This is a genomic window from Nocardioides sp. YIM 152315, assembly GCF_029210375.1.
Taxonomy (GTDB): domain Bacteria; phylum Actinomycetota; class Actinomycetes; order Propionibacteriales; family Nocardioidaceae; genus Nocardioides.
The window spans coordinates 1-55,718 of sequence record NZ_JARGER010000028.1 but is presented as its reverse complement, the minus strand read 5'-3'; the positions used below and the strand labels follow the sequence as shown (position 1 = coordinate 55,718).

At 72.1% G+C, this 55,718-nt stretch carries 55 protein-coding genes, 2 tRNA genes and 1 pseudogene (1 of these 58 running past the window's edge); 21 read left to right on the top strand and 37 right to left on the bottom strand.

Features of this window, described 5'->3' with window-relative positions; genetic code table 11:
• The 4 genes from aroA to PZ894_RS09025 form a co-directional block, all read left to right on the top strand.
• On the top strand, positions 1-328 hold the end of the coding sequence (gene aroA / locus PZ894_RS09040; protein WP_275744173.1) for a 3-phosphoshikimate 1-carboxyvinyltransferase. The gene continues 968 nt to the left of window position 1, outside the view; the window shows 328 of its 1,296 coding nt (coding positions 969-1,296); its start codon lies beyond the left edge, outside the window; the stop codon is at positions 326-328.
• A 10-nt stretch (positions 329-338) separates the two neighbouring features.
• A complete protein-coding gene (gene rsgA, locus PZ894_RS09035) occupies positions 339-1,328 on the top strand; it encodes a ribosome small subunit-dependent GTPase A (RefSeq protein ID WP_275744172.1) in 990 nt (329 codons plus the stop codon).
• Positions 1,329-1,417: 89 nt separating this feature from the next.
• Positions 1,418-1,642, top strand: a complete 225-nt coding sequence (locus PZ894_RS09030) for a DUF2188 domain-containing protein (protein WP_275744171.1) — start codon at positions 1,418-1,420, stop codon at positions 1,640-1,642.
• 51 nt (positions 1,643-1,693) lie between these two features.
• Complete coding sequence (locus PZ894_RS09025; protein ID WP_275744170.1) at positions 1,694-2,431, top strand: class I SAM-dependent methyltransferase; 738 nt, start codon at positions 1,694-1,696, stop codon at positions 2,429-2,431.
• A gap of 5 nt (positions 2,432-2,436) precedes the next feature.
• Here the strand turns inward: PZ894_RS09025 and PZ894_RS09020 are convergent, their stop codons facing one another.
• Positions 2,437-2,868 (bottom strand): DUF2231 domain-containing protein, encoded by a 432-nt coding sequence (locus PZ894_RS09020; protein WP_275744169.1) that lies wholly within the window; start codon positions 2,866-2,868, stop codon positions 2,437-2,439.
• Positions 2,869-2,926: 58 nt separating this feature from the next.
• Between PZ894_RS09020 and hisN the strand changes: the two genes are divergently transcribed.
• Complete coding sequence (hisN, locus tag PZ894_RS09015) at positions 2,927-3,796, top strand: histidinol-phosphatase (RefSeq protein WP_275744168.1); 870 nt, start codon at positions 2,927-2,929, stop codon at positions 3,794-3,796.
• Positions 3,797-3,861: 65 nt separating this feature from the next.
• Positions 3,862-4,293, top strand: a complete 432-nt coding sequence (locus tag PZ894_RS09010; RefSeq protein ID WP_275744167.1) for a CBS domain-containing protein — start codon at positions 3,862-3,864, stop codon at positions 4,291-4,293.
• Positions 4,294-4,308: 15 nt separating this feature from the next.
• Here PZ894_RS09010 and PZ894_RS09005 read toward each other — a convergent pair whose 3' ends face one another.
• Entirely contained in the window at positions 4,309-5,349 is a 1,041-nt protein-coding gene (locus PZ894_RS09005; protein ID WP_275744166.1) for a PP2C family protein-serine/threonine phosphatase, read from the bottom strand.
• 86 nt (positions 5,350-5,435) lie between these two features.
• Between PZ894_RS09005 and PZ894_RS09000 the strand changes: the two genes are divergently transcribed.
• Positions 5,436-5,804, top strand: a complete 369-nt coding sequence (locus PZ894_RS09000; protein WP_275744165.1) for an FKBP-type peptidyl-prolyl cis-trans isomerase — start codon at positions 5,436-5,438, stop codon at positions 5,802-5,804.
• Between the two features lie 9 nt (positions 5,805-5,813).
• Here PZ894_RS09000 and PZ894_RS08995 read toward each other — a convergent pair whose 3' ends face one another.
• Positions 5,814-6,062 carry an RNA-binding S4 domain-containing protein gene (locus PZ894_RS08995; protein WP_275744164.1) on the bottom strand — a complete coding sequence of 83 codons (249 nt, stop codon included), beginning with the start codon at positions 6,060-6,062 and terminating at the stop codon, positions 5,814-5,816.
• 435 nt (positions 6,063-6,497) lie between these two features.
• The gene (locus PZ894_RS08990; RefSeq protein ID WP_345799144.1) at positions 6,498-7,775 is read right to left on the bottom strand and encodes a DUF445 domain-containing protein; all 1,278 of its coding nucleotides are present in this window, start codon (positions 7,773-7,775) and stop codon (positions 6,498-6,500) included.
• Positions 7,776-7,831: 56 nt separating this feature from the next.
• Here PZ894_RS08990 and PZ894_RS08985 point away from each other — a divergent pair, with 56 nt between their 5' ends.
• Both PZ894_RS08985 and PZ894_RS08980 read left to right on the top strand, forming a co-directional pair.
• Entirely contained in the window at positions 7,832-8,230 is a 399-nt protein-coding gene (locus PZ894_RS08985) for an adenylyltransferase/cytidyltransferase family protein (RefSeq protein ID WP_275744163.1), read from the top strand.
• Between the two features lie 47 nt (positions 8,231-8,277).
• Positions 8,278-9,072, top strand: a complete 795-nt coding sequence (locus tag PZ894_RS08980) for a ceramidase domain-containing protein (protein WP_275744162.1) — start codon at positions 8,278-8,280, stop codon at positions 9,070-9,072.
• Here PZ894_RS08980 and PZ894_RS08975 read toward each other — a convergent pair.
• Positions 9,044-10,327 carry an ion channel protein gene (locus PZ894_RS08975; protein ID WP_275744161.1) on the bottom strand — a complete coding sequence of 428 codons (1,284 nt, stop codon included), beginning with the start codon at positions 10,325-10,327 and terminating at the stop codon, positions 9,044-9,046. The genes PZ894_RS08980 and PZ894_RS08975 overlap by 29 nt on opposite strands.
• Before the next feature lie 79 nt (positions 10,328-10,406).
• Between PZ894_RS08975 and PZ894_RS08970 the strand changes: the two genes are divergently transcribed.
• Positions 10,407-11,528, top strand: a complete 1,122-nt coding sequence (locus tag PZ894_RS08970; protein WP_275744160.1) for an ionic transporter y4hA — start codon at positions 10,407-10,409, stop codon at positions 11,526-11,528.
• Between the two features lie 158 nt (positions 11,529-11,686).
• Here PZ894_RS08970 and rodA read toward each other — a convergent pair whose 3' ends face one another.
• From rodA to PZ894_RS08935, 7 genes are all read right to left on the bottom strand, one after another.
• Positions 11,687-12,862, bottom strand: coding sequence for a rod shape-determining protein RodA (gene rodA / locus PZ894_RS08965; protein WP_275744159.1), 1,176 nt, complete (start codon positions 12,860-12,862; stop codon positions 11,687-11,689).
• Between the two features lies 1 nt (position 12,863).
• Positions 12,864-14,984, bottom strand: a complete 2,121-nt coding sequence (gene mrdA, locus PZ894_RS08960; RefSeq protein WP_275744158.1) for a penicillin-binding protein 2 — start codon at positions 14,982-14,984, stop codon at positions 12,864-12,866.
• Positions 14,984-15,496: a rod shape-determining protein MreD gene (gene mreD / locus PZ894_RS08955; protein ID WP_275744157.1), complete on the bottom strand. Its 513-nt coding sequence runs from the start codon at positions 15,494-15,496 to the stop codon at positions 14,984-14,986. Before mreD ends, mrdA begins: the two co-directional genes overlap by 1 nt.
• A 7-nt stretch (positions 15,497-15,503) precedes the next feature.
• A complete protein-coding gene (gene mreC / locus PZ894_RS08950; RefSeq protein ID WP_275744156.1) occupies positions 15,504-16,412 on the bottom strand; it encodes a rod shape-determining protein MreC in 909 nt (302 codons plus the stop codon).
• Positions 16,412-17,440, bottom strand: coding sequence for a rod shape-determining protein (locus PZ894_RS08945; RefSeq protein WP_275744155.1), 1,029 nt, complete (start codon positions 17,438-17,440; stop codon positions 16,412-16,414). Before PZ894_RS08945 ends, mreC begins: the two co-directional genes overlap by 1 nt.
• 177 nt (positions 17,441-17,617) lie before the next feature.
• Positions 17,618-18,028 (bottom strand): nucleoside-diphosphate kinase, encoded by a 411-nt coding sequence (ndk, locus tag PZ894_RS08940; protein ID WP_275744154.1) that lies wholly within the window; start codon positions 18,026-18,028, stop codon positions 17,618-17,620.
• Positions 18,025-18,744 (bottom strand): pyridoxamine 5'-phosphate oxidase family protein, encoded by a 720-nt coding sequence (locus PZ894_RS08935; protein WP_275744153.1) that lies wholly within the window; start codon positions 18,742-18,744, stop codon positions 18,025-18,027. Before PZ894_RS08935 ends, ndk begins: the two co-directional genes overlap by 4 nt.
• Before the next feature lie 70 nt (positions 18,745-18,814).
• On the opposite strand from PZ894_RS08935, the gene PZ894_RS08930 reads away from it, so the two are divergent.
• Positions 18,815-20,140: a PLP-dependent aminotransferase family protein gene (locus tag PZ894_RS08930; protein ID WP_275744152.1), complete on the top strand. Its 1,326-nt coding sequence runs from the start codon at positions 18,815-18,817 to the stop codon at positions 20,138-20,140.
• Here PZ894_RS08930 and PZ894_RS08925 read toward each other — a convergent pair.
• Genes PZ894_RS08925 through PZ894_RS08915 form a run of 3 tightly spaced genes read right to left on the bottom strand, consistent with a single transcriptional unit; the run spans position 20,129 to position 22,854 of the window.
• The gene (locus tag PZ894_RS08925) at positions 20,129-20,542 is read right to left on the bottom strand and encodes a DUF4233 domain-containing protein (protein WP_275744151.1); all 414 of its coding nucleotides are present in this window, start codon (positions 20,540-20,542) and stop codon (positions 20,129-20,131) included. The genes PZ894_RS08930 and PZ894_RS08925 overlap by 12 nt on opposite strands.
• A complete protein-coding gene (locus tag PZ894_RS08920; RefSeq protein WP_275744150.1) occupies positions 20,539-21,909 on the bottom strand; it encodes a folylpolyglutamate synthase/dihydrofolate synthase family protein in 1,371 nt (456 codons plus the stop codon). The genes PZ894_RS08925 and PZ894_RS08920 overlap by 4 nt, the downstream gene beginning before the upstream one ends.
• Positions 21,910-21,957: 48 nt before the next feature.
• Positions 21,958-22,854 (bottom strand): GNAT family N-acetyltransferase, encoded by an 897-nt coding sequence (locus tag PZ894_RS08915; RefSeq protein ID WP_275744149.1) that lies wholly within the window; start codon positions 22,852-22,854, stop codon positions 21,958-21,960.
• Between the two features lie 77 nt (positions 22,855-22,931).
• On the opposite strand from PZ894_RS08915, the gene valS reads away from it, so the two are divergent.
• A complete protein-coding gene (gene valS / locus PZ894_RS08910; RefSeq protein WP_275744148.1) occupies positions 22,932-25,565 on the top strand; it encodes a valine--tRNA ligase in 2,634 nt (877 codons plus the stop codon).
• A 44-nt stretch (positions 25,566-25,609) separates the two neighbouring features.
• Here valS and PZ894_RS08905 read toward each other — a convergent pair whose 3' ends face one another.
• The 11 genes and pseudogenes from PZ894_RS08905 to PZ894_RS08855 all read right to left on the bottom strand — a co-directional run bounded on the left by PZ894_RS08905 (position 25,610) and on the right by PZ894_RS08855 (position 34,884).
• Positions 25,610-26,536, bottom strand: coding sequence for a hypothetical protein (locus PZ894_RS08905; RefSeq protein WP_275744147.1), 927 nt, complete (start codon positions 26,534-26,536; stop codon positions 25,610-25,612).
• A gap of 172 nt (positions 26,537-26,708) precedes the next feature.
• On the bottom strand, positions 26,709-28,004 hold the full coding sequence (gene clpX, locus PZ894_RS08900; RefSeq protein WP_275744146.1) for an ATP-dependent Clp protease ATP-binding subunit ClpX: 1,296 nt from the start codon (positions 28,002-28,004) through the stop codon (positions 26,709-26,711).
• Positions 28,005-28,178: 174 nt separating this feature from the next.
• Positions 28,179-28,790 (bottom strand): annotated as a pseudogene (locus PZ894_RS08895) (ATP-dependent Clp protease proteolytic subunit); the annotation flags it as partial.
• 10 nt (positions 28,791-28,800) lie between these two features.
• Positions 28,801-29,388 carry an ATP-dependent Clp protease proteolytic subunit gene (locus PZ894_RS08890; RefSeq protein ID WP_275744268.1) on the bottom strand — a complete coding sequence of 196 codons (588 nt, stop codon included), beginning with the start codon at positions 29,386-29,388 and terminating at the stop codon, positions 28,801-28,803.
• A gap of 365 nt (positions 29,389-29,753) precedes the next feature.
• Positions 29,754-31,169 carry a trigger factor gene (gene tig, locus PZ894_RS08885; RefSeq protein WP_275744145.1) on the bottom strand — a complete coding sequence of 472 codons (1,416 nt, stop codon included), beginning with the start codon at positions 31,167-31,169 and terminating at the stop codon, positions 29,754-29,756.
• Between the two features lie 57 nt (positions 31,170-31,226).
• A tRNA-Pro gene (locus PZ894_RS08880) sits at positions 31,227-31,299 on the bottom strand.
• A 45-nt stretch (positions 31,300-31,344) separates the two neighbouring features.
• Positions 31,345-31,418: transfer RNA gene (locus PZ894_RS08875), tRNA-Gly, on the bottom strand.
• A gap of 79 nt (positions 31,419-31,497) precedes the next feature.
• Positions 31,498-32,595, bottom strand: a complete 1,098-nt coding sequence (locus tag PZ894_RS08870) for a PP2C family protein-serine/threonine phosphatase (RefSeq protein ID WP_275744144.1) — start codon at positions 32,593-32,595, stop codon at positions 31,498-31,500.
• 28 nt (positions 32,596-32,623) lie between these two features.
• Positions 32,624-33,487, bottom strand: a complete 864-nt coding sequence (locus PZ894_RS08865) for a DNA-formamidopyrimidine glycosylase family protein (protein WP_275744143.1) — start codon at positions 33,485-33,487, stop codon at positions 32,624-32,626.
• Positions 33,480-33,986: a ribose-5-phosphate isomerase gene (locus PZ894_RS08860; RefSeq protein WP_275744142.1), complete on the bottom strand. Its 507-nt coding sequence runs from the start codon at positions 33,984-33,986 to the stop codon at positions 33,480-33,482. Before PZ894_RS08860 ends, PZ894_RS08865 begins: the two co-directional genes overlap by 8 nt.
• A gap of 13 nt (positions 33,987-33,999) precedes the next feature.
• Complete coding sequence (locus PZ894_RS08855) at positions 34,000-34,884, bottom strand: alpha/beta hydrolase (protein WP_275744141.1); 885 nt, start codon at positions 34,882-34,884, stop codon at positions 34,000-34,002.
• A 76-nt stretch (positions 34,885-34,960) separates the two neighbouring features.
• Here PZ894_RS08855 and PZ894_RS08850 point away from each other — a divergent pair, with 76 nt between their 5' ends.
• Positions 34,961-36,139 (top strand): MFS transporter, encoded by a 1,179-nt coding sequence (locus PZ894_RS08850; protein ID WP_275744140.1) that lies wholly within the window; start codon positions 34,961-34,963, stop codon positions 36,137-36,139.
• On the opposite strand, the gene PZ894_RS08845 is transcribed toward PZ894_RS08850, so the two are convergent.
• The 9 genes from PZ894_RS08845 to PZ894_RS08805 form a co-directional block, all read right to left on the bottom strand.
• Positions 36,111-37,577 carry a peptide MFS transporter gene (locus PZ894_RS08845; protein WP_275744139.1) on the bottom strand — a complete coding sequence of 489 codons (1,467 nt, stop codon included), beginning with the start codon at positions 37,575-37,577 and terminating at the stop codon, positions 36,111-36,113. The two genes, PZ894_RS08850 and PZ894_RS08845, sit on opposite strands and share 29 nt — an antisense overlap.
• Before the next feature lie 48 nt (positions 37,578-37,625).
• Positions 37,626-38,156, bottom strand: coding sequence for a MaoC family dehydratase (locus PZ894_RS08840; protein WP_275744138.1), 531 nt, complete (start codon positions 38,154-38,156; stop codon positions 37,626-37,628).
• Between the two features lie 98 nt (positions 38,157-38,254).
• Positions 38,255-38,440: a DUF5302 domain-containing protein gene (locus tag PZ894_RS08835; RefSeq protein ID WP_275744137.1), complete on the bottom strand. Its 186-nt coding sequence runs from the start codon at positions 38,438-38,440 to the stop codon at positions 38,255-38,257.
• Positions 38,441-38,537: 97 nt separating this feature from the next.
• Positions 38,538-39,740: an acyl-CoA dehydrogenase family protein gene (locus PZ894_RS08830; RefSeq protein WP_275744136.1), complete on the bottom strand. Its 1,203-nt coding sequence runs from the start codon at positions 39,738-39,740 to the stop codon at positions 38,538-38,540.
• A 107-nt stretch (positions 39,741-39,847) separates the two neighbouring features.
• On the bottom strand, positions 39,848-40,831 hold the full coding sequence (locus tag PZ894_RS08825; protein ID WP_275744135.1) for a hypothetical protein: 984 nt from the start codon (positions 40,829-40,831) through the stop codon (positions 39,848-39,850).
• A 6-nt stretch (positions 40,832-40,837) separates the two neighbouring features.
• Positions 40,838-42,226, bottom strand: a complete 1,389-nt coding sequence (locus tag PZ894_RS08820) for a phospholipase D-like domain-containing protein (protein WP_275744134.1) — start codon at positions 42,224-42,226, stop codon at positions 40,838-40,840.
• Positions 42,227-42,284: 58 nt separating this feature from the next.
• Entirely contained in the window at positions 42,285-43,364 is a 1,080-nt protein-coding gene (locus PZ894_RS08815; RefSeq protein WP_275744133.1) for a hypothetical protein, read from the bottom strand.
• A complete protein-coding gene (locus PZ894_RS08810; protein ID WP_275744132.1) occupies positions 43,361-43,594 on the bottom strand; it encodes a DUF6752 domain-containing protein in 234 nt (77 codons plus the stop codon). Before PZ894_RS08810 ends, PZ894_RS08815 begins: the two co-directional genes overlap by 4 nt.
• Complete coding sequence (locus PZ894_RS08805; RefSeq protein WP_275744131.1) at positions 43,591-45,180, bottom strand: hypothetical protein; 1,590 nt, start codon at positions 45,178-45,180, stop codon at positions 43,591-43,593. Before PZ894_RS08805 ends, PZ894_RS08810 begins: the two co-directional genes overlap by 4 nt.
• A 216-nt stretch (positions 45,181-45,396) precedes the next feature.
• Here PZ894_RS08805 and PZ894_RS08800 point away from each other — a divergent pair, with 216 nt between their 5' ends.
• The gene (locus PZ894_RS08800; protein ID WP_275744130.1) at positions 45,397-47,292 is read left to right on the top strand and encodes an endonuclease/exonuclease/phosphatase family protein; all 1,896 of its coding nucleotides are present in this window, start codon (positions 45,397-45,399) and stop codon (positions 47,290-47,292) included.
• Positions 47,261-48,862, top strand: a complete 1,602-nt coding sequence (locus tag PZ894_RS08795; protein WP_275744129.1) for a sulfatase — start codon at positions 47,261-47,263, stop codon at positions 48,860-48,862. Before PZ894_RS08800 ends, PZ894_RS08795 begins: the two co-directional genes overlap by 32 nt.
• Positions 48,863-49,007: 145 nt before the next feature.
• On the opposite strand, the gene PZ894_RS08790 is transcribed toward PZ894_RS08795, so the two are convergent.
• Positions 49,008-50,141 carry an endonuclease/exonuclease/phosphatase family protein gene (locus PZ894_RS08790; RefSeq protein ID WP_275744128.1) on the bottom strand — a complete coding sequence of 378 codons (1,134 nt, stop codon included), beginning with the start codon at positions 50,139-50,141 and terminating at the stop codon, positions 49,008-49,010.
• 216 nt (positions 50,142-50,357) lie between these two features.
• Between PZ894_RS08790 and PZ894_RS08785 the strand changes: the two genes are divergently transcribed.
• The 4 genes from PZ894_RS08785 to PZ894_RS08770 are packed head-to-tail and all read left to right on the top strand — an operon-like array spanning position 50,358 to position 53,685.
• Entirely contained in the window at positions 50,358-51,614 is a 1,257-nt protein-coding gene (locus PZ894_RS08785) for a CBS domain-containing protein (RefSeq protein ID WP_275744127.1), read from the top strand.
• Positions 51,611-52,159 carry a DUF1003 domain-containing protein gene (locus PZ894_RS08780; protein WP_275744126.1) on the top strand — a complete coding sequence of 183 codons (549 nt, stop codon included), beginning with the start codon at positions 51,611-51,613 and terminating at the stop codon, positions 52,157-52,159. Before PZ894_RS08785 ends, PZ894_RS08780 begins: the two co-directional genes overlap by 4 nt.
• Positions 52,160-52,170: 11 nt before the next feature.
• The gene (locus tag PZ894_RS08775; RefSeq protein WP_275744125.1) at positions 52,171-53,334 is read left to right on the top strand and encodes a P-loop NTPase; all 1,164 of its coding nucleotides are present in this window, start codon (positions 52,171-52,173) and stop codon (positions 53,332-53,334) included.
• 18 nt (positions 53,335-53,352) lie between these two features.
• Positions 53,353-53,685, top strand: a complete 333-nt coding sequence (locus PZ894_RS08770) for a sec-independent translocase (RefSeq protein ID WP_275744124.1) — start codon at positions 53,353-53,355, stop codon at positions 53,683-53,685.
• Positions 53,686-53,715: 30 nt separating this feature from the next.
• On the opposite strand, the gene PZ894_RS08765 is transcribed toward PZ894_RS08770, so the two are convergent.
• On the bottom strand, positions 53,716-54,249 hold the full coding sequence (locus PZ894_RS08765) for a hypothetical protein (protein ID WP_275744123.1): 534 nt from the start codon (positions 54,247-54,249) through the stop codon (positions 53,716-53,718).
• A 251-nt stretch (positions 54,250-54,500) separates the two neighbouring features.
• Between PZ894_RS08765 and PZ894_RS08760 the strand changes: the two genes are divergently transcribed.
• Both PZ894_RS08760 and PZ894_RS08755 read left to right on the top strand, forming a co-directional pair.
• Positions 54,501-55,085, top strand: coding sequence for a LysM domain-containing protein (locus PZ894_RS08760; protein WP_275744122.1), 585 nt, complete (start codon positions 54,501-54,503; stop codon positions 55,083-55,085).
• Complete coding sequence (locus PZ894_RS08755; protein ID WP_275744121.1) at positions 55,082-55,576, top strand: Rv3235 family protein; 495 nt, start codon at positions 55,082-55,084, stop codon at positions 55,574-55,576. Before PZ894_RS08760 ends, PZ894_RS08755 begins: the two co-directional genes overlap by 4 nt.
• Positions 55,577-55,718 lie beyond the last annotated feature (142 nt).

Below are 55,718 nucleotides of genomic sequence, written 5' to 3'. Positions count from 1 at the left end.
GGTCGCCGCGCTGTGCGCCCTGGCCGAGGCGCCCTCGCACCTGCGCGGCATCGGGCACATCCGGGGCCACGAGACCGACCGGATCGCCGCGCTCGCCACCGAGCTCACCGCGCTCGGCGCCGACGTCACCGAGCACGCCGACGGGCTGACCATCGAGCCGACGGCACTGCACGGCGGGGTCTTCCACACCTACGCCGACCACCGGATGGCGCACGCCGCCGTCATCATCGGCGCCGCGGTGGACGACGTGCTCGTCGAGAACGTCGCCACCACCGGCAAGACCTTCCCCGACTTCGCCGGCTTCTGGTCGGGCCTCATCCGGGGATGACCCGACCGAGATGAGCGGGCGCTACTCCGACCAGGACGTCGAGCACTACGAGCGCCCCCGTCGACACACCCGCCCGCGCACCAAGGAGCGGCCGTCGTACGACGACGCGCGCGACGGCATGGTCATCACCGTCGACCGCGGTCGGTACACGCTGCTCGTCGAGGACCGGGCCGTGCTCGCGATGAAGGCGCGCCCGCTCGGCCGCAAGGGCGTCGTCGTCGGCGACCGGGTGCGGGTGGTCGGCGACACCTCGGGCACCGAGGGCACGTTGGCGCGCATCGTCGAGGTCGCCGAGCGCACCACGGTGCTGCGACGCACCGCCGACGACGACGACCCGGTCGAGCGGGTGATCGTCGCCAACGCCGACCAGCTGGTCGTGGTGACCGCCCTCGCCGACCCCGAGCCGCGACCGCGGCTGATCGACCGGGCCCTGGTCGCGGCGTACGACGCGCGGATGCAGCCGCTGCTGTGCCTCACCAAGGCCGACCTCGCCGACCCGGAGACGCTGCTCGCGACGTACCGCTCCCTGGGGGTGCCGTGGGTCGTCACCCAGCGTGGCGGCGACCTGTCGGACCTGCAGGCCCGGCTGCGCGGCCGGATCAGCGTGCTGGTCGGCCACAGCGGCGTCGGCAAGTCCACCCTGGTGAACGCGCTGGTCCCCGATGCGGGCCGCGAGGTGGGTCGCGTCAACGCGGTCACCGGGCGCGGCCGGCACACGTCGACCTCGGCGATCATGCTGGCGATGCCGGAGGGCACCGGATGGATCGTCGACACCCCCGGCATCCGGTCCTTCGGGCTCGCCCACGTCGAGCCGGAGCGGCTGATCGAGGCCTTCCCCGACCTCGACGAGATGACCGAGGACTGCCCCCGGGGCTGCACCCACGGTGCCGACGAGCCGGAGTGCGGCCTCGACGAGGCGGTGCGCACCGGCGCGGCCGACCCCGAGCGCGTGGAGTCGTTCCGGCGGCTGCTCGCCGCACGGAGCGAGCCGGCGTACTGAGCCCGGCGCCGGCCCGGGGACTCACCCGAACTGGCGAGTTTGGGCGCCGCCGACCGCGGTACCGAATCCTTGGAAGGGGAGAGGACGCGATGGGTGGCGACGTCGAGACGTACTGGGTGGACGACACCTGGCGCAACCGGATGGTCGGCGGGCACGAGCCGCTGCCCGGGGAGTACCGCACCCGCGAGGCGGCCTCGGAGGTCGCGCGGGTCGAGGCGAGGATCCGGGGCGTCGAGCACATCATCCGCCGCAAGGACGGGACCGTCGCCGACCGGCGCCGCTACCCGCGCCGATCCGAGGAGCTCCCGGGCTGACGCACCGATAACCGGTGGCACCTGCCCCGCCTGCCACGACAGGCTCGACCCATGACCAGCAGCGACTACTGGGACGCGGAGACGGCGGCGGCGTACGACGAGAGCTCGGCGTTCATGTTCGAGCCGGGCGTGCTCGACCCGGCGGTGGACTTCCTGGCCGGGCTCTCCGGCGACGGACCGGCGCTGGAGCTGGCGATCGGGACCGGTCGGGTCGCGATCCCGCTGGCCGAGCGCGGCGTGGCGGTGACGGGGATCGAGCTGTCGCAGCCGATGGTCGACGAGCTGCACCGGAAGCGGCCGGACCTCCCGGTCGTCGTCGGCGACATGGCGACGAGCACGGCGCCGGGAGAGTTCTCGCTCGTCTACCTCGTCTGGAACACCATCGGCAACCTGCGGACCCAGCGCGAGCAGGTCGCGTGCTTCCGCAACGCCGCGCGCCACCTGGTGCCGGGCGGGCACTTCGTGGTCGAGGTCGGCGTGCCCGCGCTGCGCAGGCTCCCACCCGGGCAGACGGCCGTGCCCTTCCACGTCGGCGAGCAGCACGTCGGCTTCGACACCTACGACCTGGCGACCCAGCAGGGCACGTCGCACCACTACTCGCGGCAGTCCGACGGGACGTTCGCGTACGGCGTGCACAACTACCGCTACGTCTGGCCGGCCGAGCTCGACCTGATGGCCCAGCTCTCCGGACTCGAACTCGAGCGTCGTACGGCCGACTGGCGCGGGGCCCCGTTCACCGGCGACAGCGAGAGCCACGTGTCGGTGTGGCGCAAACCGGGCGGCGGCTGAGCAGGTCAGCCCCAGACGGCGCGGGAGCCGGCGTCGCCCGTGAGCACGACCATGACCAGGACCGCGACGGCGGCCACGGCGAGCAGCACGTCCAGCAGCACCCGCACGCCACCGGACCGCAGGCCCCACCCGCCGGAGACGATCGCCACCACGCCGAACCCGAGCGTCGTCCACAGCAGGATCCCGGCGCGGTCCTGGTGCGTCTGCAGCGCCGGGATCTGTTCCAGCTCGGGCTTGCTGTCGAGCAGGTCGTTGCCCGAGAGGTAGGCCAGCACGACCGCTCCGGTCGCGATCACCGCGGCGACCAGCATCGGCCAGCGCACCCGGCCGCGCCAGCGCGGCACCAGGTAGGCGAGAGCGGCCACGGCGGCCAGCGGGCCGAACACCACGGCGGCATGGACGACGAGCGGGTGCAGCGGCAGGCCGTTGATCTCCATGCCCTCCCTAACGGTGCATCTTCCCGGATCGTTCAGTCGCAACCCCTAGGCTGACGGCGTGCCGACCGACTACACCGACGACCTGCGCCTGGCGCACGTCCTCGCCGACGACGCCGACTCGATCACCGAGAGCCGGTTCCGGTCGCTGGACCTGCACGTGATGAGCAAGCCCGACCTCACGCCGGTCACCGACGCCGACCAGGCGGTCGAGGAGAGCATCCGGCGCACCCTCTCTCGCGTCCGCTCCCGGGACGCGATCACCGGCGAGGAGCAGGGCTCGACCGGTCACAGCCAGCGCCGCTGGATCATCGACCCGATCGACGGCACCAAGAACTTCGTGCGCGGCGTGCCCGTCTGGGCGACGCTCATCTCGCTCGCCGTCGACGACGAGGTCGTGCTCGGTGTCGTCTCGGCTCCGCTGCTGCAGCGTCGCTGGTGGGCGTCGGCGGGCAACGGCGCCTGGACGGGCCGCTCGCTGCTCAAGGCCACGCGCTGCCAGGTCTCCGACGTACGCCGCCTCGAGGATGCCTCGCTGTCCTACTCCTCGCTCTCGGGCTGGGACGAGCGCGGCCGGCTCGACGACTTCCACTCGCTGATGCGCCGGTGCTGGCGCACCCGGGCGTACGGCGACTTCTGGTCCTACATGCTGATCGCGGAGGGTGCCGTCGACATCGCCGCCGAGCCCGAGCTCGAGGTCTACGACATGGCGGCGCTCGACGTGATCGTGCGCGAGGCCGGCGGCCGGTTCACCTCGCTCGACGGGACCGACGGCCCGTTCGGCGGGAACGCACTCGCGTCCAACGCTCACCTGCACGACGCGGCCCTGGCCTTCCTCGGCTCGCTCCCCGACGACGATGACGACCCCGACTCCCCCCGCTCCGGGCCGGGCTCGGTCTCGGACCTGCGGCTGCACCGCCCGCGCGACTAGCGAGCACGGCCGCGGTCCTGGACGGGCTCTGGCCCTGCGACCGCACGCGCGAGTACCGTCGATCCATGCGGATCGCAGACGTCCTCCAGGCCAAGTCCAGTCGCGAGGTCGTGACGATCTCACCGGACGCCGGCGTACGCGAGTTGATCTCCAGCCTCGCCGAGCACAACGTCGGAGCGCTGATCGTCAGCAGCGACGGCACGACGGTCGAGGGCATCGTGAGCGAGCGCGACGTCGTGCGGCACCTGCACCACGACGGCACGGTCATCAACAACACCGTCGGCGCGATCATGACCGACGTCGTCGAGACGTGCGACGAGGAGACCGTGCTCGACGACCTGATGAAGATCATGACCGACCGCCGGATCCGCCACGTGCCCGTCGTCACGGACGGACGCCTGGTCGGCATCATCAGCATCGGCGACGTGGTCAAGCACCGCATCGGTCAGCTCGAGTTCGAGCGCGACCAGCTCGACAGCTACGTGCACCAGACCTGACGGACCCGCTCTGGATCAGCGTCCCTCACACTCGGCGAGGACGAGCGCCATGTCGTCGTGCAACGCGTGCCCGGCGTACGCGAGCAGGTGGGCGACCAGCCCGTCGAGGGCCTCCTCGACGGTGCCGTCGCCGAGCTCGGCGGCGTAGTCGTCGAGCGAGAAGAACTCGCCGCGGTCGTCGCGGGCCTCCACGAGGCCGTCGGTGTAGAAGAGCATCCGCGCGCCCCGCGGCCACGGGTGCTCGCTGAGCGTCGGGACCGACCCCATGCCCAGCGGCACCGTCGGCTCACCCGTGTCGACGGTCGTCGCCGAGCCGGACTGCACGAGCACCGGCGGGTGGTGGCCGCAGTTGGCCAGCGTCACCCGGTCGCCCTCGAACTGCCCGACGATCGCGGTCACGAACTCCTCGTCGCCGAGGATCCTGCTCATGGTCTCGTCGATGCGCATGGCGAGCGCACCCGGGTCGGCCTCGGTGAAGGCCGCGGCGCGGAAGGCGCCGAGCACGGTCGTCGCGGTCTGCACCGCCTCCAGCCCCTTGCCGCGGACGTCGCCGACGATCACGCGCACGCCGTACGGCGTCTCCGCGACCTCGTAGAGGTCGCCGCCGACGAGCGCCTCCGCGTTGGCGGAGACGTACCTCGCGGCGAGGCCGACCGACCCGATCGCGGTCGGCATCGACCGCAGCACGGCGCGCTGCGCGGTCTCGGCGATCACCGTCATCCGCTCCAGCCGGTCCTCGCGGCGCGCGCGCAGCGCGGCGTTCTGGACGGCGACCAGCCCCAGCACCGCGCACATCAGGATGCGCGCGAACCAGTCGAACGTGCCGGCGTTGTCCTGCCAGGCCGCCGACACGAACGCCGCGAGGAGGGCGGCCACGGCCACGACGGCCGTCCTCCGGACGGTGGTGAGCAGGCTGGCGACGATGCCCGCGCCGGCGAAGATCCCGATCAGCTGGGCGGGCGTCGCGATCGACAGCGCGATCATGACCGCCAGCACGCCGAAGCCGGCGACCAGCCCACGGTCGAGGTCGCGGGCGGACGCGGGGAGCAGGGGCACCCGCACATCCTGACAGCCGCGCCCCCCGAGGGAGGGCAGAACGGGTCGGCCGACCCCGGGGAACGGCTCACACTAGGGTGAAGGCCATGGACAAGCCCGAGATCGACTTCCCCGACTTCGACCCGCCCGCCGACCTCGTCGTCACCGAGCTCACCGAGGGCGAGGGCCCCGAGGCGACGTCCGGCTCGACCGTCTCCGTGCACTACGTGGGCGTCGCGCACTCCACGGGCGAGGAGTTCGACGCGTCGTACAACCGGGGCACGCCGCTGCAGTTCCGCCTCGGCGCCGGCCAGGTGATCGCGGGCTGGGACCAGGGCGTGCAGGGCATGAAGGTCGGCGGCCGCCGCCAGCTCGTGATCCCGCCGCACCTCGGGTACGGCGACCGCGGCGCCGGTGGCGTCATCAAGCCGGGCGAGACCCTGATCTTCGTGGTCGACCTCCTGGACGTCGGCTGAGACGACGCCTCACCAGGGCAGGTCGTCCTCGAACGACCCCGCGTCGACCACCCGGGCGGCCTGGCCCCGGACGGCCACCACGTCGCCCGGCCCCAGCTGTCGGCCGCGGCGCGTCTCCACCTCGCCGTTCACCCGGACCTGGCCGTCCTGGACGAGCGGCTTCGCCTCGGCCCCGCTCTCGACGAGGTTCGCGAGCTTGAGGAACTGGCCGAGCCGGATCGAGTCGTCGCGGATCGGGACGTCGTACGGCTCGGGCATGGACCATGCTCCCACGCGGACCTTGCAGAACCTTTCGGCTCTCCTGATCCGTGCGTGGGTCCGGACGATCGCCGCGGGTCGCACGCGGTGGTTGCCGGTGCCCTGCGGGTGCGCCGGGCCTGCGACCGACAGGCAGCGAGGCGGGTACGGCGGGCGGGTGGTCGCCCGCGCCGGCCGGGCTGCGGGCCGTGGGCGGGCTGCGGTGGGTTTGGCTCCGTTCCGCGACGGTCAGACCGAGCCGTAGTCACCGCCGCCCGCCGACCGGGCGACCCGGCGGTGGGTGCGGCTCGGTTTCGCCCACCGCGAACCGAGCCAAAGTCACCGCCAGCCCGGCCGTCAGCCCGTCAGCCCCGGCCACGAACGACCACCGCACGCGACCCGCGGGCCACGCCCAGCACCCACACATGAGTCACCAGACCCGAACTTTTTGCCGCCTCAGCGGATCAGCACCGACACCGTGTGGATCAGCACGCCGACGAGGCCGCCGACGATGGTGCCGTTGATCCGGATGAACTGCAGGTCGCGGCCGACGTGCAGCTCGATCCGCCGCGCGGCCTCGCGACCGTCCCAGCGCTCGACGGTGTGGGTGATGACGGCGGTCACCTCGGCGCCGTAGCGGTCGACGGCGAAGACCGCTGCGTCGGCGGCGAGCCCGTCGAGGCGCGCGCGGAGGCCGGCGTCGCCGACCAGGCGGCGGGCGAACGCCGTGAGCTCGTCGAGCAGGCGGCGGCGTACGGCGCCGTCGGGGTCGGACAGCGAGCCTTGGAGGCTGCGGCGCAGCGCGTTCCACAGCGAGACGCCCGAGGCGACCAGCTGGGGGTGGTCGAGCAGGCGCTCCTTGAGCCGCTCGGTGCGCTCCTGGGTCGCGGGATCGTGCTGGAGGTCGTGGGCGAGCTGGCCGAGCATCGAGTCGAGTGCGAGTCGGGCGTGGTGACGGGGGTCGTCGCGGATGTCGGCGACCCAGCTGACGAGCTCGCGGTGGAGCCTGGAGATCACGACCTCGTTGAGACGCGTCGGCGCCCACCAGGGCGCGCGCTCACCGAGGATCTCAGCGACGGTGTCGGGGTTCTCGACCAGCCACCGGTGGACCTCGTCGAGCGCCAGGTCGACCAGGCTGTGGTGCAGGTCGTCGCGCACCGTCTCCTGGAGCAGGGTGCCGAGCACGGGCGCGATCGGCTCCTCGCGGAAGCGCGGCACGAGCGCGTCGCGGACCAGCTCCTCGACGTGCTCGTCGCGGATCCGCCCCAGCGCGAGCACGGCGACCTCGGCGACCTCGTCGGCGGCGCGCTTCGCGTGCTCGGGCACCACGAGCCAGCGGCCCACCCGCAGCGAGATCTCGGCCGCGGCGACCCGGTCGCGGATGATCGCCTCCTGGAGGAAGTTCTCCCCGACGAACTCCTCGAGCGACCGGCCCAGCTCGTCCTTGCGACGCGGGATCAGCGCGGTGTGCGGGACCGGCAGGCCCAGGGGGTGCTTGAAGAGCGCGGTGACCGCGAACCAGTCCGCGATCGCACCGACCATCGACGCCTCGGCGCCGGCGTTGACGAAGCCCCAGAAGCCGTCCTGGCCGCCCTCGAGGCTGAGCGTCACGACGTACACGACGGCGGCGAAGCAGAGCAGGCCGACGGCGAGCGTGCGCATCCGGCGCAGGCCCTGTCTACGGCGCTCGTCGGCGTCGGGATCGGGCGTGATCATGGTGAGGGTGGCGCTCACGTGCGCCATCCTCCCCTATTCGTCCCAACCCCCACCGGGGTGAGAGGATCGCCCGCATGCCTCGCACCGTCATCACCTTCGGCACGTTCGACGTCTTCCACGTCGGACACCTGCGGGTGATCGAGCGTGCCGCCGCTCTCGGCGACCGCCTCGTGGTCGGTGTCTCGGCCGACGCGCTCAACCTGCGCAAGAAGGGCCGCGAGCCGGTCTTCAGCCAGGCCGAGCGACTGGCGATCGTGGCGGCGCTCAAGCCGGTCGACGAGGTGTTCGTCGAGGAGAGCCTCGAGCTCAAGCGCGACTACATCCACAAGTTCGAGGCCGACGTGCTCGTCATGGGCGACGACTGGGCCGGGCGCTTCGACGAGTTCGAGGACATCTGCGAGGTCGTCTACCTCCCCCGTACGCCGGCGATCTCCACCACGGCGCTGATCGAGAAGATCTCGGGCGGCTCCTGATCCCCGGCCGGGCCGGCCCCGTCGTGGCGACGTCTATGGTGCGGCTCGTGTCCCGCTCGTTTCGCCCGCTCGCGTACGCCGCGGCCACGGCGGTGGTGTCGACGGGGCTGCTGGTCCTGGCCGTGCGCCACGGCTGGCTCGGCGACGACGTCGGGCGGGGCGCGAACTTCTGCGAGGCGGCGCGCGACGGGCTCGTCAAGCAGCCCGCGAACTCCTTCTCCAACCTCGGGTTCGTCGTCGCGGGCCTGCTGGTCGCGTGGCGGGCGGGGCGCCCCGACCGGCTCGGCGACGTGCTGCCGCGCCACGCCGGCCTGGCCACGGCGTACGGGTGCGTGGTGGTGCTCCTCGGCCCGGCGAGCGCGGCGATGCACGCGACCCAGTCGGACCTGGGCGGCGACCTCGACATGGTGAGCATGTACCTCGTCGCGTCGTTCGCGGCGGCGTACGCGCTGATGCGACGGGTCGGGCAGGGCCGGCTCTTCTTCTGGCAGCTCTTCAGCCTCTTCGTGGCGGCGTGCGAGCTGGTCGGTCTCTACGACGGCGCGGTCCCGGTCGTGACGTACTCCGGTAACCTGGCCTTCGCGGCACTGCTCCTCACCGCGGTGGTGGTCGAGGCGCAGTTGTGGCGGCGTCCCCGGCCGACGCGGACGGACCTGCGCTGGGGCGCGGCCGCGCTCGGCACGATCCTCGTCGCGTTCGCCGTCTGGAGCCTCACCAAGTCGCGGTGGTGCGACCCGCACTCGCTCGTGCAGGGCCACGCCGCGTGGCACCTGCTGGACGCGGTGTCGGCGTACCTGCTCTTCCGCTTCTGGATCAGCGAACGGGATCCGGCGCGCCCGTAGCCGGGACCGGCGGGTCGGCGCGCAGCTCGTGGCGGCCGGCGACCAGCAGCCACACCGCGAGGGTCGCGATCAGCAGGATCGGCAGCAGGTCGACGTCGGGCACCACCGTGGCGGCGAGGAAGAGCGAGAGCCAGCCGCTGCGGGTCGCGGCGATCGTGATGCCGAGCGCTCCGGCAGCGACCACCACGGCGGGCGGCGCGCTGTCGAAGACGCCGGTGACCGTCCACCCGGCGACGACCCCGACGAAGACCGCCGGGAAGATCCGGCCGCCGCGGAAGCTGGAGGCGGCGGCCACCAGCAGGGCCGCCAGCTTCACCACGACCATCAGCGCCAGCTCGCCGTTCGAGTAGTCGGCGACGTGGTCGGTCACCGACTTCATCTCGTCGAGACCCTTGAACAGGGTCTCGCGGCCGCCGAGCACCCCGAGCCAGCCGAGCACGAACCCGCCGACGGTGAGCGCGAGCACCGGGTTCGTGATCCGCTGGAAGAGCCGGTGCAGCGGCGTGATGAGGTACGACGCGGCCAGCCCGAGCAGGGCCGTCAGCAACGCGACCGCCACGGCCCAGGCGACGTCGCCGAGGTGGAATCCCTCGTAGCCCGGGACGTCGAGGTGCATGTCCATGTCGGAGAGCAGCAGCATCGTCGCCGACCCCGACGCGGCGGACACCAGCGGCGCGAAGAGCCGGTTCCACAGCGGGATCCGCGGGTCGCCCGGCTGGGCCTCGGTGAGCATCAGCGCGGCGGCCACGGGCGTGCCGAACATCGCGCCGATCGTCCCCGCGACGCTCCACGACAACCACTCGGGTGGGGCGACGCGCGGGAGCAGCTTCAGGCCGATCAGCACCGTGAGCGAGCCGTTGACGAGCATGATCGGGTTCTCCGGCCCCAGGCTGACGCCACCGGCGAGCATGAGCACGAGCGCGGCGGCGACGCCGGGCAGGGCGGACGCCGGGAGCGGCGACGAGATCAGCTCGGCCGTGGCGGGATCGGGGCCGGCGTGTCCGGGAGCGAACCTCACCACGAGCCCGACCAGCAGGCCGGTCGCGGTGAGCACCGCGACGATCCACCACCACGTGTCGGGATCCACGCCGAGCGCGCCGGAGAGGTCGTCCCAGACCAAGTCCTGGAGCAGCTCGGCGAGCAGGGAGAGCCCCAGCAGCGTCAGGCCGCATCCGACCCCCACGACGATCGCCGCCGGAGTCTGGCGCAGCAGGTCGAGGCGGCCCGGCAGCGCGCGCTCCGGCGTACCCGTCACGCGCAGCACCGTAGGCGAGCCGGTCTCGCCCGGGTTCACCCGACGTGGGTGAGTCGAGGGGACCCGTAGGGTTTCGCCCATGAGCGCGAGCCCGGCCAGCCGGTTCCACTGGACGACGCTCGCACCGCCGATCGCGCTCGTCGTGCTCGCGTTCTCGTGGGGCCGCCACCCGGGGCTCGTGGCCGCGCTAGCGATCGGCATCTTCCTCATCGGCGCGGTGCTCTCGGCCGTGCATCACGCCGAGGTGGTCGCACACCGGATCGGCGAGCCGTTCGGGTCGCTGCTGCTGGCGGTCGCGGTCACCGTCATCGAGGTCGCGCTGATCGTCACCCTCATGGTCGGCGGCACCGGCAACACCTCCGCGCTGGCACGCGACACCGTCTTCGCCGCCGTGATGATCACGCTCAACGGCATCGCCGGGCTGTCGCTGCTGATCGGCGCCCTGAAGTACCGGATGGCGGTCTTCAACCCCGAGGGCGCGGGCTCGGCCCTGGTCACGGTCGTCGCGCTGGCGACGCTGACACTGGTGCTGCCGCGCTTCACCACCAGCTCGCCGGGCCCGGAGTTCTCCTCGGCCCAGCTGGCCTTCGCCGCGGTCGCGTCGTTGGGTCTGTACGGCATCTTCGTCATCACCCAGACGGTCAAGCACCGCGGCTTCTTCCTGCCGGTGGAGGCAGGGCGTGGACAGGAGATCCCCGAGGGACACCGCGACGAGGACGACGATGGCCACGCCGATCCGCCGAGCACCCGCGCCGCCCTGGCCAGCCTCGCCCTGCTGCTGCTCGGCCTCGTCGCCGTCGTCGGGCTGGCGAAGGTCGAGTCCTACCCGATCGAGGACGCCGTCGACGCGGTCGGCTTCCCGCACTCCTTCGTCGGCGTCGTGATCGCCCTGCTCGTGCTGCTGCCCGAGTCGATCGCCGCGGCCCGGGCGGCCGCCCGCAACCGCGTGCAGATCAGCCTCAACCTCGCCTACGGTTCCGCGATGGCCAGCATCGGCCTGACGATCCCGGTGATCGCGGTGGCGTCGATCTGGCTGGAGGGGCCGCTCGTGCTCGGTCTCGAGCCCACGCAGATGGTGCTGCTGCTGGTCTCCGTGATCGTCGCGGTCCTGACCGTCGTTCCCGGCCGCTCGAAGGCGCTCCAGGGCTTCGTGCACCTCTCGCTGCTGGCGGCGTTCGTGTTCCTGGCGATCAATCCCTAGTACCGCGACCGGCAACCTTCGTCCGCTGCGCGCCGCCCATCACGCACTCTCGCTGCGTTGCCGTCGCTCGGAAGACGGTTCGGTATGACTTCGCTCCGGCGCCTTGCGAGAGCACGCGCTGGACGACGCTCGCAGGGCAAGGGTTACCAGTCGCGGCACTAGGAGGCGCCCCGCACGGCGAGCACCCGCGGCGGCGCGAGCCGGGCGGCCGGCGCCGCCTGCGCGCGCAGGTGGATGTTCTGCAGCAGGCCGACGGCGAGCATGCCCGCGAACATCGAGCTGCCGCCGTACGACACGAACGGCAGCGGGACGCCCGTGACGGGCATGATGCCCAGGCACATGCCGATGTTCTGGAAGGCCTGGAAGGCGAACCAGCAGGCGATCCCGGCGGCCGCGAGCCGCCCGAACAGGTCGTCGGTGCGAGCGGCGATGACCAGCGCTCGCCAGATCACCAGGCCCAGCAGGACGACCAGCAGCGCGGCGCCCAGCAGCCCGAGCTCCTCCCCCGCGACCGTGAACACGAAGTCGGTGTGCTGCTCGGGGACGAAGCCGGCCCGGGTCTGCGAGCCGTCGAAGAGGCCCTCGCCGAAGAGGCCGCCGCTGCCGATCGCGATCCGGGCCTGCTCGACGTTGTAGCCCGCACCGCGCGGGTCGAGGTTCGGATCGGTGAAGGCCAGGAAGCGGTCGACCTGGTACTGCTTGAGGAAGCCCGCCGCGACCGCGGCGACCGCGGCCGTGACGCCACCGGCCACGAGCAGCGCGAGCCAGCGGCGCGGCGCCCCGGAGACGGCGACGACTCCCAGCACGGTCGCCGCGAGGACCAGCATCGTGCCGAGGTCGGGCTGCAGCAGGATCAGCGCCGCGGGCAGGCCCGCGATCGCCAGCATGCCGACGACGTCGCCGATGCCGCCGTTGCCCCGGGACGACCGCCCGCGCCGCGCGTCGGCCCGCTCGGCCACCCACAGTGCCATCCCGATCACCACGGCGAGCTTGGCGAACTCCGATGGCTGGATCGTCATCCCGCCGAGCTGGAGCCACGACCGCGACCCGTTGACCGCGGTACCCATCGTGAGCACCAGCACCAGGCCCGCGATCGACGCCACGTAGACGAGTGGCGCGACGATCCGCACCCACCGGTGGTCGGTGGCGACGACGACGGCCATCAGCACGACGCCGATGACGATGTTGACCAGCTGCTTGCGCAGGTACGCCGACGGGTCGCCGCCGGTCAGGTCCTCCCGCTGACTGGTCGCCGACCAGACGAGCAGGGTGCCCAGCGTGACCAGCGCCAGGACGGCGACGAGGAGCACCCAGTCGATCCGGGGCAGGCGCATCTCAGTCCTCCTCCCGCGCGGGCGGCAGGATCGTGCCGTCCCGGGTGAACGTGGGGAGCCCGCCCGGCGGCGTGGTGCCCGGGATCGCGGCACGGTCGGGGCTCACGGTCATGCCGTCGACGCCGTAGAGCCTCTCCCAGATCTTGCGGACGGCCGGTCCCGACGTGCCCGAGCCGGTGCCTGCCTGGGCGACCATCATGATGACGACGTAGTTCTCGTCGAACGACGCGATCCACGAGGTCGACTGCTTGCCGTGCACCTCGGCGGAGCCGGTCTTGCCACGGATGTGGACCTTGTCGAGCGGGAACCCCCCGAACTTCCACGCCAGGGTGCCGGTCCTCGGCGTGCCCAGCAGCGCCTGGTTGACGTAGTCGATGCTCTCCTTCGAGGCGTCGAGCTTCCCCTGCACCTTCGGCTTGATCAGCCTCTGCAGCCGGCCGTCGGGGCTGACGATCGCCTTGCCGATCCGCGGCTCGTAGAGCGTGCCACCGTTGGAGATCGCGGCGTACGCGCGGGCGAGCTGGAGTGGCGTGACGATCGTGTCGCCCTGACCGATCGAGTAGTTCACGGCGTCGCCGGCGCGGTAGTAGTTGCCCTCGAGGCAGAACTCGTGGGCGAAGACGTGCAGGAAGTCCTGCTTCCCCGAGCCGTCCTCGTCGATCTTGCAGTAGTAGTCCTTCATGGACTTCCAGTACTCGAGCTTCCACTTCCGGTCGGCGATCCGCCCACTCGCCTCGCCCGGGAGGTCGATGCCGGTCTCCGATCCGAAGCCGAAGTTCTTGGCCTCCTCGACGAGCGGGTCCTTGGCGTCGACGTTCGTCGGGTCGGTGCCGTACTGCTGCCAGTACGACAGCCCGACCCGGTAGAAGAAGGTGTCGCAGGAGAGCTGGAGGGCCTGGTCGAAGCCGATCATGCCGTACGACGCGGACTCGTAGTTCTTGAACCAGCGGTTGCCGACCTGCAGGCCCGAGGAGCAGTTCAAGCGGGTGGCGGGGGTGAAGCCGTTGTTGAGCGCCCCGACCGTCATGATCGGCTTCCAGGTCGAGCCCGGTGCGAACTGGCCCTGGGTGGCGCGGCCGAGCAGCGGGTTGCCCGCCTCGTCGGAGTAGAGCCGCGCCAGCTGCTTCTTGCTGATCCCGCCGACCCAGGTCTCGGGGTCGTAGGTCGGCTGGCTGGCCATCGCGACGAGGCGCCCGGTCCGGGCCTCCATGACGACCGCGGCACCGGAGTCGGCGACGTAGTTCTTGTGCGTGACGGGGTCGTAGGTCTGCCGCGCGGTCCGGATCGTCTGCGCGAGCTGCTGCTCGACGACCGACTGGACCTTGGCGTCGATGCTGGTGACCAGCGTGTCGCCCGGCGTGCCGGCGACCTCGCCGTCGTCGCCGAGGACCCGACCCATCGAGTCGACGGCGACGCTGCGGTAGCCGGGCATGCCGCGCAGGAACTCGTCGTACTCCTGCTCGATGCCGGCGCGGCCGACGACCGAGGCGCCGTTGACCGACCGGTCGTCGTCGTCGCGCGCGGCGTCGAGCTCGTCCTCGGTGATCGGGCTGAGGTAGCCGAGCACGTGGGCGAGGTTGATGCCGAACGGCCGGGGGTAGGCGCGCACGCTCTGCTGCTCGGCGAGCACGCCCGGGAAGTCCTCGGGCTGCTCGAGCACGCGCAGCGCCACCGTCTTGGTCACGTCGGAGGCGACGGGCACGGGCTGGTACGGCGAGCCGTTCCAGCACACGCCCGGCTCGGAACCGTCCTCGCCGCAGGTGACCAGCGACCTCCGGATCCGCCCTGCCGGGACGTGGACGACGTCCGAGACCCGCTCGACGAGCAGGTCCTGCTGGTGTGGGGTCAGCTTGCCGAGCACGGTGCGGTCGATCGAGACGACCCAGGACGTGCGGTTGGCGACGAGCGGACGGCCCTGGTCGTCGACGATGAGGCCCCGCTGCGGCTGCACGACGATCTCGCGCACCGACTGCGACGCCGCGCGGGCGTGGTACTCGTCGCCGCCCACGACCTGGAGGTAGTAGAGCCGCACGAGCAGCGTCGCGAACAGGGAGAAGACCAGGACCTGGATCACGACCAGCCGCAGGCGGCCGGTGCGCGGCGCCGACTGACGAGCCGCCATCAGGCGAGCGTCCGGTCGGGCTCGAGGTGGCGGAACATCGCCATCACCGGCGGGAGCACGAGCGGCGTGAGCAGCACGTCCCAGAGCACGCCGACGAGCACGACCTCGAGCAGCTCGGGGATGCCCATCACCGGGTCCTGCAGCAGCAGCCCGGAGAGCGCGAAGACCGAGGTGCCGACGAACGACGACGCGGCGACCGTCGCGAGCACCGTGCCCGGGGTCGGGCGGGCGTCGCGGCGCACGCGGCCGGCGACGTACCCGACGACGACCAGTGCGAGCGCCCACCGGCCGGCCACGTGGTCGGCGGGCGGCGCGAGGTCGAGCGCGAGGCCGGCCGCGAAACCGAGCACCGCCGCGAACTGCGGACCTCGGGCGAGGGCCGCGCCGACGACGACGAGCAGCACCAGGTTGGGGACGATGCCGTCCCAGGCGAGGTGGGGGAAGAAGGAGACCTGGAGCGCCAGGGCGACCGCGACGGCGGCGGCGGCGATGGCGGCGCGAGCGGCGTTCATCGTCTGGTCACCTCAGTCCCCCGTCGGCCTCGATGACGGCGCGGTCGCTGTCGGTGCCGCTGGGGACGACGACGCCGACGAGGTCGAGCGCGCCGAGGTCGGCGTACGGGTCGACGACGGCGCGCTGGGCGCTGTCGCGCACGCTGGTGTAGACGCTGGTGATGCGACCGATCGGCACACCGGAGACGTAGGGCCCGGAGGCCTCGCTCCCCCAGGTCACGACGGTGTCCCCCTTGGACGGCACGGCGCTGTCGTCGACGAGCTCGAGGTCGAGGCGACCGTCGCTGCCGAGCACGCCGCGGCCGTGCACGAAGCCGACGTCCATGCTGCGGCCGACCCGGCCGCCGACGACGGAGTCGGGATCCACGACGAGCAGCACCGTGGCGGTCGTGCGGGTCACCCGCAGCACCCGGCCGACGAGCCCGTCGTTGTTGACGACGGTCAGGTCGGGGTGGATGCCGGCGTCGGAGCCGGCGTCGATCGTGACGGTGCTCGAGAACGACTGCGAGGGTCCCAGCCCGACGACCCGGGCGGGCACCAGGGAGTAGCCGATGCTGCGGGCGGCGGCGGTGAGGCCGTCGTACTCCTGGAGCCGGTTGCGGTTGTAGTCGTCGGTTGCCAGCTGCGAGCGGAGGTCGGAGTTCTCGGCCTGGAGGTCGAGCAGGTCCTGCTGCATCGCGTCGTGGGAGCGGAACCAGTCGGGCACGGCCGTGAACGGCCGGATGGCGCTGGCCGTGGCGACCTCGATCGGCCCGAACACCTCCCCGACCGCACGGCGCGCCGGGTCGACCGGCGACGAGGTGCGGGAGTCGAGCGTGATCAGCGTCAGGCTCGCGAGCACGAGCGCGACGAGCACCGAGGTCTTCTGGCGCCGGCGGTCGGGATCGCGACCCCAGGGCCGGCGGTCGCGCGCCATCAGCCGCGCCTCCGGTCGCCGACCAGCACCTGCTGGAGCGCCTCGAACTCCTCCACGCACTTGCCCGCGCCCAGGGCGACGGAGGTGAGAGGGGCCTCGGCGACGTGGACCGGCATGCCGGTCTCGTGGCGCAGCCGCTCGTCGAGCCCGCGCAGCAGGGCGCCACCACCGGTGAGCACGATGCCGCGGTCCATGATGTCGCCGGCCAGCTCGGGCGGAGTCTGGTCGAGCGTGGTGCGGACGGCGTCCACGATCGCGTGCAGCGGCTCCTCGAGCGCCTGGCGCACGTCGCTGGTCGAGACGGTGACGGTGCGGGGCAGGCCGGAGACCATGTCGCGGCCGCGGATCTCGGCCTCGGGCTCGTCGAGCATCGGGAACGCCGAGCCGAGCGTCATCTTGACCTCCTCGGCGGTGCGCTCGCCGAGCATCAGCGCGTGCTCCTTCTTCATCCACGCGACGATCGCCTGGTCTAGGTCGTCGCCGGCGGTCCGGACCGACAGGCTGGTGACGATGCCGCCGAGCGAGATCACGGCGACCTCGGTGGTGCCGCCGCCCACGTCGACGACCATGTTGCCGGTGGGCTGGTGCACGGGCAGGCCGGCGCCGATCGCGGCGGCCATCGGCTCCTCGACGATGTAGACGCGGCGGGCGCCCGCCTGGTAGCCGGCCTCCTTGACGGCGCGCTGCTCGACCGCGGTGACGCCGCTGGGCACGCAGATGACCATCCGGGGCTTCGCGAAGTAGCGGCGCCGGTGCACCTGCGCGATGAAGTAGCGCAGCATCTGCTCGGTGGCCTCGAAGTCGGCGATGACGCCGTCCTTGAGCGGTCGGATCGCGGCGATGTTGTCGGGGGTGCGCCCGATCATCCGCTTGGCCTCGTGACCGACGGCCAGCACCTCGCCGGTGGTGTCGTTGAGCGCGACCACGCTCGGCTCGTCGAGGAGCACCCCCTTGCCGCGCACGTAGACGAGGGTGTTGGCGGTGCCGAGGTCCACGGCCATGTCGCGGCCGATGAAGCTGTTCGCCATGTGACGCCCTGTCGCTTTCGCACCCCCGGCGCTGGGTGTCGGGTGGTGCTGGTGGGGAAGGAGTGACAACAGGCTACGAACGACGGGCACGCCTCATCGGCAGGACACGCTGGGTGACCTGCGGATTCCCCGACCCGCCCGAAACTTTCCGGCGGGTCGGCCCAGAGTTCGTGGCGGTCAGCCCAGGCTGGGGAACCAGATCCCGATCTCGCGGGCGGCGGACTCCGCGGAGTCCGAGCCGTGGACGAGGTTCTCGCGGTTGGACAGCGAGTGGTCGCCACGGACGGTGCCGGGCGCGGCCTTGCGCCCGTCGGTGACGCCGTTGAGCGCACGCACGACCTCGATCGCCTCGTCGCCTTCGAGCACCAGCGACACCAGCGGTCCGCTGGTCACGAACGCGCGCAGCGGCGGGTAGAAGTCGCGCTCCACGTGCTCGGCGTAGTGCTGGTCGGCCAGCGCGCCGTCGATCGTGCGGTGCTCCATCGCGACGATGGACAGCCCCTTGGCCTCGTAGCGGGAGAGGATCTCCCCCACCAGGCCGCGGCGGACCGCGTCGGGCTTGAGGATGACAAAGGTGCGCTGGGTCATGTGCCGAACCCTAGCCGGGGCGCCGGAGCCTGGAGATCGGCCGCCCGGCGCACGACGTCGGCCGGGACCGGCCCCGCGGCGTCCTTGTCGGGCACGGGCGCCCCGACCACCCGCCGCAGCGGGATGTGCCCGCCCCAGACGCCGGCCTCGACGTCCGAGGGCTCGTCGACCGGTCCGCCGGACCGGGCCTTCATCGACGCCTCGTGGAGCGGCACGGCCAGCACGGCCGTGGCGGCGAGCTCCTTGCGGGTCGAGGCGCGCAGCGTGGCGGACCGGCCGGGGATCATGTGGTCGACGATCAGGTCGAGGGCGCGCCGGCGCTCGCCGGGGTCGTCGACCGGGCGGGCGGTGCCGATCACGACGGCCGACCGGTAGTTCATCGAGTGGTGGAAGGCCGACCTGCCCGCCACCAGCCCGTCGAGCTCGGTGACCGTCACGCAGACGGTCGCGTCCTCCGACGCGCGCAGCCAGCCGGCGGCCACCGAGCCGTGCAGGTAGAGCGTCCCGCCCTCGTCGGGACCGTCGAGGTCGACGCCGTACGCCGTGGGCAGCACCAGCGGATGGCCGACGCCGTCCCGCGACACGGTGACGCCCAGGTGCGCGACCAGCGCGTCGGCCAGCAGGGCGTGTAGCTCGGCGCGGTCGTCGACCATCCGGTTGCGGCCGCGGCCGACGGTGGTGCGTGGAGTGGGCGAGAGCGGCGCGGTCGTGGTCACGGGAGTAGCCTGTCGGAGAAGTGGCCTGTGCGCACGGGCCAATCCCCGACCAGTCTGGCAGGCCAATCTGGTGTCCACGCTTCCCGTCGTCCTGGACCGCACCGCACCGGGCTCGCTGGGCGTGCAGCTCTCCGGCCGCATCCGCGACCTGGTCGTCGCCGGCACGCTGGCCCGCGGCGACCGGCTCCCGAGCAGCCGCGCCCTCGCCGCCGAGCTCGGCGTCAGCCGCTCGGTCGCCGAGCAGGCCTACGAGCAGCTGCTCGCCGAGGGCTGGCTCGAGGCGCGCCGCGGCGCGGGCACGTTCGTGGCCGCGGACGGCGCGGCCCGGGACGCCGTGCCCCTCCCCCGCCGCGCGCCCGCGGAGCGACCGCTGGTCCGTCTCGACGCCGGCACCCCGTGGATCGACCCGCGGCACGCCGCCGGATGGCGCCGCGCCTGGCGGGAGGTGTCGACGGCCCGACCGCCGCGCGGGTACGACGACCCGCGCGGGCTGCCCGAGCTCCGGGCCCTGCTGGCCGACCGGATCGCGCGCACCCGCGGCGTGCCCGTCGACGCCGACGAGGTCGTGGTCACCTCCGGCACCACCGACGGGCTGCGCCACCTGCTGACCGTGCTGCCGCCGGGACCCGTCGCGCTCGAGGACCCCGGCTACCGCGCCGCGGTCGAGACCGTGCGCGGCTGCGCGCGGGAGGTGCGCGACCTGCCCGCGCTCCGGCCGGTCACGGACCTCGCCGGCGTCGCGGCGGCGTACGTCACGCCGGCGCACCAGCACCCCCTGGGCCGCGTGATGCCCGGCCCGGACCGGATGGTGCTGCTCGACGCCGCGCGCGCGGCCGGGGCGGTGGTAGTCGAGGACGACTACGACTCGGAGTTCCGCTACGACGTCGCCCCGGTGCCGGCGCTCGCCAGCCTCGACCGGACCCGGGTCGCCTATCTCGGCACCGCCGCCAAGTCGGTCTCGCCCTCGCTGCGTCTCGGCTGGCTGGTCGCGCCTCCGGACGTGCTCGGCCCGCTCAACGCGCGCCGCGTCGTCACCCACGAGGGCGCGCCGTGGCCGGTGCAGCGGGGGTACCTGGCGCTGCTGCGCGACGGGTACGTCGACAAGGTCGTGCGCACCGCGCGCCGGGTCTACGCGGAGCGTGCGCCCCGGGTGGCGGCCGCGCTCTCGCCGTACGCCGAGCTCGCCGGACCGCTCGCCGGCATGTACTCCACCTGGCTGCTCCCCCAGGCCGACGCCCTGCGCGCCCGCGACGCCGGTCGTCGCGCGGGGTTCGAGGTCAACCTGCTCGCGGACTACTGCCGGTCCGCGACGCTGACCGGCCTGGTGGTCGGCTTCGGCGGCGTCACCGACGAGGAGCTCGACCGGGCGCTGGCGGCCGTGACGTCAGCCCTCTGACTGCTGCTCGTCGTACGCCGCGTACGCCGCCGCCCGCTCGCGCTCGATCTTGCGTCCGAGCAGGTAGGCCGTCCCCCACAGCAGCGCGAAGATCGCGCCGAGGAGGAACATCAGCGGGATCACGAACCCCAGCCCGATCGCGGCGGCCTGCACCACCCAGCCGAGCGTGTAGGCCCACTCGGCACGCAGCATCCCGGCGAGCACCAGGCAGGCGGCCGCGAGGCCGAGGCCGACCGCGACCGCGACGCCGGTGTCGACGTCGGCGATCGTGATGAGCACCGGCGTGGTGAGACCCAGCGTGATGGCCTCGAGGCTGAGCACCGCCGCGCACATGCCGCGGCGCGGGGAGCGCTCGGGCCGGGCGGACGGCTCGGACGGCTCGGACGGCTCGACGTGACTCATCGGGCCCCCCGCTCCGGGCGGACCAGCAGGGTGCGCGCCTCGCCGACGGTGACGACCGATCCGGTGACCAGCACCGCCCCGGACCCCACCGACGCGGCGGCGCCCGCCTCCGCGAGGGCGGCGGCCTGGTCGATCGCGTCGGACAGCCGTGGCGTCACGGTGACCCGGTGCTCGCCGAAGATCTCGCGGGCGGCTCCCGCCAGCCGCTCGGCCGACATCGCCCGATCGGTGGAGTTCTGGGTGCACACGACGTGCGCCAGGTGCGGCTCGAGCGCGGCCAGCAGCCCGTCGGCGTCCTTGTCCGACATCACGCCGATGACGCCGACGAGCGGGTCGAAGGTGAAGGAGTCCTCGAGGGCGGCGCCGACTGCCTCCGCGCCGTGCGGGTTGTGAGCGGCGTCGAGCACGATCGTCGGGCTGCGCCGCACGATCTCGAGGCGACCCGGCGACGTCGTCTCGGCGAACGCCGTGCGCACCACCTCGTCGTCGAGAGGCTCGCCCTGCTCGCCGACGAAGGACTCGACCGCGGCCAGCGCGACCGCGGCGTTCTGCGCCTGGTGGGCGCCGTAGAGCGGCAGGAACACCTCGTCGTACCTGCCCCGCAGGCCCTGCAGCGTGACGACCTGGCCGCCGACGGCGGGCACCCGCGACACGACCCCGAACTCGACGCCCTCGCGCGCCACGGTCGCGCCGACCTCGGCGGCCCGCTCGAGCAGCACCCGGGCGACGTCGGGCTCCTGCTGCGCGAGCACCGCGGTCGAGCCCGCCTTGATGATCCCGGCCTTCTCGAGGGCGATGTCGGCGGGCGTGTCGCCGAGGTAGCGGGCGTGGTCGACCGCGACGGGCAGCACCACCGCGACCTCGGCGTCGGCGACGTTGGTGGCGTCCCACGTCCCACCCATGCCGACCTCGACCACGGCGACGTCGACGGGAGCGTCGGCGAACGCGGCGTACGCCATGCCGACGACGGTCTCGAAGAACGACAGCGGGTGATCCTGGCTCACGTCGACGAGGTGGGTGTACGGCGCGACGTCGTTGAACGCGCGCACGAACTCGTCGTCGGACAGCGGCTCGCCGTCGACCGAGATCCGCTCCGGCATCCGCTCGACGTGGGGGCTGGTGAACCGGCCGGTGCGCAGGTCGAGCGCGCGCAGCAGCGTGTCGATCATCCGCGAGGTGGAGGTCTTGCCGTTGGTGCCGGTCAGGTGGATGACCGGGTAGGCGCGCTGGGGATCGCCGAGCAGCTCGGTGAACGCGAGGATCCGGTCGAGGGAGGGCTCCAGCTTCGTCTCGGGCCAGCGGGACAGCAGCGCGTCCTCGACCTCCTCGAAGGTCTCGGCGAGCCGGGGTGCGGGTACGTCGCTCATCTCGCCGACGAGTCTAGGAGGTCGACCCGCCCGAAAGTTTCGGGCGGGTCAGCGGGTGATCAGCAGGTTCACCATGTCGACGACCGCGCGGTAGCCGATTGTCTCGTAGACGTGGTTGGAGACCGGGTTGGCCTGGTCGGTGAAGAGGCAGCAGCGCACGCCCCGCTCGACGTACTGCCACGAGACCTCGGCGACCGCGCGGCTGGCGTAGCCGCGACCGCGCTGCTCCTCGGGCGTGTAGACGGGTCCGATGCGGGTGACGCCGTGGGCGGGCACGTTGGCGGCGGTGAGGTGGACGGTCGCACCGGTCTCGTCGTCCCAGAGCCAGACGATCTCGTCGGCGATGCGGGCGAGCATGTCCTCCGCCGTGAAGCTCTCGGCGGCGCTGCCGTGGGGCTCGGTGCGCCCCGCCTGCTCGGCCGCGGCGCGCCCGAAGTCCTGGAACCAGGCCAGGCACAGGTCCGCGTCCTCACGGCGCGCCAGGCGGAGCCCGCCCGCCGGCGCGGCCGGGACCGTGAGCTCGCCCAGCTCGAAGAGGCGCAGGTGCTCGTGGACCGACACCTCTCCCCCGGCCAGCCGCGCGTACTCCTCGGCGACCAGCCGCGACGCCGGCAGCGCGCCGTTCACACCGCCGAGCGCCTCGCCGCGCTCGTGCACGGCCCGGGCGAGGGCGACGGCGGCCTCGTCCGGCATCGGCAGCACGTACGCCGGGTAGGGCTCGAACGGGGCGGTGCGCATCGCGACGCCGACCACCCGGTCGGCGTCGTCGCGGGCGATCGCCCACCAGCGGTACGGCGCCGCGCCGTAGCTCGCCGTGCCCTGCTCCGCCATCCGCGCGGTGACCGTCGCGATCACCGTGGTCACCACCGGCGCGGCCGCCAGGTGGGCACCCGCCTCCGCGAGGAAGCGACCGGGGTCGTCGGTGAGCTCGATGCGCAAGGACATGACCGAAGTCAGCCACCGGGGGCGCCCCCGTCACAACCGGTTTCTCCGCCTGACGCCGCGCACCCTAGGATTTCTCCATGACTGACACGCAGGCTGGCCAGGCGACCGAGACGACGACCGCTTCGCGGCGCGTCGTAGCGGTACCCGACAAGCCTGCGCTCGAGGGCCTCGAGGCCACCTGGAGCGGGCGCTGGAAGGAGCAGGACACCTACGCCTTCGACCGCTCCCGGCCGCGCGAGCACGTCTACTCGATCGACACCCCGCCGCCCACCGTGAGCGGCAGCCTGCACGTCGGGCACGTCTTCTCCTACACCCACACCGACCTGATCGCCCGCTTCCAGCGGATGCGGGGCAAGTCGGTGTTCTACCCGATGGGCTGGGACGACAACGGCCTGCCGACCGAGCGGCGCGTCCAGAACTACTTCGGTGTGCGCTGCGACCCGTCGCTGCCCTACGACGCCGACTTCACCCCGCCCGAGAAGCCCGACGCCAAGAAGCAGGTGCCGATCAGCCGGCCCAACTTCATCGAGCTGTGCGAGCGGCTGGTCGAGGAGGACGAGCAGGTCTTCGAGCAGCTGTGGCGCACGCTCGGTCTCTCCGTCGACTGGAAGCAGCACTACACGACGATCGGACCCAAGTCGCAGACGGTCAGCCAGCGCGCGTTCCTGCGCAACTTCGCCCGCGGCGAGGCCTACCTGCAGGAGGCGCCGACCCTCTGGGACGTCACGTTCCAGACCGCCGTCGCCCAGGCGGAGCTCGAGGCGCGCGAGTACGCCGGCGCCTACCACCGGGTCGCGTTCCACAAGCCGTCCGGCGAGAAGGTCCACATCGAGACCACCCGTCCCGAGCTGATCCCGTCGGTGGTCGCGCTGATCGCGCACCCCGACGACGAGCGCTACCAGCCGCTGTTCGGCTCCACCGTGACCAGCCCGGTCTTCGGCGTCGAGATCCCGGTGCTCGCCCACCCGGCGGCCGAGATGGACAAGGGCGCCGGCATCGCGATGTGCTGCACGTTCGGCGACCTCACCGACGTCCAGTGGTGGCGCGAGCTGGACCTCCCGGTCCGCACCGTGATCGGCCGCGACGGCAGGATGTCGCGCGAGACGCCGGAGTGGCTCGCGCACGAGCCCGCGGCCGCGGCGTACGAGGATCTCAAGGGCAAGACCGCGTTCTCGGCCCGCGAGGCCGTCGTCGCCAAGCTGCGGGAGACCGGCGACCTCGACGGCGAGCCCACGCCGACGCAGCGGATGACGAACTTCTACGAGAAGGGCGACAAGCCGCTCGAGATCGTGGCGACGCGGCAGTGGTACATCCGCAACGGCGGCCGCGACGCCGCCCTGCGCGGCGAGCTCCTCGACCGCGGCGCCGAGATCCAGTGGGTCCCGGCGCACATGAAGCACCGCTACGACAACTGGGTCGGCGGCCTCAACGGCGACTGGCTGATCTCGCGGCAGCGCTTCTTCGGGATCCCGTTCCCGGTCTGGTACCCGCTCGACGCCGACGGCGAGCCCGACTACGACCACCCGCTGCTCCCCCGCGAGGAGGAGCTGCCGGTCGACCCGTCGACGGACGCGCCGTCGGGCTACACCGAGGGCCAGCGCGGCGAGCCGAACGGCTTCGTGGGCGACCCCGACGTCATGGACACCTGGGCGACCTCGTCGCTGACCCCGCAGATCGCGGGAGGCTGGGAGTCCGACGACGACCTGTGGCAGCGGGTCTTCCCGATGGATCTGTGCACCCAGGCTCACGACATCATCCGCACCTGGCTGTTCTCCCGGGTGGTGCGGGCCCACTTCGAGAACGACGCCGCGCCGTGGTCGCACGCGCTCGTCTCCGGGTTCATCCTCGACCCCGACCGCAAGAAGATGTCCAAGTCCAAGGGCAACGTCGTGGTCCCGACCGACGTCCTCGAGAAGTTCGGCGCCGACGCCGTCCGCTGGCGAGCGGCGATGGCCCGGCCCGGTCTGGACTCGCCGTTCGACGAGACCCAGATGAAGGTCGGCCGCCGCCTGGCGATGAAGGTGCTCAACGCCTCCAAGTTCGTGCTCGGTGGCGTCGGCGCCACCGGCGTCAACGCCTTCGAGGTGTCGGAGCCCGTCGACTGCGCCCTCCTGGGGCGGCTGGCGAACGTCGTGACCGCCGCGACCGACGCGTTCGAGGCCTACGACTACACGACCGCCCTGGAGACCGCCGAGAAGTTCTTCTGGGAGTTCTGCGACGACTACCTCGAGCTGGTGAAGGAGCGGGCGTACGCCGAGGACGGCGGCGCCGCCACCGTCTCCGCCAAGGCGACGCTCGCGATCGCCCTCGACGTCCAGCTCCGGCTCCTCGCGCCGTTCCTGCCCTACGTGACCGAGGAGGTCTGGTCGTGGTGGCAGGAGGGGTCGATCCACCATGCGTCCTGGCCGAGCGTCACCGAGCTCGGCTCGGCGGCCGCGAGCGACCCGGTCACCCTCGACGCCGTGGCGGCCGCGCTGGTCGGCATCCGGGGTGCGAAGTCCAACGCCAAGGTCTCGATGCGCGCCGAGCTCGCCCGCGTGGAGCTCCGGGGCCCGGCGTCACTCGTCGACGCCGCCCGGCAGGCCGAGGACGACCTGCGCAAGACCGGCAAGGTCGTCGGCGACCTCGTCTTCACCGTCGATGCGGCGGCCACGGAGCTCACGGTCGAGGCGGAGCTGGCCCCCGTCGAGGGCTCTCCCGTCGAGGGCTGAGCACGCAGGCCGGCTCGGCGCACCGGCGCCGGGTCGGGTCCTGCTCAGCGCCAGCCGCGGTAGCCGTCGTCGCTGTCGTCGTCGCGGTCGTCCCAGCTGCCGCCGTCCCAGCCACGGTCGTCGTGCCAGCGATCGTCGGTGGCGCCGGTGCCGGCGAGCAGGCCGCCGACCAGGCCGGCGACCACGCCGCTGACCACGCCACCGCGCGTGCTGCTGCCGCTCGGGGGGCTGCTCGGCAGGCCGCTCGGCAGACTGCTCGGCAGGCTGCCCTGGCTGCTGCCCCGGCCGATCGAGGTCGCGACCTCGACCACGCCCTTGATGATCTGGTCGACGTCTCCACGGCTCCCGCGGCTCGAGCCCTGGCTCGTCCCGTGGGAGTTGTCGCGGCCCCAGCCCCAGCCGTTCCCGCGGTCGTCGTCATCGTCGTCACCACGGCCCCAGCCGTGGTGGTCGCCGGACCCCGAGCCGGCGCCCGTGGCGGGGGCCGGCGGGGTGGCCGGGGTGGCCGGGGTCGCCGGCGTCGCCGGAACGGCGGGCGTGGCGGGGACGGCAGCGACCGGGGGGTTCGGCGCAGCGGGGCCGGAGGGAGCGTGGTCGGAACCGCCCCGCTTGCCCGGGTGTCGGCCTTCCTGCTTGCCGTCGCGGGCGCCGGAGTGGGCGCGGTCCGGGGTGGTCTTCGTCGTCTCCGAGCCGGAGGCGTGGCGCACCGGGTCGGCCGCGTGGGCGCCCTTCGAGGGCGCGGCGTCGTCGGCCACCTCGTCGGTGGCGACGACCGTCGGCGCCGCCTGCGGGACCGGCGCCTCGGTCGGAGCCGGCTTCGGGTGCACGACAGGCGCGGCGAGCAGGGCGCGGTGGATCGGCCCGACGAGGCCGCCGAGGGCATCGGTGCGGACGGAGTGCGCCAGCACCGCGATGCACGCCAGGACGACGACGATCGAGGCAACGAATGGTGCGCGGTGCTCGGAGCGCATCCAGATCCCTTCCCGAGAAAATCGGACGGGATCAGTCTTCCCGCTGTCGTGAGCCGGGGCCAAACCCCCGAGGGCCAAATGGTCGGAAATGGCCCAGGTGGACTAGTCAGTGCGGGCCAGGGATCGCCTGACGGCCCCGGCGCGATGGCCCGGGCGGGTCAGGCGCGGCCGCCTACGCGGACTTCTTCTTCTTCGCCTCGGACTCGCGCGGGACCAGGGTGGGCGCCACGTCGTCGGCCACGACCTCGCGGGTCACGATCACCCGGGCGACGTCGCCGCGGGACGGCACGTCGTACATCACGTGGAGGAGGACCTCCTCGATGATCGCGCGCAGGCCGCGGGCGCCGGTGCCGCGCTCCATCGCCTTGTCGGCGATCGCCTCGACGGCGTCCTGGGCGAACTCGAGCTCGACGCCGTCGAGCTCGAAGAGCTTCTGGTACTGCTTCACCAGCGCGTTGCGGGGCTCGGTGAGGATCTGGACGAGGGCCTCGCGGTCGAGCTTGGTGACGCTGGCGATCAGCGGCAGGCGACCGATGAACTCCGGGATCAGGCCGAACTTGGTCAGGTCCTCCGGCCGGACCTGGGCCAGCAGGTCCTCGGCCTCCCGCTCGGCCTGGCCGCGGACCTCCGCGGTGAAGCCGAGGGTCTTCTTGCCGACACGCTGCTCGACGATGTGCTCCAGGCCCGCGAAGGCCCCACCCACGACGAACAGGATGTTGGTCGTGTCGATCTGGATGAACTCCTGGTGGGGGTGCTTGCGACCCCCCTGCGGCGGCACCGAGGCGGTGGTGCCCTCGATGATCTTCAGCAGCGCCTGCTGAACGCCCTCGCCGGAGACGTCGCGCGTGATCGACGGGTTCTCGGCCTTCCGGGCGACCTTGTCGATCTCGTCGATGTAGATGATGCCGGTCTCGGCCTTCTTGACGTCGTAGTCGGCCGCCTGGATCAGCTTCAGGAGGATGTTCTCGACGTCCTCACCCACATAGCCGGCCTCGGTGAGCGCGGTGGCGTCGGCGATGGCGAACGGCACGTTGAGCATGCGGGCCAGGGTCTGCGCGAGGTAGGTCTTGCCGCAGCCGGTCGGGCCGATCACGAGGATGTTGGACTTCGCCACCTCGACGACCTCGTCCTTGCTGTGCTTGCCCGGACCGCTGGCTCCCGCGGGCTGGAGGCCGGCCTGCACCCGCTTGTAGTGGTTGTAGACGGCGACCGCGAGCGACTTCTTGGCCTGCTCCTGGCCGATCACGTAGGAGTTGAGGAACTCGAAGATCTCACGCGGCTTCGGCAGCTCGTCGAGGCTGACCTCGGAGCCCTCGTTGAGCTCCTCCTCGATGATCTCGTTGCACAGGTCGATGCACTCGTCGCAGATGTAGACACCCGGACCCGCGATCAGCTTCTTGACCTGCTTCTGGCTCTTCCCGCAGAAAGAGCACTTGAGCAGGTCGCCTCCGTCACCGATACGTGCCACGGGCGGTCATCCTCCGGTATCTCGAGCCCGATCTGTCGAGCCCCATCTCTCATGCCCGATGTGCCGGGCCGGTCCTGCGGGTGGTGCGGTTCGAGGGGCCGAGCGCCTCTCTGACGGTACCGCGTCCCACCCCCGTCGCGGGGAGGGACACGAGGAACCTCGGGTCGGACACGCTCAGGCGAGTGCCGGAGCACCCTTGCGCGACTCGACCACGGTGTCGATCAGGCCGTACTCGACGGCCTGCTCGGCGGTGAGGATCTTGTCGCGCTCGATGTCGCGGCTCACCTGTTCGATCGGCCGACCGCTGTGGTCGCTGATCATTTTCTCGAGGAGCTCGCGCATCCGCAGGATCTCGTTGGCCTGGATCTCGATGTCGGAGGTCTGGCCGAAGGTGCCCTCGGTGTAGGGCTGGTGGATCAGGATCCGGCTGTTCGGCAGCGCCAGACGCTTGCCCACCGCCCCTGCGCCGAGCAGGATCGCCGCCGCCGATGCCGCCTGGCCGATGCAGACCGTCTGCACGTCGGACTTGATGAAGTTCATCGTGTCGTAGATCGCGGTCAGCGCGGTGAACGAGCCGCCGGGGCTGTTGATGTAGATCTGGATGTCCTGGTCGGGGTTCATCGACTCCAGGCACATCAGCTGCGCGATGACCGCGTTGGCGACGTCGTCGGAGATCGGCGTGCCGAGGTAGATGATGCGGTCCTCGAAGAGCTTGGCGTAGGGATCGATGCGCCGGAAGCCGTACGACGTGCGCTCTTCCCACTGCGGGATGTAGTAGTTCATGCGGTGCCCCTGTTCAGCTGTTCTTGTGGGCCGGGCGGCCGTCGTCGGCGGCCTCGCGGGCGCTCTTGATGACCTGGTCGACCAGGCCGTACTCCTTCGCCTGGTCGGCCGTGAACCACCGGTCGCGGTCGGCGTCGGCCTCGACCTGCTCACGCGCCTGGCCGGTGTGCTCGGCGATCAGGTCGAGCAGGATCTGCTTGATGTGCAGCGACTGCTGCGCCTGGATCTTGATGTCGGAGGCCGAGCCGCCCATCCCGGAGGACGGCTGGTGCATCATGATCCGCGCGTGCGGGAGCGCGTAGCGCTTGCCCTTGGTGCCGGCGCAGAGCAGGAACTGGCCCATCGACGCGGCCAGGCCCATGCCGACCGTGGCGACGTCGTTGGGGATGTAGTTCATCGTGTCGTAGATCGCCATGCCGGCGTCGACCGAGCCGCCCGGGCTGTTGATGTGCAGGAAGATGTCGGCCTCGGGGTCCTCGGCGGAGAGCAGCAGCAGCTGGGCGCAGATCGCGTTGGCGTTCTGGTCGCGGACCTCGGAGCCGAGGAACACGATGCGCTCGCGCAGCAGGCGCTGGTAGATGTGGTCGTCGAGGCCGTTCATCCCGCCGCCGCCGTTGAGCTGCGGCTGCTGGGTCCCCGAGTGGGACGCGGAGCTGGAGTACTGGGTCACGGAAGCGACCCTAGCCGGAAGCGCCGACACATCCACGGCTCACACCCCCCTGTTCGCCGACAGCGGATTTCGGGTCCTGCCGACATCTCTCCGGTTGGCGTGACGATGCGTGGGTGCGGCTCGTCGGGTGGCCAGGGGAAGCGAGTGCGACACGCCGGGGGATGCGGCGTGTCGCCCTCGGATCGCCTGACCCCCCGTGCTGGTGCCCCGTCACCGCCGAGGTGATTCCTCGGTCGAAATGCCCGCGACCCGCCCGAACGGGTCGGGCGGGTCGCGGCGTACGACGTGCGGGGGGATCAGGCCTCGGCCTTCTCCTGCTCGCTCGAGCCGTCGGCGGCGTCGGCGTCGGCCTCGACACCCTCTTCGGCCTCGTCCTCGGGCTCACCGATGGTGCCGTCGGGACGCAGGTTCTTCAGGTCGAGCACGTTGCCCGAGGCGTCCTTGACCACGGCGGCCTCGACGATGCGGGCCAGCGCCTTGCCGCGCAGGATCTCCTGCACCAGCTCGGGGACGTGGTTGTGCTCGAACATGTGGTTCGCGAACTCCTGCGGGTCCTGTCCGGACTGCTGGGCGCGGCGGACCATGTGCTCGGAGAGCTCCTGCTGGTCGATGCCGAACTCCTCGACCCGGGCGATCTCGTCGAGGAGGAACTGCGCGGTGACCGCGTCACGGACCCGGCGCTCGAGGTCGGCCTCGAACTCGTCCTGGGTCTGGCCCTCGTCCTCGAGGTACTTCTCCATGGTGAGGCCGGCGTAGGAGAGCTGCTGCTCGAAGCTGCTGCGGCGTGCGTTGAGCTCGTCGGTGACGATCGTCTCCGGCAGCGGCACCGAGACCTTCTCGAGGAGCGCCTCGAGTACGGCGTCGCGGGCGGCGGCGGCCTGCTCGAGGCGGCGGCCGCGGCCGAGCCGCTCGCGGACGTCCTCGGTCAGCTCGGCGACCGTGTCGAACTCCGAGGCCATCTCGGCGAACTCGTCGTCGAGCTCGGGGAGCTCCTGCTCCTGGACCTGGCTCACCGCGACGGCGACGTCGACGCCCTCGCCGACCAGGTCGCCGCCCACGAGCTGGGAGGTGAAGACCTTCTCGTCGCCGGCGGCCATGCCGACCAGCGCCTCGTCGAGCCCGTCGAGCATGCCACCGCGGCCGACGCGGTAGGACATGCCGCTGACCTCGGCGCCCTCGACGGGCTCGCCGTCCTGGGTCGCCTTGAGGTCCATGACGACGAAGTCGCCGTCGGCCGCCGGGCGCTCGACGTCGATGAGGGTCGCGAAGCGCTCACGCAGGTTCTGGACCTGCTCCTCGACGTCCTCGTCGCTCAGCTCGACGTCGTCGACCTCGGCGGTGACGCCGTCGTACGACGGCAGCGTGATCTCGGGCTTGACGTCGACCTCGGCGGTGAACTCGAGCGCGTCGTTGTCCTCGAACTTCGTGACCTCGATCTCGGGCTGCGCGAGCGGCTGGAGGTCGTTGGCCTGGAGCGCCTCGACGTACTTCTGCGGGACGACCTCGTTGATCGCCTGGTCGAGGACCGCGCCGCGACCGACCTGGCGGTCGATGACGGCCGGCGGCACCTTGCCGCGGCGGAAGCCGGGCACGTTGATCTGCTGGGCGATCGTCTTGTACGCCTTGTCGAGGCTCGGCTTGAGCTCCTCGAAGGGCACCTCGACGGTCAGCTTGGCCCGGGTCGGGCTCAAGGTCTCGACGGCGCTCTTCACAGGGTTTCTCCTCGTGGTTGCTCGGTGTGGTGGTGCGTCGGTGCTGTCTGGGCTGAGTCGGGGCGACAGGACTCGAACCTGCGATCTCCTGCTCCCAAAGCAGGCGCGCTAGCCACTACGCTACGCCCCGCCAAGTGGGGCCCGGCCCGGTGCCGGAGCGCCGGCGGACCCTGCTTGGAGCGGATGACGGGAATCGAACCCGCGTAGCCAGTTTGGAAGACTGGGGCTCTACCATTGAGCTACATCCGCGCGCTCCGGGCAGTGCTGCCCAGAGCGGGTGCAATCGTGCCACATCGCGGGGCTCGCGCCCCAACCGGGACCGCCGGGCTCAGCGGCGGTGGACGAGCACGAGCGCGCGGTCGTCGTTGTGCGACCCGAGTGCGTCGACCAGCCGGTCGGCGCCTCCCTCGAACTTGCCGCGCAGCAGACGCTCCGCCTGGCCGAGCATCCGGTCGATGCCCATGCCGATCTCGCGCCGGGCCGTCTCCACCATGCCGTCGGTGTAGAGCAGCATCGCGTCCCCCGCGCGCATCTCGCCGACGCGGGCGGGGAAGTCGACGTCCTCGATGAGGCCGAGGACCGGCCCCTCCCCCTCGTGCACGCTCCAGCGTCCGGCGCCGGCGTGGAGCTGGGCGGCGGGCGGGTGACCGGCCGTGCGGACCTCGAAGGCACCGGTGCCGAGGTCCAGGGAGAGGTGGACCGCCGTGGCGAACCCCTCCTCCCAGCCCTGGCGCAGCAGGTAGTCGTTGGCCGCCGGCAGGAACTCCGCCGGCTCGAGCGCGCCGAGCAGGCCGCCGAAGGCTCCGGAGAGCAGGAGCGCGCGGGTGCCGGCCTGCTCACCCTTGCCCGAGACGTCGACGACGACGATCTGGAGCCGGTTGGACCCGCGCTGCACGTCGGCCACGACGAAGTCGCCGGCGAACGGCGTGCCGCCGGCCGAGCGCAGGGCGTCCTCGGCGAGCCAGCCCGCGGGCAGCGAGGGGAGGCCGCCCTGGCTGAGGATCCGGTCGCGCAGGTCGACGAGCATCGACTCGCCCTGCACCCCGGCGACGCCGAGCCGGGACCGCCGGAACGACGTCGTCAGCACGATGAAGCAGAGCGCGTAGAGGATCGTGATCGTGAGGACGACCCGGGTGGTGATCTGCGGCTGACGCGCGATGGCCAGCATCAGCATCACCATCACGAAGACCACGAACCACGGCAGCTGGCGCGGGCCGAGCATCAGGCTGCCGAGCAGCAGCGGGACCATCAGCACCGACATCGGCGCCGTGTCCGGCCAGAGCAGCACCAGGGCCGTGGCGACGACGGTCATCGCGATCAGCAGCACGAGCGGACGGTTGCCGCGCGGCAGGAGGCGCCGTCGGCGGCGCACGGTGCGCGGCCGGGAGGGCCGGGCGGCCCGCTCCGCGCCGGTCCGTGCGGTCATGGTCGTCCGTCCTCGTCCTGGGGTGCGCTCACTGTAGTGCTCGCGATCGGTACCTGCGCTGACATTGCGCACACCAGAAGAGGTTGCGTCCCTGCAGCTCGGCGGTGCGCACGACACGCCCGCAGACATGGCACGGCATGCCGTTGCGGCGGTAGACGTAGACCTCGCCGCCGTGGTCGTCGCGCCGCGGCGGTCGGCCCATCGCCTCGGGGGTGTGCTCGGGCCGGACCGTGTCGATGCGACCGGTGCGCACTCCCTCGCGCATGAGCACGACGAGGTCGTCCCACATCGCCTGCCACTGCCCGACGCGCAGGGTGTTCCCGGGCCGGTAGGGGTCGATCCGGTGGCGGAACAGCAGCTCGGCGCGGTAGACGTTCCCGACGCCGGCGAGCACGGTCTGGTCCATCAGCAGCCCGCCGATCGGTGCGCGGCTGCGCCGGATCCGGGCCCAGGCGACGCCGGGGTCGGCGTCGGCGCGCAGCGGGTCGGGCCCGGAGCGAGCGACGACGAGATCGCGCTCGGCCCGGGTCAGCAGCTCGCAGGCCGTGGCACCGCGCAGGTCGGCGTACGACAGCGCCGGGTCACCGCCGACGAGGACCGTCTCGGCGACCAGCCGCAACCGCACCTGTCCGACCGGGGCCGGCACGACGGGCACCTCCGCGTGCACGTCGAGCTTGCCGTAGAGGCCGAGGTGGACGTGCACGAAGCGATCGCCCGGGAACGAGACGAAGAGGTGCTTGCCCCACGCCTCCGCGCCGGCGAGGACCTCGCCGTCGAGGAGCGCCGCCGACTCCGCGAACCGGCCCTGCGGGCTGCTGACCCTCACGACACGGCTGCCGAAGGTCGCGGTGAGCTCGCCGGCCAGTCGGTGGAGGGTGTGCCCCTCAGGCATCCGGGTCGGCGGCGGGGCGCTCGGGCAGCGGCGGCAGGGTGCCGTCGGTCTCGTACGTCGCGAGCTGGGCGATCCGCCGCGCGTGGCGCTCCGCGCCCGAGAACGGCTCGGCGAGGAAGAGCTCCACGAACCGCGTCATCTCCGCCAGCGAGTGCATCCGGCCGCCGATGGCCACGACGTTGGCGTCGTTGTGCTGGCGGGCCAGCAGGGCGGTCTCCTCCGACCACGCGAGCGCGCAGCGGACGCCATCGACCTTGTTGGCGGCCATCTGCTCGCCGTTGCCGGAGCCGCCGATCACGATGCCGACGCTGTCCTGCCCGCCCGCCCGCTCTGCGGCGACCGCCTCGGCGGCCCGCAGGCAGAAGACCGGGTAGTCGTCGTCGGCGTCGTACCAGAACGGTCCGTGGTCCACGGGCTCGTGGCCGTGCTCGGTCAGCCAGGCGGTCAGGTGTTCCTTGAGGTCGAGTCCGGCATGGTCGCAGCCGAGGTGCACGCGCATGCCCGCCATCCTCTCAGCCGTGCTGGTCGATGAACGCGGCGGACTGGCGCAGCAACGCCTCGGCCGCAGGGAAGGCCGACGCGTGTCGCCAGAAGCCGTGCAGCTGCCCCAGGTAGCGGGTCGCGGTCACCGCCACGCCGGCGTCGGCGAGCAGTCCGGCGAGGTCCTCCCCCTCGTCGCGCAGCGGGTCGTGCTCGGCCGTGACGAGCAGCGTCGGAGGCAGCGTCGCGAGCCGATCGGAGCGCAGCGGCGCGAGGTCGGCGTGCTCGAGATCGGCCGGCCCCGCGGCGTACTGCCGCCAGTACCAGGCGGCCTCCCGGGGGTCGAAGCCGTCGGTGGCCGTCCGGTACGACGCGAAGCCGGCCGTCGGGTCGAGGAACGGGTAGATCAGCACCGTCGCGACGAACCGGCCCGGGTGCCGCAGGGCCGCGACCAGGGCGAGGTTGCCGCCCGCGCTGTCGCCGTGGACGACGGTCGGGCCCTCGACGCCGAGCGCCGCGGCCTCGCGGTCGAGCCAGCCGACGACGGTCGACACGTCGTCGGGCGCCGCCGGGAACCGGTGCTCGGGCGGGCGTCGGTAGTCGACGCTGAGCACCGCGCGCCCGGTGCGGTTGGCCAGCCGGCGGGCGGCCGGGTCGTGCACGTCGACGTCGTGGAAGACGAAGCCCCCGCCGTGGAGGTGCACCACCAGGCCGGGCGCGGCGCCGGCGGGCCGGTAGAGCCGGGCCGGCACGCCGTCGGCGTCGACGTCGCGCACGTCGGCGACGTCCTCGCGCGGCTCCGTCGCGGCCGAGGCCCGCGCCTCATCGCGGGCGGCGGCGATGTCGTAGCCGTCGCTCCAGACCGGGGTCTCGTCGGCCACCGGCTCCAGGGCGCGGCGCGCTTCGGGGAAGAGCATGCGGGAACGCTAGCGGCCCGTGCCGCGATCCGCCGTTCGGCCCATGACCGGTGGAACTCGTGCCACGATGCGCGGCATGCAGATCTCGCGGGCGCGGGCGGCCACCGCTGCCGCCTTCCTCACCCAGGGCATGATCCTGCTCAGCCTCACCACCCGGCTGCCCGAGATCCAGGACAAGTGGGGGTTCTCCGACGTCACCCTGTCCCTGGTGCTGCTGATGATGGTGTTGCTCGCCGGGGTCGGGTCGGTGGTCGCCGAGACGCTCGCCAAGCGGCGCGACAGCGCACTGCTGCTGCGGTCGGGCCTGCTGCTGATCGCGGTCTCCGTGCCCGTCCTGTGCCTGGCTCCCGCGGAGGGCGCATTCGTCGCGGGGATGGCCGGCTACGGCATCGGGCTCGGCATGGTCGACGCCAGCACCAATATGCAGGCCGTCGCGCTCGAGCACCGGTACGCCCGGCCGATCCTGCCGTCCTTCCACGGCGCCTGGACGCTCGGTGGCGTCGTCGGCGCGCTCGTCGGCCTGGCCACCGCCTCGGCGCCGGTCGAGGTCAACGCCGTGGTCGGAGTGCTGCCGCTGGTGGTGGCGTTCGCGCCGTTCCTGCCCCGCGACCAGGGTCCGACCGAGCTCCCGGAGGCGCTCGCCGTGCCGTGGCGGCCGATCATCCTGGTCGGCATCGCCATGGTGCTCTTCTACATGGTCGACACGGGCGTGCAGACCTGGGGCCCGCTCTTCCTCGACCACACGTTCACGACGCCGGAGCGGTACGTCGCGCTCGCGGCGCTCGCCTACCTGCTCGCCAGCGGCGCGGTCCGGCTGGCCGGCGACCGCCTCGTGAGCCGGTACGGCGCCGTGCTCGTGCTGCGGGTCGGCGCGCTGGTCGGGGCGGCGTCCCTGGCGGTCGTGGTGTTCTCCCCGGGCTGGCAGGTCGCGGTGTTCGGGTTCGCGCTGCTGGGCGCAGGAGTGGCCGTCGTCGCGCCGCTCAGCTTCTCCGCGGCCGCCCGGATCGCCGGAGGCGACGGCCTGGAGCCCGCGGTGCGCCAGGCCAGGGTCGACGCCGTGATCGCGCGGTTCAACCAGTTCAACTACGTCGGCGCGCTGCTCGGCTCGGTCATGACGGGCCTGGTCGGCAGCGGCTCGCTGCGGATCGGCTTCGCCGTGCCGATGGTGCTGGTCCTCGGCATCATCCCGCTGGCGACCGCCTTCGCCCCGAGGGTCGGGTCGCTGGTCAGTGCACCCCGGCCATCAGCCTCCTGATCGGCCGGACGCACAGCAGGAGCACCACGCCGACGGCGATCGCGACCAGGCCGATGATCAGGAAGTAGCCGGTCTCGTCGTCGGGGTCGTAGTACTCCGCGAGCCGGCCCGACATCGCGGTGCCGAGGGCGATCGAGAGGAAGTACAACGCCACCATCTGGGTGTGGTAGCTCGCCGGCGCGAGCTTGGTGGACAGCGAGAGTCCGGGCGGCGAGATGAACAGCTCGGCCAGCGTGAACACCAGGAGCACGCCGGCGAGGGCCCAGAGGTTGACGGTGTTCTCACCGGTCGGCATCGGGAGGAAGAGCAGGAACGCCGCGCCCATCAGCACCGTGCCGACGCCGAACTTCACCGGCGTCGACGGCTGGCGGGGGCCGAGCGAGGTCCACACCGCGGCGAAGACCGGCGCCAGCGCGATGATGAAGACCGGGTTGATCGATTGCACCCAGGAGACCGGCATCTCCCACCCGAGGAAGTCGCGGTCCACGCGCTCGTCGGAGTAGATCGTCACCACCGTGAACTGCTGCTGGTAGAGCGACCAGAAGACGGCGTTCGTGATGAACATCGGGACGAACGACCACACCCGGCTGCGCTCGATCGCGGAGAGGCGCGAGCTGGTCAGCATCAGGAGGAAGTAGCCGATCGAGGCGGCGACGGTGATCCAGATGACCCAGTCGGACAGATTGCCGGCGTCCATCCAGCCCAGCGCGACGAGCGCCCCGACCGCCGCGAGGAACGCGACGAGCGCGCCGACGTACCGGATCCGCTCCGCGGGCGCCAGCGGGTTGGGCACGACGCGCGTGGAGTCGGGCAGCCGGCGACGTCCGATGGAGTACTGCACGAGGCCGAGGAACATGCCGATCGCCGCGAGCCCGAAGCCCCAGTGGAAGCCCTGGTTCTCCTGGAACCAGCCGGTGAGCAGCGGGCCGACGAACGCGCCGATGTTGATGCCCATGTAGAACAGCGAGAACCCGGCGTCCCGGCGCTCGTCGCCCTCGGCGTACAGCGAGCCGACCAGCGAGGTCGCGTTGGCCTTCACTCCGCCGCTGCCGAGCGCGATCAGCACGAGACCGATGCCGACCCCGGCGAGGTCGGGCACCAGCGCCAGTGAGACGTGCCCGAGCATCACCACGCACGCGGCGTAGAAGAGCGTTCGCTCGGCGCCGATGACCCGGTCGGCCAGCCAGGCGCCGAGGATCGTGGCCAGGTAGACCGCGCCGCCGTACGCGCCGACGATGCCGGTGGCGGTGGCCTTGTCGATGCCGAGCCCGCCGTCGCCGGCCGAGTAGTACAGGTAGATCAGCAGGATGCCCTGCATGCCGTAGAAGCTGAACCGCTCCCACATCTCGACGCCGAAGAGGTTCGCGAGCGGCCAGGGCTGGCCGAAGAACCCCCGGTCGAGCTCGCCGGTCGGGCCGTGCTGCGTCGAGGTCGTCACCTGCTCACGGTGCCCAGGGTGGGCCCAGGCACAACGTGCGGCAGGAGCTCAGTTCGCTGCGCCCGGCCAGTTCCTGTCCGGCTGCGGCACCGGACGACCGGGCTGCTCGCCGCCCCGCGCCTCGAGGTAGTTCTGCTTCGGCACCATCACCTTGCGGCGGAAGATGCACACGACCTTGCCGTCCTGGTTGTAGCCGATCGTCTCGACGTGCACGACGCCGCGGTCGTCCTTCGACGTCGACTCCCACTTGTCGAGCACGGTGGTCTCGCCGTAGAGCGTGTCGCCGTGGAAGGTCGGTGCCACGTGGCGCAGCGACTCGATCTCGAGGTTGGCGATCGCCTTGCCGGAGACGTCCGGGACGCTCATGCCGAGCAGGATCGAGTAGACGTAGTTGCCGACCACGACGTTCTTGCCGAACTGCGTGGTCTCCCCCGCGTAGTGCACGTCCAGGTGCAGCGGGTGGTGGTTCATCGTGAGCAGGCAGAACAGGTGGTCGTCGTACTCGGTGACCGTCTTGCCCGGCCAGTGCTTGTACGTCGCGCCGACCTCGAACTCCTCGTAGCTGCGTCCGAACTGCATGCGCACACTCTGCCCGTACGACGCCGGCCGGCGCACCGGGTGCTACGCGTGGGTAATGTCACCCTCCAGCAGCGGGTGTCGCTGCAGCCGAGCCCGCCTCAGGAACCGCCGCCGCCGGCCTTGCGCCGGTGCATCTGCGGCGCGGCCCCGCCGGCCACCTCGGAACCGTGGGCCTTCTCCCGGAGGGGAGCGTCCTGGTGGACGCCCTTCTCCTTGGAGTTCTTCCGCTCCAGCGCCTCCCGCATCTTGGCCTTGAGCTCGTCGTTGCCGTGCGAGTCCGTCATCGTTCCTCCGCGCAGGGTCGGGCCGGTCAGGTCTCTCCACCCTCGCACGCGGACCCGGACGCCGTCGACCGACTAACGCGCGACCGGCTCGGGCGCCTCAGGAGAGCTTGTAGTCCTTGAGGAGGCTGCGGCCGATGATCATCTTCTGGATGTCGGAGGTGCCCTCGCCGATGAGCATGAACGCGGCCTCGCGGTAGAGGCGCTCGATCTCGTACTCCTTGGAGTAGCCGTAGCCGCCGTGGATCCGGAACGAGTCCTGGACGACCTCGTTGCAGTACTCCGAGGCGAGCATCTTGGCCATGCCGGCCTCGACGTCGTTGCGCTCGCCGGAGTCCTTCTTGCGGGCGGCGCGGACCATCATCGCGTGGGAGGTCTCGACCTTGGTCGCCATCTCGGCGATCCGGAAGAGGATCGCCTGGTGCTCGGCGATCGGCTTGCCGAAGGTCTCCCGCTGCTGGGCGTAGGCGACGGCGAGCTCGAACGCCCGGTTGGCGATGCCGCAGGCGCGCGCGGCGACGTTGACGCGGCCGACCTCGACGCCGTCCATCATCTGGTAGAAGCCCCTGCCGGGCTCACCGCCGAGGACCTGGTCGGCCGAGACCCGGTGGTCCTCGAAGACCGCCTCGGTGGTGTCGACGCCCTTGTAGCCCATCTTGTCGATCTTGCCCGGGATGGTCAGGCCCGGCGCGGTCTCGCCGAAGCCCGGCTCCTTCTCGACCAGGAACGTCGTCAGGTTCTTGTAGACCGAGCCACCCGACTTCTCGCCCTCGTCGGTCTTGACCAGCACCGCGACCAGGTTGGACGTGCCGCCGTTGGTCAGCCACATCTTCTGGCCGGTGATCGAGTAGTCGTCGTCCTGCTTGGTCGCCTTGGTCTTGATGGCCGACACGTCCGAGCCGAGGCCCGGCTCCGACATCGAGAAGGCCCCCCGGATCTCCCCGGTCGCCATCCTCGGCAGGTACCTCTTCTTCTGCGCCGGCGTGCCGTGCTTCATCAGCATGTAGGCCACGATGAAGTGGGTGTTGATCACACCCGAGACGCTCATCCAGCCGCGCGCGATCTCCTCCACGCACAGCGCGTAGGTCAGCAGCGACTCCCCCAGCCCGTCGTACTCCTCGGGGATGGTGAGGCCGAAGATCCCGAGCTCCTTGAGCCCGTCGACGATCTCCTGCGGGTACTCGTCCGCGTGCTCCAGCTCGGTCGCGACGGGAAGGATCTTCTCGTTGACGAAGGTCCGGACCGCCTTGAGGATCTCGCGCTGGTCCTCGGTCAGTCCGTCGGTCTCGCACAGCCGGCCCATGAGTGTCCTTCCGCGTCGGGGTGACTCATCGGTAACTTACTCGGTCGACGCGGGCTCCGAACCGTGAGATACCGCACGCGCCCGGGTCGGGCCCGAGGCGCGGGGCTTCAGCCGCGCCTGCCCGGCCCGCGCACGATCCGGGCGAGGGCGTCGACCGCCGCGTCGAGCTGCTGGTCGGCGTCCACGGCGTCCGGGTCCACGCCGGGTACGTCGAGCGGGACGAGCTCGGCCAGGTCGCCGACGATCCGTACGCCCGTCGCCGCGAGGTCGGCGCTGCGGGCGTCGGACCGCTTGCGCAGCCAGCCCGGCACCACGAACCCGATCGGCTCCTCCGCGCCCTTGCGGGCGGCCAGCACCTGCTTGGCGAGCCGCTTCTTGACCGCCCTGTTGTAGACGGCCTTGTCGACGTCACCGAGCGCGGCGTTGAGCCGGCCGAGCAGGAGCGCCGAGGCGGCGCCGAGGGACTCGTTCGCACGCGGGGCGGCCGCCCAGGTCGCGGGCGCCAGGCCGACGACCGCGCAGAAGCGGTCCCACAGCTGCTCGGAGGGCGCACCCGCGGGTGGGACCGTGATCACCGTGACGCGGTCGGGGCCGAGCACCTTGGCCCAGCGCCTCGCGATCTTGCCGAGATCCTGCTGCCGCCAGAACCGCTTGCCGACCGTGCCCGACTCCGAGCGCACGGCGCGCTGGAACTCGCCCCATCCCCAGCTGCGTCGGTTCTGCAGCGTCTCCTGCCACATCGCCGGCACCACCCGGCCCAGGTCGCGGACCGTGATCACGGCCTCCACCCGGGCGTCGGGGAAGTCGGCGAGCACGCGGCGGATCCGGTCCTCGGCGATCGGCGCCATGAACTCCATCGAGACCAGCACGGTGCCGGGGTGGTCGCGCACGTCGTCGACGAGCCGGGCCCAGGCCTTCGCTCCGGCACTCGACGACGCGAGGTCGGTGACCGCGCGCACCTGCCGCGACCACGGGGTCGGGAACAGCACTCCCTGGCGGTCGAGCTCGTCGAGATTCGCGCCCAGCCGGGCCTGCACGAACGTCGTACCCGACTTCAGCAGTCCGACGTGCAGGACCAACCGATCAACCATGGCGACCTACTCGTCGCGCCATTCGGGGCTGTCGAAGCCGTACTTCTCGGTGACGATCATCCGCGGCAGGTCGCCGGAGGGCGCCAGCGCGGCCATCGACATCATCAGGCGCGCCGGGAACGGCGGGTCGGTGTCGTCGGCGGAGCCGCTGTGCGGCCGGTAGCCCACCGCGCGGGTGCGGTGGTCCCACATCCAGTTCCAGTGCCTGAGGTAGGCCTTGTAGGTCTTGCGGCCCGGGATCATCAGCACCATCTCGTCGCCGGTGAGGCCGGAGTCCTGGTAGTTGCTGGACCCGGTGATCGAGATCCGGGCGTTGGTCCGGTCGCCGTAGTGACCCGAGATCAACAGCTCCTTCATGTGGCTGTAGAGGTCGATCTCGCCGTCGCTCTCGCCGTCGGGGCCGCTGTGGTCGGTGTCGAAGCCGTTGGAGCGGACCGGGACGTAGCCGCGCTTCGTCGGGTTGCCGAAGACCTCGCGGACGTTCCGTCCGGCCATGCCGTACTGGATCTTGACGTCGCAGCCCTGGGCGTAGAGGTTGCGGAAGCGCTGGGCGATGTAGCGGCCCCGGCTGCCGTCCCACGCGTGCATGTTGACGCGGATGACGGTGCGGCCGCCGTTCCTCTTCGCGCCCTTGCACTGGACCGGACGCAGGAGGGTCATGATCGGGTCGTCGTACGGCGCGCCGTGGAAGGGCGTCTCCATCAGCCGGTACTTGCCGATCTGCTCGTCGATGTACGGCTTGCGGACGGGCTTGTCGAGCTTCATCTCCTTGAAGAGCGCCTCGAGGCGCTCGTAGAGCCTCGTGGAGTCGTTGGTCGTCCAGAGGTCGTTGTACTGGTTCTTCGCCCCGTTCATCTTCATGTTCACGGAACCGACCATCACGACGTCGCGGGCGGCGCCGGTCTTGGAGAACAGGATGAACTTGGAGTGCAGCACGTCGCCGTTGGAGCGGCAGCCCTTGTAGCACTGGGCGACGAAGTTCTTCTTCTTGCGGTTGGTGCCGACGGCCTTGCGCATCTTGCGCTGCGCGGGCGTCATCTCGTGGTCGTTGATCAGCACCTGCACCTGCACGCCGCGCTTGCGGGCCTTGATGAGTGCGTCGGCGACCGGGAACCGGTCGAAGGAGAACATCGACATCCAGATCCGCGAGCCCTTCTTGGAGTGCCGGATCGCCGACAGCACCTGGCGCTCGATGCGGAACTGGGTCTCCGGCCTGGAGCGCGGGACGTTGAAGACCGGGCCCTCGGCGGGCGTCCACTTCGGCTTCTTCGGCTTCGCGGCGTGGGCCGCGACGGTCGGTGCGGCCGCGGCGGGAGTGCCGACGGAGCCACTGCCCGCCGTGGCGAGGACGATGAGACTCAGTGCCGTGGCAAGCGCACGGGCGCTGGATTTCACGCGACGGACCTTTCGACGAGGGAGCGGGGCACGCTAACACAGCAGCTCGAGCGGCGGCTCATTCCCGGCGGCGCCGCCAGCGCGACGGTCTGGCGTCCAGCACCGGCACCTCCCCGGCCCGCTCGGCGGCCGCGCGGAGGTCGGTGAGCAGGGCGGCCAGGGCACCGACGGCGACCGGCAGCAGCTCGGTCTCGGTGGCCTCCGACGGATGCCGGCGCGCCGAGATGTCGGCGGAGCGCAGCAGGTCGAGGTCCCCGCGCAGGTCGAACCCGCCGGTCTCCAGCAGCGACCGCATGCGCTGCTCCCGCTGGTGGAGTTCGGCCAGCTTCTGCTCGGAGGGCCGGTAGCGCTCGGCCCCGTCGTGCACGAGCGTCCGCTCGCCGAGGTGGCCGCGGATCCAGCGTCCCCGGTCGGTGGGGGACGTGAAGCCCTTCAGCTCCGCGTTGGTACGCCGCAGCACCTCCACCTCGGCCAGGCCCAGGGAGGTGTTGGCCGGTTGCTCCTCGGCCTCGAGGCCCTCGGACCGCTGTCCGCAGACGTCGAGGAAGGTGTCCCACAGCCGGCGCGGCCCGCCGCCCCTGGCCAGGGGGACGACGTGGACCCGGGCGTGGTCGAGCACGCTCCCCCACCGCTCCAGGACGTCGCCGAGGTCGAAGCTGGCCCAGCCCCAGGCGCTGACGCCCTTGGGTTGGGGCGGGTAGGAGTCGATGGGCAGGTGGTTGCCGTTCTTGACCCACTCCTGCCAGCGGGAGGTGAACAGGTCGACCATCGGCCGGGCCGTCACCACGACGTGCAGCTCGGCGTCCGGGAAGGCCGCCCGCGCGCGCTCGACCTGGGCCGGCGTCGCCGAGGCGAAGAACTCGTGGCTGATCAGGGCGTCGCCGCCCTTCCTCCGAAGCCGGGTGTTCACGAGGTCGACCAGATGGGTCCACGGGTGCTCGACCTGCCGCGGCCGGTTGGCGAGTCCGGGGTCCTCGCGCAGCTCCAGGGACGCCAGCAGGTGCTGACGGCGGGCACCCGGGAGGTAGAGGCCGCGCTCGGCGAGCCGGTCGCGGTTGAGCCAGAGCGCCTCCTGCAGGTACGTCGTCCCCGTCTTCGGCAGTCCGATGTGCAGGAAGACCCGGGAGCGACTGCTCACCGCGAGCCGTCCGACCCCGGGCCCTTGGCGCTGACCCCCGCCCGGTAGCGCTCGACGGCCGCGGCCACCCGCGGGTCGTCGGTGTCGGCGAGCACCACGAGGAGCTCCGAGACGAGGTCGGTCACCTCGGCCAGTCGCAGGTTGAGCTGGCGGCACTCCTGGACCTCGGCCTCGAGCTCGGTGATGCGCTGGCGGAGCCGGGCGAGGTCACGGATGCGGGAGCGGATCATGGCCACTGGACCACCAATCTTGTGAGGTACGGCGCGGCGTCCGGCGTGCTCGCGTCGATGCGGGGTCGGACGCGCACGGAGTCGCGGGTCAGGTCGTGGCGTGCGACGACCCGGCCGCCCGAGCGCCCGATCTCGTCGAGGAACGCGTCGAGGTCGAGCGGGCGCACGCCGTACGGCAGGTCGGGCGAGGGGGCGGTCGCGACCTGGAGGTAGAGGCGGCCGCCGTCGAGGGACATCCGCGCCAGGCGCAGCAGGTTGGCGCGTCCGAACGCCGTCGTCGCGTCCGCGACGTGGCGGGCGAGCATCACCTTGGCGCCGGACGTCCGGGAGAGCTCGACGCCCATCGGCAGCACCGAGCGCAGCTCGGTGAGGCTCATCCACTGGTAGCTCAGCGGCAGCGATCCCCGCCGGGCCCGCTTCGCCCGCCGCCCGAAGGCGCGTCGTGCGTAGTCGAGGCCGAGCGTCGCGGTGCCCTGCCTGGCGAGGAAGGCCGCGTCGGCCCCGGCGCCGCAGCCGACGTCGACCGCCAGGTCGGCGCCGCCGCGCTCCCGGCGCACCACCCAGCGCACGAACGCGCTCGGCTGGGTCGCCTGCCCGTGGGTGCGCAGGTAGAAGGGGTCCCACACCCGCTCGCGGTTGGCCTGGGTGCCGCGGAACCAGCCGCTGAGGCGGCGGTAGGTGCTCGGCGGGGTCTCGAACTTGTATGCCGGGTCGGGGACCCGCCAGCTCGCGCCGTACATGGCGGCCAGCAGGTGCTCGGGCTCGTGCGGCGCGGGAAGCGAGCGGCCCTCGAGCGTGGTGGTCGAGGTGGGGTACATCCACTCCATCCGGAACGGCGCGCGCACCTCGCCCATCAGGTGCAGGTGGCCGTCGCGGAGGAAGCCGCCGAAGACGTCGAGGCCGCGCATCCGCCCGTCGCCCTCGCGGACGCCGACCTTGAACGCGATGCCGCTGTAGCGCGTGACGGGATAGCCGAGCTCGACGAGCGACCGCTGCAGCCGGAAGGACTCGAGGACGACGTCGTAGGGGTGGTCGTGGTCGCTGACGTAGCCGAGGTCGGCGTCGGAGTCGTGCCCGATGAGCGCGCCCTCGCGCACCGCGCCGAGCAGCGTGCCGTAGGCGATGAACGGGCGCACGCCGGCCGCGGTCAGGGCGCCGATGACCTCCTCGATCGCGTCGAGCAGCGGCTCGGTGTGCTCGGCGCTGCGGCTCGCGAAGAGCCGGCGCAGCCGGTTGGACTTGTCGAGGCCGAGCGGGTTGCCCTTGGGGTCGACGACGCTGATCCGGTCCGCGCCGGAGCCGAGGGTGACCTCGACGGCGCCCAGCGCGGCCTGGCTGACGTGGTCGAGCACCGTGACCGTCGTCGGGCCGTCCAGGTACGGGCGCAGCGCGTCCGGCCAGCGCCAGAGCCGGCCCGCGCCGCCGGCGACGGCGTGCTCGACGGTGTCGCGCTGGGTCCAGAAGGAGCCGATGCGCTGCTCGTCGAACCGGACGTCGACCGAGCGGTCCTCGGTGCCGCGGAAGGCGATGCCGTCGTCGTCGACCGTGAGCGCGCTCAGCAGGTCGGCGGTGGGTGGTGCTGCCACCGGCGTCCGTCCTCCTTCCGAGCGATCCCGTCACCCGTCGGAGGGGCCGGCGCGTGCGGTCGACCCTTCATCGACTCGGTGTCGACCGCGCAGACGTGCTGTACTCTGCTGTCACACTAGCAACTCTGTCCTCAGCACTCGCCTGCCGCCTCAGCGTCATCCGCGCGGGCCGCGCAGCGACATCTTGGGCGATGACAGAACGGGAGAATAACGCAGATGCCAGTGCCTGCCCTCGTGCCCCCACGACGTCGCTCGGTCCTGGCCGCGCTCGTCCTGACGCTCGCGACCGCGGTCGCCGCCGGCTCGCTCGCGCTGCCGGCGCCGCCGACCGCTCAGGCCGCGGCCGCGGCGAAGAAGCGCGCGGTGGTCACCGTGCAGCCCCCGGGGGCCACCAGCTTCCGGATGGCGTCGTTCAACGTCCTCGGCGCCGACCACACCGACGGCAAGCACCCGCGCAAGGGCTTCGGGACCTCCGCGGAGCGGCTCCCGCTCGCGAAGCAGGTCCTCGAGAACAACGGCGTCCAGGTCGTCGGCTTCCAGGAGCTCCACTGGGAGCAGGCGGAGCTCTGGAACTCGCTGGCGCCCGAGTGGGGCACCTTCCCGGGCACCACCCGCAGCGAGCCCGCGGCGCACAACTCGATCAGCTGGCGCCTCGACTCCTTCACGCTCGTGCAGGCCAACGTCTTCCTGGTGCCCTACTTCCGGGGCAACCCGCTGCCGATGCCCTACGTGCAGCTGCGCAACAACGCCACCGGTCAGCTCGCGTGGTTCGTCAACGTGCACAATCCGGCCGACACCCGCGGTCCGGCCCAGCACTGGCGTGACGAGGCGGTGCGGATCGAGGGCGACCTCGTGAACTCGCTGCGCGCCGCCGACCCGACCTCGCCGGTCTTCCTCACCGGCGACATGAACGACACCAGCGACTTCTTCTGCCCGATCGTGCGCACGACCGAGCTCGAGGCCGCCAACGGCGGGTACGCCGACGACAAGGCCTGTCAGCCGCCGAGCCCGGCCCGCATCGACTGGGTCACCGGCACCTCCGACGTGACGTTCTCGTCGTTCGTCGAGCAGCGCACCCCGCTCGTGCAGCGCGCCAGCGACCACCCCGCGATGGTCGCGACCGCGACGATCCCGCCGATGTCGGCGCGGGCCGCCGGCATCACCAACGTCGTCGTGGTCGCGGTCGACGGGCTGCGGTCCAACGCCTTCAACTCGGCGTCCGACGCCGACCGCACCAAGCACCTGCGAGAGCTCCGGGCCGCCGGCGCGTCGACGATGAACGCGCGGCTCGCCTACGAGCGCTCCACCCCGCTGCCCAACACGCTCTCCCTGCTGACCGGCCGGCCGGTGGTCAAGAAGCGCGACGGGCACGGCGTGAAGTACGACGAGGACCGCGGCAAGAACCTCGACCAGACGGCCGGGCAGTACATCTCGGGCGTCTTCGACCGGGTCCACAACGCCGGCAGCCGCACCGCGGTCTACACCAGCAAGCCGAGCGCCACGATCATGAAGCGCTCCTGGAACAAGAGGAACGGCGGCGTCGACCCCGTCGGTCGCGACAACGGCCGCAAGAAGTTCAACCGGTTCGTGCTCTACCGCGACAAGGACAAGCGAGTCGTCAAGCGCGCCATGCAGGAGCTCGGCTCCCGCCCGGCGACCTTCAGCTACGTCGAGCTCAGCTCCCTGCAGCGCATCGGCGACAAGACCAGGTACGGCGGCCCGAAGTACGCCGCGGCGCTCGGCCGCGTCGACAAGCAGGTGAGCGGCATCGTGCGCACGGTCTCCCGCAACCCCGAGACCGGTGGCCACACGATGGTCGTCATCGTCGGCGGGTCGGCGGGCGCGAAGGCGGGCAACCACAAGCCGCCGAGCTACACCGCCCCCCTGGTCGTGTGGGGCCCCGGCGTCGTCGCCGGCGCCGACCTCTACGACCTCAACCCGGCCTGGTCCAACCCGGGCAGGTCCGAGGTTCCCTACCGGAGCAACCCGATCTTCACCGGTGTCGTGGCCAACCTCGCCCTGGGCGCGCTCGGCCTGGCACCGCTTCCGGGGTCGACGCTGAATCCGACCTCGACGTTCAATGTCTTCGTCGACGGCCCGGTCGTCCCGTAGCGTCCGCGGGCCGGCGCGGCTGGCCGTGGCCGCGGTGCTGAGCGGCTCGGTCCTGGTCGCCGGCTGCACCGACGACGGCGAGCAACGAGGGGCGCGCAGGCCGGCGTACCACGCCCCCGAGCGGAGCGCGCCGGTGCGCGCCCCCGCCGCGCGCGACGGCGTGCTCACCGAGCGCGCCACCCCGGCGCCGCTCGAGGGCGTGCGGGAGCGCCCCAACCTGCTGATGATCACGCTGGACGACGCGGCCTGGGAGGACATGGAGTACCTGCCGCACGTCCAGGAGCTGATGGCCGACGGCGGCATGACGCTCGAGCAGGGCCTCTCCCCCACCCCGGTCTGCGTCCCGGCCCGCGCCACGCTCCTCACCGGCCAGTACGCGCGGAACCACGGCGCGGTGACCATCAACGGAGAGGGCGGCGGCTTCACGGCGTTCGAGGACGACGACACGCTTCCGGTGGCGCTCCAGGAGGCCGGCTACGACACGCTGTTCCTCGGCAAGTACCTCAACGGCTACACCGAGGAGCACGTCGACCACGAGCCGCCCGGGTGGACCGTGTGGCGGCCGACGGTCGACTTCAGCACCTACAACTTCGAGAATCCACGGCTGCTGGTCGACGGCGACGTCGTCGACACCCACACCTACTCCACGACGCTGCTGAGCGACCAGAGCACCGAGCTGCTCGAGGACCCCGAGCGGTCTCAGCGGCCGTGGTACCTGTGGCTCAACTACGTCGCGCCCCACCACGGCGGGCCGGTCGAGGACGACGACCCCGAGGTCGTCTTCCCCGACGACGAGCATCCGCTCTCGACCACGGTCCCCGAGGACCGCGACCGCGACACGTTCTCCGACCTGGAGCTGCCGGACAAGCCGAACGTCTTCGAGGAGGACCCCTCCGACAAGGTCATCGTCTCGAGCGCCCGCGAGACGGTGTCGCAGATGCGCCGCGCCGAGATGCGCGAGGCCCACCAGCAGCGCGTCGAGGCCCTCCAGTCCGTCGACCGCGCGGTCGCGCGGACCTTCGACACCCTGCGCAGCACGGGCGAGCTCGACGACACCTACGTCGTGCTGACCTCCGACAACGGGTTCGTCCTCGGCGAGCACAACCTCGAGGGCAAGCTCTGGTACTTCCGTGACATCGTCGGCGTCCCGATGTACGTCCGCGGCCCGGGCATCCCGGCCGGCACGGTCAGCCGGACCCCGGTCTCGAACGCCGACTGGGCCCCGACGTTCGCCGCCCTCGCGGGTGCGACGCTCGGCCGCGACGTCGACGGCGTCGACGTGCTGCCGTGGCTCGATGCGCGAGCCACCCGCCGCGTCGTACCCATCGCCGGCTGGCCCATCAAGGGCGGTCTCCGCCCGCTCTACACCGGCGTCGTGGTCGGCCCGTGGACCTACGCGGAGGGAAGGCGCGGCCAGCCCGAGCTCTACTACCGCTCGGTCGACCCCTACCAGCTCGACAACCTCGCGACCGACCCGCGCTACCGGGGGAAGGTCAAGGAGCTCCGCCGGATGTCGCGGCACTACCGCGACTGCGCCGGCAGCACCTGCCCCACGGAGTTCTACCGCTGAGGCGGCCGGCCCGCGGTGGCGCTCCATCAAGGGATGAAGGTCAAGCCGCGCTTCCCCCGACGAGCTCGGCACGGGAAGCGCGGTTCGGCCCACATCCCGTGATGAAGCACCCACGCACGCAGCACGACCGGCCGACGCGCTCGGGCTACTGGACGCTGACGTCGGCGACGATCACCGGGTGGTCGGTGATCGACTCGATCGAGCCACCGTCGAGCTCCTGGTAGCCCGAGAACGCCACTGGCGTGGAGCCGAGGACCCAGTCGACCCGCGGACCGGGCGGCACCGAGCAGGGCGGGCCGGGCAGGGCGCCGCTGGCGCTCTTCATCATCGGCGCGAGGCCGGCCAGCCGGCAGTAGAACTCCGCGTGCTCGTTGAAGTCGCCGGTCATCAGCACCGGCACGCCGGTGCTGTGGAGCTCCGTGGCGAGTCCGGCCTCGAGCTCCGTGGCCCGCACGCGCCAGTGCTGGGCCGCGCCGTGCACGTCGGCGGGGTTGTGGAAGTTCGCGAACCAGAAGCGCTGGCCGCTCGACCTCTGCTCGAGCAGCACGTAGGGCATCTGCACGGTGCGACCGCCGAAGTAGGGGATCGCGATGGTCTCGGCCTGCACCAGCTCGAAGAGCGTGTTGTTCCAGGCGATGCTGTTGGTTCCGTCGATGACCGAGAGCGACTGGCCGGGGAAGACGGAGAAGTTCGGGAGCCGGGAGAGGAACACCGACTGCTGCACCGGCTCGAACTCCTGCGCCCCGACGACGTCGATGCCGAGCGAGGAGACCAGCGACGCGGCCTGACCCGCGCGGGTCGCGCCGTTGGCGAAGTGGGCGCGTCGACCCTTCCCGTTGGTGTGGCTGGCACCGAGCATGTTGAAGCTGGCCATGCCGAAGGTCTCCGCCGGGACGACCGGGAGGCCCTGGGCGATGCGCTCGGCCCGGGTGACCAGTGAGGACCCGCCCTTGCCCTTGCCGCGGCCCTTGCCCACGCCGTCGCGCTTGGCTGCGGACGCCTTCTCGAGGACCAGCTTGCTGGCCGGCACGATCTCCTGCGCGTCCGGCGGCGGCGTCGGCACGACGGCGCGTGCGCCGACCGGGCGGGTGACGGGCTCGGTGGCCTCGCCGCTGTCGAGGACCCCGTCGGACTTCAGCTGCGCGACGCCGGTGACCAGCAGGCTGAGGACCACGATCGCACCGACAGCGGTGGCCGCGAGCCGGCCACGGTCCCGGCGCTTCGTCGTGTCGATGCGCGCGCCGCCGCGGCGTCGGGAGGACGGATCAGGTGTCTCCACCGGACTCCACCTCCTGGCTCTCCCACGCCATCCGGCGGGCTCGGTCGAGGGTAGCAAGGCCACCCGGGGGCAGGGCATTCACCGCGTGACCACTTCTCTGACACCCTCCCCCAGTCTGCCTCGGCCGGAAACGCGCGAACCTGAGGAATCCGGGCTACCCGGTCCGGACGTCGCCGCCCGGTAGCGTGTCTGCGTGAACACCCCGCGGGACTCCGGATGAGCACGGCCCCCCCGCGCGTCTTCGTGGCCCGACTCGTCGGGCTGCCGATCTTCGACCCCCAGGGCGACCAGGTCGGCAAGGTGCGTGACCTCGTGGCGGCGGTGCGTTCGGAGGTGCACCAGCCGCGGGTCCTCGGGATGGTGGCCGAGGTGTTCGGCCGCCGCCGGATCTTCGTGCCGATGACCCGCGTCACCAACATCGACAGCGGACAGGTCTACACGACCGGGCTGCTGAACATGCGACGCTTCGAGCAGCGCCCCACCGAGACGCTCGTCATGGGGCAGATGCTCGACCGCACGGTGCGCATCCCGAGCACCGACGTGTCTGGGACCGTCTACGACGTAGGCATGGAGCAGGCCCGCAACCGGGACTGGGTGCTCTCCCGGGTCGCCATCCAGGAGCCTGCGAAGGGCCTGCGTCGCCGCGGTCAGACCCACGTCGTCGAGTGGCGCGACGTCGAGGGCCTCACCACGCGCGAGGAGGCCCAGGGCGCGACCCACCTGATCGCGGCCCTCAACGAGATGCGGCCGGCCGACGCCGCCAACGTGATCCACGACCTCCCCCAGGAACGCCGCGCGGCCGTCGTCGCGGCGCTCGACGACGAGCGGCTCGCCGACGTGCTGGAGGAGCTGCCCGAGGAGGACCAGGTCGAGATCCTCGAGCACCTCGACTCCGAGCGCGCGGCCGACGTCCTCGAGGAGATGTCGCCCGACGACGCCGCCGACCTGATCGCGGACCTCCCTCCCGAGACGGCCGAGGCGCTCCTGGGGCTGATGGAGCCCGAGGAGGCCGAGGACGTGCGGCGGCTGCTGTCGTACGTCGAGAACACCGCGGGCGCGATGATGACGCCCGAGCCGGTCATCCTCGGCCCCGACGCCACGATCGCCGACGCGCTCGCCCACGTGCGCAACCCCGAGCTCACGCCCGCACTGGCGGCGCTGGTCTACGTGTGCCGCCAGCCCCTGGAGCCACCGACCGGGAAGCTGCTCGGCGTCGCCCACATCCAGCGGCTGCTCCGTGAGCCGCCCTCGACGCTGGTCGCCGGCGCGCTCGACGACACGATGGAGTCGCTGCGCCCGGAGGCGAGCATCGACGAGGTCGCGGCCCACCTGGCGACGTACAACTTGGTGGCGGCGCCCGTCGTCGACGAGAACGGCCACCTGCTCGGCGCCGTCACGGTCGACGACCTGCTCGACCACATGCTGCCCGAGGGCTGGCGGGACCGCGCGGTCCGATCGGCGGTCCCCCAGTGAGCGACCGCACTCCCCGCCTCGACACGCCGAAGGACCTCGGTCGCAAGCCGCTGGTGCGGCGCCCGTCGTACAACGCCGACACCTTCGGAGTCTTCGCGGAGGGCTTCGCCCGCTACATGGGGACCGCCCGGTTCCTGATGTGGATGACCGCGGTCGTGGTGTTCTGGATCGTCTGGAACGTCGCCGCACCGCGGGACCTGCGCTTCGACGACTACCCCTACATCTTCCTGACGCTGGTGCTCAGCCTGCAGGCGTCGTACGCCGCACCGCTGATCCTGCTCGCGCAGAACCGGCAGGAGGCGCGCGACCGAGTCATCGCCGGGCAGGACCGCCAGGCCGACGCCCGCGCGCACGCGGACATGGAGTTCCTGGCCCGCGAGGTCGCGTCGCTGCGGATGGCCGTCGGCGAGGTCGCGACCCGCGACTACCTGCGCTCGGAGCTGCGCAGCCTCCTGGCCGAGCTCGAGGAGCGTGGCCAGGAGCGTGGCCAGGAGCGTGGCCAGTCTCACCCGGGCGACGACGATCCGCAGGAGACCCCCACGTAGACTCGGGCATCATGAGCAGCCCCCTTCTCGACCAGGTCGACGCCGCTCTGGCGACCGTGAACGACCCCGAGATCAAGCGTCCGATCACCGAGCTCGGCATGGTCGACTCCGTGGAGATCGACGACGCGGGCGTCGTCCACCTCACCGTGCTGCTGACCGTCGCCGGCTGTCCCCTCAAGGACACCATCACCCGCGACGTCAACGCCGCGGTCGGCCGGGTCGACGGCGTCACCGGCGTCGACCTCAGCCTCGGAGTGATGACCGCCGAGCAGCGCTCCGGGCTGCAGCAGACCCTGCGCGGCGGGCAGGCCCAGCGCGAGATCCCGTTCGCCCAGCCCGGCTCGCTGACGAAGGTGCTCGCCGTCGCGAGCGGCAAGGGCGGCGTCGGCAAGTCCTCGGTGACCGTCAACCTCGCGCTCGCGCTGGCCAAGCAGGGGCTCAAGGTCGGGATCGTCGACGCCGACATCTACGGCCACTCCGTGCCGGCCATGCTCGGCGTGGCCGACGAGCGGCCGACGCAGGTCGAGGACCTGATCATGCCGGTCCCGACCGCGAGCGGCGTCTCGGTCATCTCGATCGGGATGCTCAAGCCCCGGCGGGACCAGGTCGTCGCGTGGCGTGGCCCGATGCTCGACCGCGCGCTCGTGCAGATGCTCGCCGACGTCTACTGGGGCGACCTCGACGCACTGCTGCTCGACCTGCCTCCGGGCACCGGCGACATCGCGATCTCCCTGGGGCAGCACCTGCCGGGCGCCGAGGTCGTCGTGGTCACCACGCCTCAGGAGGCCGCCGCGGAGGTCGCCGAGCGCGCCGGAACGATGGCCTCGATGATGCACCAGCGCGTCGTCGGCGTCGTCGAGAACATGAGCTACCTCCCCTGCCCCCACTGCACCGAGATCGGCACCGACCACCGCCTCGAGATCTTCGGCAGCGGTGGCGGCGAGCGGGTCGCGAAGACGCTCTCGGCCCGGTTCGGCTACGACGTCCCGATGCTCGGCCAGATCCCGATCGACACCTCCCTGCGCGAGGGCGGTGACGTCGGCAAGCCGATCGTCGACGCCGACCCCACCGCCCCTGCGGCGACGGCGCTGACCGCGATCGCGACCCACCTGGCCGGTCGCGGGCGCGGACTCGCGGGCATGCAGCTGGGCCTGACGCCCACGAGCAAGTTCTGACCCAGTAGGTTCTCCCACGTGTTCGGGGTCGGCCTGCCGGAGTTCGCGGTGATCGCGTTCGTGGCCGTCCTCGTGTTCGGCCCGGACCGGCTGCCCGACCTCGCACGCCAGGCCGGCCGGATGGTGCGCCAGATGCGGCGGCTCGCCAACAACGCCCGCGACGAGCTGCGCGCGGAGCTCGGGCCCGACTACGCCGACCTCGAGCTGCGCGACCTCGACCCCCGCGAGATCGTGAAGCGGCACATCGCCGAGGCGCTCGAGGACGACGACGAGCCGGTCCGGCCCCCCCGACGCGGCAAGCGTCCGCTGGCCGACGGCGAGACCCCGCCGTACGACGCCGACGCGACCTGACCCGGCCACGCCGCGGACCCCGCCGGGTCGCTACTCCCGCGACTGCACGGCCGCGATCCGGTCGAGCGCGACGAGCGCCTCCCGGCCCTCGCCCACGACGACCTCGACGAAGTCGGACCCCACGCGGCGCAGCACCGCGTCGTACGTCGTGCCCGAGCGCAGGTGGAGCACGCACCGCTCCCCCGCGTCGGCGATCCGGCGCAGCGCCGAGCCGAGGCCCAGCCGGGCGACCGGGGGCCAGGCGAGCTCCGGCACCGAGCGTCCCGACGCGCCGTGCACCGCCGCGACCGCGGGCAGGCAGACCACCCAGTCCTGCGCGGCGCCGCTCACCACGCACCACCCGTCGGCGACCCGGTCGAGCACGCCGACGACCGCGCCGACGCCGGCGACCTCGAACCGCACCTCCGCGCCGACCGTCGCCATCAGCCGGCTGGCGAGCGTGACCTCCCGGTAGGCCGCACGGCTGCGGTCGGCGAGCTCCCATCCACGCTCGGCGTCGTAGAGCGCCTCCGCCTGCTGCTCGAGGTCGTCGAGCAGCGCGAAGAGCTCCTCCTCCCAGGACATGCGCCGACTGTGCCCGCACGGCCGTCGCCGTCAAACCGCCCGCGGGCGCCATCCGTGGGCCCTGTCGGTCGCGACCCGCACGCCTCCCGCCCCCGTCCGAGGCCCTTGTGGATGGACGGTTGACTCTGACGTTAAAGAGGGGTTATCTCAGTCAAACGGACGTAAACGTAAGGATTGGCCTCGGGATGCCTCGTTCACTGCCTCGGTCACTGCCTCGGTCACTGCCTCGGTCACTGCCTCGGTGCCTCGCCGTGTGGACGGGCGTCTCCGCGGCCGCGGCCGTCGCCGCGGCGTGGTTGCTGCCGGTGGTGGCCGCGCCCGCCGACCGCTTCGACGAGGTGCTCGTGCGCCTCTGCGCGGCCCTCGCACTCCTGGCGACGGCGTGGCTGTGGCTGACCACCGGGATCACGATCGCCGCGGCGCTGCAGGGGTACGACGCGCGCGGCGTGCCCGCCCCGGTGCGGCGAGCCGTGCTGGCGGCGTGCGGGGTCGCGCTGACCGCCGGCCTCCTGGCCGCACCGGGCCACGCCACTCCCGGCCGTCCCCATGAGGATCGGGTCGTCCGGCCGACGAGCATCGTGGCCGGACTGCCCCTCCCCGACCGTGCCGTCCCGGACCGGGCGACGTCGACACCCGGTCACGTCATGGCGGTCGACCCCGGCGACTCGCTGTGGACGATCGCCGCGCGCCATCTCGGCCCCGGCGCCACCGACGCCGAGATCGACACCGAGTGGCGCCGCATCTACGCGCTCAACCGCCTTGAGGTCGGCCCGGACCCCGACCTGATCCAGCCCGCCCAACGTCTGCGGATGCCCATCTCGGAGGTACTGCCATGACCCACCAACCTGCTCCCGGCGTCTTCCCGTTCCGCCCCACCGGGCCCGCGGTGCCCGTCGCCAGCGTCCAGGGCACGCTCGCCCTCGACCTCGAGCCGCGCCGGGAGCCGCCCCTGGCGCGGGTCATCCCCATCGAGGGCACGGCCCGCAATGGCGTCGAGGGCTGGGCACGCCGCTACGCGCAGGCGGCCGTCGAGATCGTCGGCGGCGACCGTCCGGCGACCCAGCTGCTGCGTTGGAGCTCTCGCGAGGTCTACGAGGACCTGCAGCGCCGTGCGGTCCTGGTCGCCCGAGCCGGCCGCCACCACCCGGGCTCCGGCCGCGTGCAGCCGGTGCGCCCCCGGGTGGTCAGCGTGCGCTCGTGCTTCCTGACCCGTGACACCGTCGAGATCAGCATGCACGTGCGCTACGGCGAGCGCTCCCGTGCCCTCGCCGCCCGGTTCGAGCGGGTGCGGGACCACTGGCAGTGCACCGCGCTGGACTTCGCGTAGAGACGCCGCAGGACGGTGCGGAAGGCGGGCTGTGCCGGTGGTTGAGGAAGGCGCGCGGGCGCCTGTCTGTAAGGAAGGTTCCGGTGACTTGGCCCTCGGCCTCGGGTTCAGCGGGCGGGTCGGAGGTCGACCTCGCGGCCGA

Coding starts and splice junctions, on each gene's coding strand:
- rsgA (WP_275744172.1), top strand. CDS start 339: ATGAGCGGGCGCTACTCCGACCAGGACGTCGAGCACTACGAGCGCCCC.
- PZ894_RS09030 (WP_275744171.1), top strand. CDS start 1,418: ATGGGTGGCGACGTCGAGACGTACTGGGTGGACGACACCTGGCGCAAC.
- PZ894_RS09025 (WP_275744170.1), top strand. CDS start 1,694: ATGACCAGCAGCGACTACTGGGACGCGGAGACGGCGGCGGCGTACGAC.
- PZ894_RS09020 (WP_275744169.1), bottom strand. CDS start 2,868: ATGGAGATCAACGGCCTGCCGCTGCACCCGCTCGTCGTCCATGCCGCC.
- PZ894_RS09010 (WP_275744167.1), top strand. CDS start 3,862: ATGCGGATCGCAGACGTCCTCCAGGCCAAGTCCAGTCGCGAGGTCGTG.
- PZ894_RS09000 (WP_275744165.1), top strand. CDS start 5,436: ATGGACAAGCCCGAGATCGACTTCCCCGACTTCGACCCGCCCGCCGAC.
- PZ894_RS08995 (WP_275744164.1), bottom strand. CDS start 6,062: ATGCCCGAGCCGTACGACGTCCCGATCCGCGACGACTCGATCCGGCTC.
- PZ894_RS08985 (WP_275744163.1), top strand. CDS start 7,832: ATGCCTCGCACCGTCATCACCTTCGGCACGTTCGACGTCTTCCACGTC.
- PZ894_RS08970 (WP_275744160.1), top strand. CDS start 10,407: ATGAGCGCGAGCCCGGCCAGCCGGTTCCACTGGACGACGCTCGCACCG.
- rodA (WP_275744159.1), bottom strand. CDS start 12,862: ATGCGCCTGCCCCGGATCGACTGGGTGCTCCTCGTCGCCGTCCTGGCG.
- mrdA (WP_275744158.1), bottom strand. CDS start 14,984: ATGGCGGCTCGTCAGTCGGCGCCGCGCACCGGCCGCCTGCGGCTGGTC.
- mreD (WP_275744157.1), bottom strand. CDS start 15,496: ATGAACGCCGCTCGCGCCGCCATCGCCGCCGCCGCCGTCGCGGTCGCC.
- mreC (WP_275744156.1), bottom strand. CDS start 16,412: ATGGCGCGCGACCGCCGGCCCTGGGGTCGCGATCCCGACCGCCGGCGC.
- PZ894_RS08945 (WP_275744155.1), bottom strand. CDS start 17,440: ATGGCGAACAGCTTCATCGGCCGCGACATGGCCGTGGACCTCGGCACC.
- ndk (WP_275744154.1), bottom strand. CDS start 18,028: ATGACCCAGCGCACCTTTGTCATCCTCAAGCCCGACGCGGTCCGCCGC.
- PZ894_RS08925 (WP_275744151.1), bottom strand. CDS start 20,542: ATGAGTCACGTCGAGCCGTCCGAGCCGTCCGAGCCGTCCGCCCGGCCC.
- PZ894_RS08920 (WP_275744150.1), bottom strand. CDS start 21,909: ATGAGCGACGTACCCGCACCCCGGCTCGCCGAGACCTTCGAGGAGGTC.
- PZ894_RS08915 (WP_275744149.1), bottom strand. CDS start 22,854: ATGTCCTTGCGCATCGAGCTCACCGACGACCCCGGTCGCTTCCTCGCG.
- valS (WP_275744148.1), top strand. CDS start 22,932: ATGACTGACACGCAGGCTGGCCAGGCGACCGAGACGACGACCGCTTCG.
- PZ894_RS08905 (WP_275744147.1), bottom strand. CDS start 26,536: ATGCGCTCCGAGCACCGCGCACCATTCGTTGCCTCGATCGTCGTCGTC.
- PZ894_RS08890 (WP_275744268.1), bottom strand. CDS start 29,388: ATGAACGGCCTCGACGACCACATCTACCAGCGCCTGCTGCGCGAGCGC.
- PZ894_RS08870 (WP_275744144.1), bottom strand. CDS start 32,595: ATGACCGCACGGACCGGCGCGGAGCGGGCCGCCCGGCCCTCCCGGCCG.
- PZ894_RS08865 (WP_275744143.1), bottom strand. CDS start 33,487: ATGCCTGAGGGGCACACCCTCCACCGACTGGCCGGCGAGCTCACCGCG.
- PZ894_RS08860 (WP_275744142.1), bottom strand. CDS start 33,986: ATGCGCGTGCACCTCGGCTGCGACCATGCCGGACTCGACCTCAAGGAA.
- PZ894_RS08855 (WP_275744141.1), bottom strand. CDS start 34,884: ATGCTCTTCCCCGAAGCGCGCCGCGCCCTGGAGCCGGTGGCCGACGAG.
- PZ894_RS08850 (WP_275744140.1), top strand. CDS start 34,961: ATGCAGATCTCGCGGGCGCGGGCGGCCACCGCTGCCGCCTTCCTCACC.
- PZ894_RS08840 (WP_275744138.1), bottom strand. CDS start 38,156: ATGCAGTTCGGACGCAGCTACGAGGAGTTCGAGGTCGGCGCGACGTAC.
- PZ894_RS08835 (WP_275744137.1), bottom strand. CDS start 38,440: ATGACGGACTCGCACGGCAACGACGAGCTCAAGGCCAAGATGCGGGAG.
- PZ894_RS08830 (WP_275744136.1), bottom strand. CDS start 39,740: ATGGGCCGGCTGTGCGAGACCGACGGACTGACCGAGGACCAGCGCGAG.
- PZ894_RS08825 (WP_275744135.1), bottom strand. CDS start 40,831: ATGGTTGATCGGTTGGTCCTGCACGTCGGACTGCTGAAGTCGGGTACG.
- PZ894_RS08810 (WP_275744132.1), bottom strand. CDS start 43,594: ATGATCCGCTCCCGCATCCGTGACCTCGCCCGGCTCCGCCAGCGCATC.
- PZ894_RS08800 (WP_275744130.1), top strand. CDS start 45,397: ATGCCAGTGCCTGCCCTCGTGCCCCCACGACGTCGCTCGGTCCTGGCC.
- PZ894_RS08795 (WP_275744129.1), top strand. CDS start 47,261: ATGTCTTCGTCGACGGCCCGGTCGTCCCGTAGCGTCCGCGGGCCGGCG.
- PZ894_RS08785 (WP_275744127.1), top strand. CDS start 50,358: ATGAGCACGGCCCCCCCGCGCGTCTTCGTGGCCCGACTCGTCGGGCTG.
- PZ894_RS08775 (WP_275744125.1), top strand. CDS start 52,171: ATGAGCAGCCCCCTTCTCGACCAGGTCGACGCCGCTCTGGCGACCGTG.
- PZ894_RS08765 (WP_275744123.1), bottom strand. CDS start 54,249: ATGTCCTGGGAGGAGGAGCTCTTCGCGCTGCTCGACGACCTCGAGCAG.
- PZ894_RS08755 (WP_275744121.1), top strand. CDS start 55,082: ATGACCCACCAACCTGCTCCCGGCGTCTTCCCGTTCCGCCCCACCGGG.